We start from the raw sequence: 57,366 nt of genomic DNA, 5'->3' as shown, positions 1-57,366 counted from the left end.
GCCGCCATTTTGCAAGCAAGCAGGCATCTACCGGAACACGGCAGGATCATCACCATTGGCAGCTGTTTGGCCTCTTACGCCGGCCGAGGCGGGATAAGCATGTATACAACCAGCAAGGCAGCACTGGTCGGTCTGACCAAAGGCGTCGCCCGCGATCTTGGCCACCGCCAGATCACCGTCAATCTGTTGCAACCAGGGTCAATCAATACCGACATGAATCCGTCAGATAGCGAGCGCGCACCTGCGGCCCTGGCCAAAATGGCGTTGCCGGCCTACGGCGAACCTGCCGATATCGCAGCGGCCGTTGTGTATCTGGCAGGAGAAGGCGGGCGTTTTGTAACTGGCGCAACGCTCGACATCGACGGCGGGATTAATGCCTGACAATGCCACTCAGGGAACCACGCGTTCCCTGAGGCGCCATGCGGCGCACGGCAATGCTCACGGCCACCAGCAACTATCTGGGCAACCATTGGTTAATCGCCGACGCTATTTCCGCTGGCCTGTCTTCTGGCGCATTATGTTTGGCCGGTCCACAGGGTATGACCTCAAGGTTGGCGATATTCGCCTGGCACCAGGCGACCATGGGCTGACCGATCGCCAAGCCGCCCGCAATGCCGTCAAACGACAGCAGAAGCTTGGGCGTATCCTTGCTGTTCACCAGCCAGCTATCGTAAAACGCCATGCGCCTGACCACATCGGCAGGCTCGCCGTCAAATGGCATTGAGCGGCCCCACTCCAGTATCGCCCGGCGGCTGTCCGCCGTTGTATAGGCCGCGGTATAGCATCGGATATCCCGCTCGGAAAGCGAGGTGAGCACCGTTGCCCGCAGCGTTTCCTCAATAAACCCATTGTTATCCAGCACAATTTTTTCGCCAAGCCCCGGCGTCTTCAGCGCCTTAAAACGTGCCGCAACCTCAGTGGGCAAGCTATCCCAGCTCATCGGCCGAATGACGGCTTCCATAAAGGCAATACCACGGACGCGCTCAGGGTGATGGGCGGCCCAGTCAAAGGCCAATGCCGCACCCCAATCGTGGCCGACCAGGATCATGTCCTCCAACCCCATGGCGTCGAACCAGGCATTCAGATAACGCGCATGATCTGAAAAATCGTAATTGACCGGTGGCTTGCCCGACTGTCCCATACCAATCAGATCCGGAGCCAAACAGCGAAACGGCCCCTCGATTGCAGGCAAGATGTTGCGCCACAAATAGGAGGATGTCGGATTCCCATGCAGAAACACCAAGGGTGTACCGACACCGTTCTCCTCATAATGTATGATTGAATCCAAAACTGAAATTGCAGGCATGGCAATGTCCTCTCGTGCTTAATAGTCAGTTGCCTGTCCAATATAAGCATAGACAGTCACCTGTCAATTAAAAGATGACATGCATGTGTCGTGTGGAACAAAGGATAAGTCAGAATGCATGACAACACCGAAACGCCGGCGCTGGGTTTTCTTCTTCGCCAGGCGCACCAGCATTGGACGCAGCAGGTAGATTCAGCCCTTGATAAGGCCGGTTATACGGATATTCGCCCTTCTCATTCCAACATTTTTGCCTTTACCCCACCAGAGGGAATTACCGTCAGCGCCTTGACCAAATTTGCCAAAGTGCGCAAACAGTCGATGACCCAAGCCGTGGAAGAATTAGAAAAGCTCGGTTACGTTGAGCGCCGCCCCGACCCAACGGACAGGCGTGCACGACTGATCTTTCTTACTCCACGAGGGCAGGGCGTGCGGCCAATTGCCATCGCAGCCGGGCAGCAGGTTCAAGCGCAATGGGCTAAAGCGATGGGTGAACAGGATATCGACGCACTGACGCTTTTACTGCAGAAACTGGTCTCAACGCTGCAAAACTAACGGCGGCTGGCGCCCAACAGGCTGCTCAATCGTTGCAACTGGCAGTCTATCATTGCCAACACGCCGTTACCGTACTCGTCCTGAAATACGCTGTCCTCCGCCAGGCCGACTCCTGGCTGCCGGCTGGCCTGGCAACGCAAGGCGCCCGTGTTTCAGTTGAGGTAAACGGCGTTGACATGATGGTTGACGATATTCTCCCGCAGCAGAAACAGTCCTGAATCATTTTTAACCCCCAGTTTGCGCATCGCATTACATTTATGCGCGCTGATGGTTTTAATGCTGCGCTGACGCAGGCGAGCAATTTGAGAAATGGACAAGCCGTTGAACAGGCACATCAGCACGTCATTTTCACGCTGGGTCAACGCTTCCAACCGGGCCGGATCATGCCTGTCGGTTTGCGCGAACATCTGGACAAACTGTGGGCTGTAGATCGTTTCGCCGGCCAGAGCACGCCGAAACAGCGCACCCGCCTGCGGCAGCGGCTCGTCGCGAGAAACCAGGCTCACCTGCGTGAACTGCCGCAGCGCCTGCATCACTTCACGCGGATGCTGCCGCGCATAGACGATGATCGGCATTGCCGGAAAGTGCTGACAAAGCATTTTTATCGCATTAACGCCATGTGTCACGCTCTCCCCGATACCGCAGATATCGGTGATCAACACGTCCACTGGCTGTAATTTTAACGAGATAAACACGTCATGCAATTTGTTGCTTTGCAGTTGTATGTCCACTTGTTGGTCAAGCTGTTGGCAAAAATGCGCCAGACCGTACAAGTTCAGCGGGTAGGGATCCATCAAAGCGATAGTTTTTCTGGTGGTGTTATTTGAGTTCATTATTCCTCTCCTTATCAGGATGCAGTGCTATTACCTGTATTGCGGTGTGATATTGATGACTTGTCGCCTACGCCGAAATAACGGCAATGGTAGCCATGCTTATATTCCCCTTTCGATATATCACCCAACGCCGAGCAGGTAGGTTACTTACTGAAATTGATAGTTATTTTCCGCATTAACCAAAAACGTTGAAAATAGAGAAACTCGACGACAGTAAATCAAAAATAACGAAAATTGGCGTTAACCTGGGTAGCCTATTGCAATAATTACAGGGCAAATAAAGCAGCACCCTCACCTTTCCATTAGGCACAAGACCGGGAAAGCAAAATAACCTGACAGCAATCCCGTATCTTTGAACACCATAATTACCGTTGCGCCAGGGCCAATAGCCTAATTACCCGCGGTGTCATTCGCAGTGACTGCGGCAGGCCTTCAACTCCGGCATTTGTACAGTGGACGTCGCCAACCAGTTTTAATACGTCGCGGGTTTTCTTGATGTTCAAAGGACAGCGCAGCAATTGGCCGTTATCAATAAGCCAAAGCGCGTTAACCTTGCCGTTGCTTTGCAACGTAAAGCGCCCGTCGTCACCAAGTTCAGGCAAAGGCTGATTCAACACTTGAGCATGAGCCAGCGGCCGGCCTGCCGGTGATAGTGCACGGCCAAGGTAAATCCAGGTCACCACGGCATTGACGTCGCGCACCACCAGATGGCCAGGCGTCATGAAGTAGTTACCGGAACCTCCGCCCTGGGCAACGCTGGCAATACCACTGCGGACGTTGGTAACGTCCTGCACGTCGACCGAGGCCATTTGATAGCCCTCGGTGAGCATGAGCGTTGAGTCACCGAAAGCAAGCATTACCGGTCGGTAGCTGCTCCCCCGCACGTTGGCCGCATCACCGGCGTTTTCATCACTCTTGCCGACGCGCACCGCTACCCCGGCAGCCGGCTCCCCGCCGCCACCGCCGCCCATAAAGATGCCCTCACGCGAAACGGCCAGTGCTGAAGAATAACCCGCAGTCGCCGAGGTGCGGCTGCCGTAGCCTTTACTGTGGTTTTCACTCAACGTACCGGTTAAATCCCCGTAACGCCCCGTGACTCGACCGGAAAGGCCACCGGTGTAGTTGCTGCTCTTGTCACCGGAGAAATTCACCCCCAGTTCGCGGTAAAGCCCCTGCTGCCACATCATGGTGTGATTGAGGTTATAGTTGGTTTGCGACGCAGTGCCGCTGCGATAGTCGATCCCTGCACTGCTGTAGCTATCATGGCCACTTGCCGCTGGTGGCTGCGAGGCTCGGGATAGGCTGAAACCCAGAAATACGCCGTTGTCATTTACGCCAGTATTGGTATTACGGTAAGCGCCGCCGCGAGCGCTCACCGAAATTCCGCGCACGTTAAACGCGCGGTTGGCAGCAATCTGCCATGCTTTGGTTCGGCTACCTTTTACCCTGTATGGCTGCCCCGGAGACAAGGCGTCTTGCGCCGTGGAAGACCAGAAGGTGCGCCCTTTGTTTTTGACTTCCGAATAGCCAATCGTCGCCGTCCAGTCGGCTACCGGCACCGATAAGGTCGTATTCAGCGAGGTATAACAACCGGTATTGACCGGTGAGTCTGACTGCGCTTTGCTGCACGTCGAACCACCGGCATTGTAACGATACAGGCTCAGCTGGAACCCGTCGGTAAAGGTCACCTGCTGAGTGTCACCCCGTACGCCGTCGTTGCCGGTAAAATAGCTACCGTTCACGCCCAGAACGCCAAAGCTCAACGGTTGCTGCACGTCTAAACGCGACTCGCTATAAACGTGGGTGTTTGCCATCGATACGCCGGTGGTAAACTGCGTGTTTGGTAGCAGCCCGAATTGTATGCCCCCGGCGGCAACCGCTTTGTTTTTCACACCACCCGTACCGTTATTGCCGGTATCGAGGCTGCCCCCCTGCAAGAACCATTGCAGGCCATTGCTAAACCCACTGCCGCTCTTGCTGAACGGGTACTGTTCCGTTCTTTGTAAAACGCCGTCTTCATAAACCCGCAGTTCAATCTGATAGGAACCGCCGGGAAATGAATCACTGTTAATCGCATTCAAACCGGCCGGTAAATATTGGCTCCCGAGCAGCTGGCTGCCACGGTAAATATCTATCCGCGCATTTCTGTTGGTTTGCACCATAAGCGGCGTCGCGTCCTGGCTGACGTTAAAGTTCATATAGGCCGCGGTCGTACCCACACGGACACCGTTAAACCTATCAAGCGGAAGCATGGAAAAACCGAAGTTGCCGCCGAGTTGACCTGACAGGTTGCGCTGATCCATGCGGCCGCCCTGTAGGTAATACCGTTGTCCGAGATCCTGACGGGCATAAAGGTTGCCAAACCAGAACTGGTTGTTTTGGTAGCTATCGACCTGGTTCCAGGCATAGGCCCAATCTCCGCCTAAATAGCGGTCCTCGCCGAGACCTAGCGCTCCGGCGCCGTTAAAGGTCAGGTTCTGGCTATTTTTGTCGCCGCTGTAATTAAAGGTTTGACGATGAATGAACGCGTTATATGCCTGAGGCGTGAGGGAGTGGAAGCGCTCGTTCGGTAACGTCGCGGCTATCCAGGCCGGATTGAAAAACAGCAACACGGCACCTTGGGTTTCATCCAGAATGGCTGCAACCGTATCGGTTTTAACATAGCCGCATCCCGGAAAGCTCGAACCATTGCAAGCCAGGTTGCCATTACGGGCCAGGGGCTGGTTTAATGCCTGCTCAAGCGGCACGCGCTCCTGTTCGGGTATCCGCTCTGTTCCGATCGCCGCCAACACGGAAACGGGGTCTTTAAACTGTACCGTATCGGGCTTTACTTCAACCGTAAAAAGGCCAAGGGAGCGCCCGCCAAATTTTACGTCTAGCTGTTCTTCCTGCCCTTCCAGCAACGCCTCGAAACCCGGCGGGACTTTCAACCCGTCGGCTGTGGCAGCAAAGCTCAGTAAGACAGCCAGGGAAAGCAAGGTAAGTTGAGGACGCAAAGGAAAAACCTCCATGTAAAAAACCAATGCTGAAGAAGGCGCGAACGCAAAAGGATCGCGCCCTTATCCAACTAGTTAATCGCCATCACGCAGGGTTTAACCCCTGAGCGGAACTGCTTAAGTAGCAGACGGCGCAATGCTCATAACGAGGCTGACAACGCCTTGATAAGAACCGGCGGTTGCCACCACACCCGGCGTTTTCTGCCCAACGGTCAGCTCCATAGGAATAGAGCCGCCATTGATCAGGCCGACAGGTTGGCCATTGGCAATACCGGTAGGGTAGAGGTCGGTAGCCTTGAGCTTGGTTGCAACCGTGCTCAGCTTGGTACCGTTAAAAGAGACGGACAGCGGAATGGCTGCCGCCGACGGGTTGGTCACGGAAGCCAGCACCGGTTCTGCCAGCAGTTGGACGTTAACGTCCTTGGTCAGGTCATTGGTGTAAATCTTGGTGCTCAGTTTTTCGTTTAGCAGGCCGGTACCCGGCATATAGCGCATACGCAGCGATTGCGGCAGAGCCGAACCGTCCGCCTGCAACAGTTCAACGGTCGGATCAATATCTGCGATAACAGTAATGTCCTTTTGCACGGCAAATGCCGACACGGAGAACAATGAAGCCAGGGTAATAGCCATCAGCTTATGGGTGGTTTTCATTTAAATTTCCTTATTTATTTACTTTAAAGATGCACCGGCGACCAAGGTTGCTGTCGTCGGCGCAGAAGCGCCTAAGCGGTATTCCACACGCAAGGCTGCTGGTGTAATCCCGGAAGGCAGCGCGAGCTCCTCACCGGGATAGACGCTGGTGTCGACTTTTTTCCAGTTACAGTTGTCTTCATTGGCGCACTGGGCAACGCGGAGCACGCCATAACGCAGGTTTCCCTTGTTAATCAGTTTGCTGCCGTCTGAACTACGCAGCAGTTCCGGACGCTGTTCGGCAGGCATCAGGCGAACGAGCACTCCCCAAACCAGGTTTACATTTACACGGGTGGTTTCTTTCGGCTGTTCAGCGCCGTCATCCAGCGTCGGAACCGGCTCAAAATAGACTCGCCACGCCTCTTCCTTTTCTGGCGTGCGCAGGCTGATAATCCGCACCGTACGCGTCACGCCAGCGGACAGGGCGAACTTGTCGGGGGAAACGACGATACCGGGATCGCCGACCGGGGTTTCTTCTGTTTCATACGGGGTTGCCGGGCGGCTGATGCGTTTTACCGTCACGCGAACGTATTGCGTGGCTTCCGACTTTGAGATCACCTGTAACGTGGTGGCTTCTTGCCTGGTTTCGTCGATCATGGCTGACATAGGATAAACAGTCATATTTGCGCGAGCTGCACTGGCGGCCAGCAGCAAACAGGCGGCCAACCCGGTTTTGCTCATTAATGAATATTTTGTTTTACGTCGCACGTTGTTACCCCATGAATAATGTTCCGCTAACGGTGTCGCGGATTAACTTAATGTTTATTCTTGGGTTTTAACTAATAAACTAAGTTGAATTAAGCGTTATACTTTTAAATTAAAAAAACATGTTCCTTAATAAAACCCGCATTGCAGCCAGCCCAGGAAAAAACCGGCAATAGGCAGAATTATTATTCAAGAGATTCCATCCAAATATCTGCCAAACCGGGTTTATACCGACGCAAGATCGAACCCGGCTGCCAGACTTAGCTTACCAAGGAGTTAGATGCTGATTGGCAGCATCGCCGGTATATGATTAGAGAAGATAGAATAAAACGGATAAGTTAACGGCCATGAAACGCTTCACGCCAACGGCGTAGTACTGCCGCGCAGTGCCACGCCGTTGGCTGCTTTTACTTGCTGCCGTGCATCGTCGATTCTCTTTTGCACCCGGCAGGTAAATGACGAGCTGCCGCAAACGCCCTAGCGGAGGCAGGTTCCGCCACCGGCAGGCCTGGGGGCACCCGTGGTAAGTTTGTGCTAGGGTGCCAAGGCGGTTGCTGCCAGCGTCAAGCGTAGCACGCCGGTATATCGCCCGGCCGTTTTAGCGGCTTTGGCGAACGGCAGCACGCTGAGCGTCAGCGGCGTGGGGGTGCACACCACCGGGAACGAAATGCCCGGCAGCGACACCGGCCGGATCAGCGCGCTGTTCACCCCGGCCAGGTTAATTTCTGCGCCATTGCTCACCACCTGCGGCTTGCCGTTGTAACTGAGGGAAACGCGGTAATCGACGCGGCTGCTGGCATCGCCTACGTTGCCGCCGGCACGAACCACAGAAAAGACATCGGCTGCGCGACCGCCCGCTGCCAGCAGATCGGATACCGTCAGCTTCAGCCACGAACTGTTGGCGTTATAACCGTCGTACAGGCAGGCGTCGAGGGTGGTACCACCGCTCACCTGCCCGCCCGCAGCGGTGGAAAGCGGCTGGGTTCGCAGATTGAGATCGACCAGCGGTGCCGCGGTGCCAAAGGCAGGTAAATAAATATCGCCGTGGTGGCGGTCGGTCACGTCCAGCGTGATATTCGCGGTCCAGGTGGCGACCTGCTTATATGGATCCCACTCCATCTGCTTGAGGATCAGGCTGGCCTGCCACACCCCGCCGGTGGGGATCTTTTGGTATTCCGCAGGATCGATATATGCCGACAGCGCCTGGCCGTTGTATGTCGGGAGACCATTGCAAACCATAAAGGATGGCGCGTTTATCCTCAGCGAGCCAAGGTATGCCTCGCAGTCGTTGGTAGGGTTAGCATAAAAGTATTTAGCCGCAGTCACGTTTAAATCCACCGAGAGCCTGCTTCTTTGTTCGGTAAACCTTAGCCGAATCGAAGTTGTAGCTCCCCATGCCCCTCCCCATACTGAAGTGGTGGGGCAAGCACCATGGCTTGAGTCCGAGGCAGACAGACAGTTCCAGCTGTCCCGGCTTCTTATAGCTGGATTGATATTATCACCCGCTCGCTCGTAGTCCCACAGGGTGAGCCGAGCAGCCGGCAAGGCAGATTTGTCATAGGCAACGGTATACGCAACGGTATGGTCCGACACCTCCACCGCGGCAGCGTGGCTTATGATAAAAAAAGACAATAGCGTGGCGAAGAGCTGTGTGAGTTTCATGCTGATTGCTTACCCGATATAAAGGTTATAGATAATTAGCCAACGCGCGGTATAACAACGCCAGCATGACGCAGGTAACATTATGCCGGTTGATACCGGTAAATAACGGCGGTAACCACAAAACCAGCAATGACACCGTTGGCAACAGATAGTCGTCTAACTTATTCACTATGCGTAAAAGGATCGTACCCATATTTATCAACCATCGGGCGTCTGGCCGATTGTTTACTGATAGGTCATGGTCATCAGCACCGTGCTGCTGAACTTACCCGCAGATGTGCTGCCACCGGGGCTGTATAAACGGCCAGCCAGCAGGAAGGTGGCATTGCGCAGCCCATCGACAGCGGCAGTCATAGTGCTACCAGGCCCCTGCACCTTACCGGTGTCGGCCTGTTGTGCCACCTGCAATGCTATGCCGGTGGCCCCGTCCGCCAGCTGGTTGGCATACAGCGAGCTATCAGCAGCAGCTTTGCTGCCGTCAAAGGTGACGCTAACCTGCCGGGTCGACGGCGGGCAGTTAACCAATTTGACGGCAACGTTCTTCCAGTCGCTGGCAGTGCCGGCGTTCTTCAGATCGGTACTGCGCAACTTTTCGAAATCAATGGTCTGGCTGACCGAGCCGCTGTCCATCTGGCACGGGCTGGCAATCACCTTGCCGGTAATATTGATTTCACTCGCGACAGTGGCGAAACTCAGCAGGTTGCCGAGAACCAGCAAGAGCGCGGTGGTTAGGTGAGGCATAAACATTCCCCATATTTATTGATAGGTGAGCGTGGCTACCACAACCGCCTTGACGGTGCCGGGCGTTGCTTTCCCATTACTTGCAACTATTCGCGTACGCATCGGCCAGGTGGCGGAACGGCTGCTATCGACATCAACCGCCCAAGTCACTCCATTTCCTAAATTAACGTTTGTATCTCTCGCTAGTGCAATGCTGATTCCGGTCGCCGTTCCGGTGTTGATATATCTATGGATTGGTGCGTCCGGGGCGGGCGTACCGCTAAAACTGGCCGTCACCTTGGTGGTTCCTGCCGGGCAGTTTTTCACTGACATGCTAAATGCTTTCCACGGAGTGGCTGCATCGACAGCAGCCAGATCGCTTGCTGGAATATCCCCCAAATCGACATTAATGCTGCTGGTACCATCAACCACGCAGGGGGCAGCGATCACATTGCCCGTAATATTAATGGTCACCGGATCGGCATAGGCAGCCCCTGAGATGCCCCCCGCCAGCAGCAGCCAGGCTAACGAGATGTGAAAAATACGATTCATTATTTTCTCCATAAAATATCGGCATAAATTAACGGTATGGATCCCTGCCTATTCAGTAATGCTGCCGGCTCCGATAGCGAATTATTGATACGTCAGGTTCAAGGTCGCCGTGGCATTGGCTTTGCCCGGTTTTACTGCTCTTTTATTGATAGGTTAGCGTGGCTACCACTACCGCTTTGACGGTGCCGGGCGTTGCATTACCTTTCATGGCAACCATCCGCGTGCGCATCGGCCAAGTGGCAGTACGGTTAGCAGCCACATCAACCGCCCAACTACTGCCATCAGGCAGATTTACAGCGGTATTCCTAGCCAACTCCACCCCTATTCCCGTCGCCGTCCCCGTGTTTAAATATCTCCACAAAGGGCCATCTACGTCAGGCGTACCGCTAAAACTGGCCGTCACCTTAGAGGTACCAGCCGGGCAGTTTTTCACCGATATGCTAAATGCTTTCCACGGAGTGGCTGCATCGACAGCAGCCAGATCGCTTGCAGGAATATCCCCCAAATCGACATTAATGCTGCTGGTACCATCAACCACGCAGGGAGCAGCGATCACATTGCCCGTAATATTAATGGTCACCGGATCGGCATAGGCAGCCCCTGAGATGCCCCCCGCCAGCAACAGGCAGGCTAGCGAGATGTGAAAATGACGATTCATTATTTTCTCCATAAAATATCGGCACAAATTAATGGTATGACTCCCTGCCTATTCAGTACTGTTGCCGGCTCCGATAGCGAATTATTGATACGTCAGGTTCAAGGTTGCCGTGGCATTGGCTTTGCCCGGTTTTACTGCACTCTTGGTCTGGTAATAGCGCGCCGCAAAAGGAAAGGTTTCTACGCCGCCGGTAGAGGTTTTTAATAACAGATTGGTATCGCGCTTCAGCGGTGAGCCGTTATATAAGATCTGCACCCCAAGCCCGTCGGCGACGCCTGCCGTGCCGGCATTGGTCAGCGCCAGAATATCGCTATTGGCAATATCGGCATTGGCGGTACCGCTTAATGAGGCATTAACTTTTGTATTGGCGTTACAATTCAGATCTAGATTAAAGTTTTTCGATAAAGATGTAGGTCCTACACCTTTAAATACAGATGTGACCATGTCTCCAAAAATAACCTGAATACTCTTCGCCGAGGTGGAACAAGGTATAATCGTATTCCCTGAAATAGTCAGCCCTGCGATGCCTAATACGGCCCCTCCATTCTCCACCACGATAAAGTCTGGTGATGAGTAGGTAAAACTACCAGCGGTCATTTCCCCCTTTGTTTTCACTAGCTCTATTTTTATCATTTGATTCCCAGTACCCCATGCTGGAGTCCCTGAACCAGCGGTCACAGTAATAGGAGTAGAAAATGGAACCCCTTGCGGAGTCGTTGGCATGCCATAATATGCGACGGCACTCCAACTCGACACCTTTATGCCAACCCCTGGCAAGTTGGTTGAGTAAACCCCGTTATCTAAGACAGTACCAGACATATTTGCTTTGAATAAAAAGGAAAAACTCAACCCCCCTGGATCGCAAATTATAGCCGTATGCCCCCCCAATGAATCTAATTTAATTTCTTTTGTAAATAGAACTGTACCCACTGGTGTTTCATTTGAAACTATTACATTACCAACATTCCAAATCGCGTTATATTTTGTATTTGTAGTGGTGAATTGACAGCTGGCAATTCCTTTTATCGACATGAGTGCGAGCAATAGACCAATAATAAAAGGGAGTTTTCCTTTCATATATTTTCCTTATTTACAATAACCATTAACCATCATCACGCCGCTTTGCGGCTGCGTCTTCGGCAGGCTGTAACTCACCCGACATTGCTCACTCGCACCTTTACCCCATTGCACCTGTAGCGTGCCGCTGCCGTTTAGCCCGGTCAGGTAGACCTGCCCGCCGTCACCAACGATAAAGCCCTGTGCGCTGGCGGCTGCCAGATCGGTAACCGTGGCGCCGAACGGTACCGGCACGCCCCCCTGGCGCAGTAATGTCATCAACGCCCGCTGCCCGACGCTGGCGCTATAGCTGGCGCGCGCCACCGCGCCGCGCGTGGGGACCACCGTCTGGTTGGTTTGCGCCAGATCCACGTCGTCCGGCAGCGTTTCGGTGTTCAGCCCAATGCTATTCTTGCGGTATGGGCTGACGTACGGCACGATGGCGTAGCCGCGCCAGTCGGTGTTTACCCCGGTCTGGTTGCTGACGCCGACGCCGGCGGCTCCGGGCGCCTGCACCAGCGCGACGGTTTCCCCCAGCGGCTGGCCAAAGGTGACGCCGTTAGCGTGTGCAATGATGCCGCCTTGCAGCCCGTAGTTCAGGCGGCGACTGCTGTGGTCATAGCCATAGCCGGCGATGACTTCCGCATAGGTGCCACGATAATCGGCATTCAGATTGCCACTGTTGCCAACCCCCCGGTTACCGAAGCCCTGCTGTGCGCTCCAGCTCAGGTTGTTATCGGCCAGCGCCGTGCCGTTGATGCCGAGGCTATGGGTGGTGCCCCCCTGTTTGCCGGTGTTCAGGCTGTAACTGGCATAGGTGTTACTCAGCCAGCGATCCAGCGGTACGCTGACGTTAAAGGCAAACAGCTGGTCTTTGTCATATCTCCGTGCGCCGCCGCTACCGGCGAGCGAGTTGCGGTTATAGCTGTAGTTCAGCCCATAGCTGATCCCGTTCCAGCTGTTGTTATAGCCGGTGCCGAGCGACTGCGTCCTGCGACCGCTGTTCCAGTAATCCTCACTCACCAGGTTAAGGCTGAGTGAACCGGCTCCCTGCCACAGGTTCTGGTTGACCGTCATCTCGGCGCGGTTGCGGCGGCGCTCCACTGATGGCCCGCTCACCCCGCCGCGATAGGTATCCAGCACTTCTTGCAGGCTGTAGTAGCCGGCGGTCGAATAGCGATAGCCGGCAATGGCGAAGTTGGTGCCGCTTTGCACGATATTTTTGCTATAACGCACCCGCCACGACTGCCCCTGATCCTCTGAACGCTCCTTTTGGGTCGACCAGGCCTGTGTAACGTCGGCCGACAGCGCGCCGAAGTCGCCAAGGTTCTGGCCCAGCCCCAGCGCCAGCGAGCGATAATGGTCGGCAAACTGGCCGCCGCCGTAAACGGTCATGCCATACGGCAGACCATAGATCGCCGTCCCCTGGCCAAAGGCCGTTTGATCCACGCTGCGGTCATAAGAGCGATACTGCCCGCCGGTCAGGCTGTATTTGAAGCGCCCCTCACGCTGCAATACCGGTAGGGAGGCGAATGGCACCACCATTTTCTGTTCGCTGCCGTCGGCTTCTTTGATAGTGACGTACAGATCGCCGCTGCCGCCGGTCGGGTACATGTCGGTGATTTCAAACGCGCCCGGCGCGACGTAGCTTTGGTAAATCACATAGCCGTTCTGCCGAATTATCACCTGGGCATTGCTGCGGGCGATACCGCGCACCACCGGCGCATACCCCTTGAGGCTGTCCGGTAGCATGTCGTCATCCGTCGCCAGTTGGGCGCCACGGAACGACACGCTGTCGAACACGTCCGACGGCGAACTGCTGTCGCCCAGCGTCAGTTGGCTATCGAGTGCCGCAATAGCGCGCTGCCCATAGGTATATACCGTGTTCCACTTATCCTGCCCGTCACCGCTGCGACTGTAGGTGGTATAGTTACGCAGCCGCCAAGCGCCAAGGTTGAGGCCCGGTCGCAGGTTAAGGTACTGGCTGCTGCTGTTCTTGCCGCCATTGCCACGCGCAGAGTTATTGGCACCGGTGGCGCTGTAGTTCAGCAACAACGCGGGGATCCCCTCATCCCACTGAGCGGGCGGGAGGTAGCCACGGGCCAATTGCGCCAGCGCGGCCTGCGGAATGCTCAGCAGCAGCTGTTGGTTGCTGAACCGGAACTGGGCGCTAGCCTGCGGGATAGCGCTTAATTCGGCACATTGGGCGTTGCTGTCACCCAGGCCGGGGAACAGTTGGGTCTTGACGCCCATGTCGGCCAGCGCCTTGACGCTCAGGCAGGGTTGCAGGCTGGATTTGCCGTCGGCGCCGTTTTGCAGGGTAAACTCAACGTCACGGGTCTCTACCGCCTGATTATTAATGTAGATATCCACGCGGTAGGTGCCTGGCGCCTGCGTGTCGCCGTCTTCGAATACCGACAGATCGGCGTTGCCCTGCTGCGGGTTATCGAGCTGCAACAAGGCCGGATTAAAATAGTCACGTGCCTGCACGCTCAGCGGCAACCCCGTCAACGCAAGCTGAGCGGCAATCAAATAGGCCAGGCGCTTGATTGGCATAGGCTTGCATTTCTCGCCGAGACTGAGTGTGTTTTTCATCCGTACGTATGCTCCGTTACCTGCAAGTCTTTCGTCACGCCTGCCTCCTGAAATGCCAACGCCTATACAAGTGCGCTTTTAACTTGCTCGGTTGTCGGCAGGCTTAAAGATGGCCGGTATGCGCCGTGCCGATGCCGCCATAGTCATTAATGATCTTCCATTGCACCACGCCGCTGCCGACGCCGGCCGGCAGGGTGAAGCGCGCGCTGCTCATCGGAGCGACGTAGGTAGCGTCGGGCACCTCTTTGCCACCCACCGTCACCGACTGGAAGTTCATATAGAATGGTGTCGGATTGGTTACCTGCAGCTGGCTGCCGCTACGCTGCCACTTCAGCTGCGCGGTAAACTCCTCGGGCTGTCCCTTTAATCCCGTTGGGCGGAAAATCAGCTTGATACGGGTCTTGACCGCAATTTGCAGCGTGTTTTTGCTTTCGTCCTTTGGCGAGGAGGGGATGGACTTGATGTTCATCCAGAACAGGGATTCCCTGTCTTCCGGCAGATTGCCGCCGGCGCGTACTACGCGCAGCACGTTTTCCTGACCGCCATCCAGCCGGAACAGCGGTGGCGTGATAATAAAGGGGGCTTTCTCAGCGCCACCGCTCTGGGGTTCGATCCAGGACTGCATCAGATACGGGATCTTGTCCGGGTTGCTGACACTCAGTGAAGACTCCTTCTTGCCGCCGTCATACACCAGCCGGGTACCACCGACGACCACGCCGGCCTGCGCCATATTCGCCGTCATCAATAACGCGGCAATCAGCATGTTTGGCCAAATATTCATTGCTTACAGCTCCGCTGAGGAAATTAGGGTTTAGGGAAACGGCCGACGGCAAATGCCGCCGGCGCACAACGCAAAACCCCCTGCGCCAGGCAAGGGGAAACTTGCCTAGTTGTAGTTAACGGTGAAGTTGGCGACGGCATTTGCCGGGCCGGCGGTTACGGTTGCCGCGGTGGCAACGTAGCGCGCAATAAAGGCAAGGTCGTTAACGACATCGGCGCCACCGGTAGTGCCAGCGGTGCTTGGGGACAGTTTGTAAGGGGCAGATTCGTCGAACAGCGGCAGTACTTTCTGTGAGGCGTCAGTCAGCTGAATGCCGACGCCAGTTGCAACGCCGCTTTCCTGGGTCAGTGCCAGCACGCCGTTGTCTCCGTCAGCCGCAGGACCGTCAAACTTCACCGTCGCGCTGGTTACGCTGGCAGGGCAGCCGCTCAATTGCAGGGTAAATTTGGTCGGCGATGCCGTAGAGCCGGCACCGGAGAAAGCGGTCTTGGCCACCTTGCCCAACGTGACGTCCAATGGCGAACTGACGCTGTTGACGACCTGACAGGCTGAATCAAGGATTTCGCCCTTGAAGTTGATCTGGCCGTCGGCCGCAAAAGCAGAAGATAGACTCAATGCTGCGGTTGCCGCCATCGCCATAACGAGCAGGTTGTGTTTCATGTATTGCTTTCCTTTTTAGTGAGTACATCGTGTATACGTAATTACTACGGCAATCAATTGCCACGGAGTTAAGGGTAATTCGCCGACGACTTGCTGCGCCTGATGAATACCACGCTATAAACCGAGAAGGGTGTACGACGGAGCACAATGTAAAGACAGACCGCAATTTTTTCTAATAAACTATTTTCAATTAACAATGAATGAAATTATTTAGATGGGAATTTAAGCGAGGAGATTTAAAGTTTTATGATTAATTATAAAATATCCGGTTATTTTACCCCGGCGCGTTCGGTTTTCGGCCACCAACATACACTTTACCTAGCGAATGGCTCCCGTACGACAGGGCCGACGGCCCGCTCTGGCGCGCTATCGCTGTGATTTAACTCTTAATCAGATAAAATAAGCTCGACTTATCCGTCCAGCACCGGCAATCCGCTTTGGCAAGGTGCAAATTATAAAGTCAGAGATTACCAACGTGAGAACAACCGAGGGTTTCTGCCATTAATTGAATCGTGTTCACAAAAACCCGCAAGCGGACAGGCAGGTTTATAACACCACGAAAAAAACGGAATAATCGGCAAGGAAAATATAATGTTTATTATTCTCTCTGATTAAATCTAATCTCTTAATACCATTTAACAATGGTTTAAATAGTGGCGACCACACTGTCTTTTTCACAACAAGGAGCTGTTGATTATGAAACACACCGTTACCGCTGGGCTCTTCACCCTCGTCGCCGCTTTCGCTTATTCTTCCGTGGCGTCGGCGGCCGATGCCCTCACCGGCTGTGCAGCCAAACGCGCAGAAATCGAATACCAAATCGGCTACGCCAAGGCGCATAACAATGTCCACCAGGTTGCTGGCCTACAGGCGGCGCTGGACGAAACCGTGCGTAACTGCACCGACGACGGCCTGCTGCGCCAACGGCAGGCCAAAGTTGCCGAAAAGCAAAGCAAGGTTGCCGAGCGCGAGCATGAATTGCAGAACGCACGCGAAACCGGTAGCCAGAAGAAGATAAAACAAAAAGAGAAAAAACTGGCCTCTGCCAAAGAAGAACTGGCCGAAGCGCAACAGGCGCTCAGCCACTAACCTGCGCCAAACGCCTTATTGATGTTCCTGGCGTTAATACTCGGTGACAATTCCTTTCTCCTTCTTCCCCCGATGGGAGTTGTCACTTTTTGCCACCGCGACTTCCGTTAGCCATTACCCTACCCATCATCCGTTTCCTCCGCCCTGCTCTTGGCGTTGTGTCATGCACAGCACACAGACAATCGTGATAAGCCCAGCGCGGATCGCAATAGCCGGTATTCGACCGACGCAAAAATAGAGTACAGTTCATGCAGCCGCCCCGCCACCAGGCTACACCGCGGGCATGCGACTACACTGAAGAAGTGACACCGATGACAATATTGGACGCTGGCAACCTACGGCGTCCGTGATGAATAAGGAAGACATATGAGTTGGCCATTCCTTGCGGTATTCTTTTCCGGTTGGCTGTTCGTTGATGCCGCTTACCGTGGCCCACGCTGGCAGCGCTGGGTGTTCAAACCGCTTACCCTGCTGCTATTACTGCTGCTGGCCTGGCAAGCGCCAGTGCTGGGGCCGGCCGGTTATCTGATCGTGCTCGGGTTGTTGGCCACGCTGGTCGGCGACGCCCTGTTGCTACTGCCACGCGAGCGCGTATTGTACGCCATCGGCGCATTTTTCCTTTCGCACCTGCTGTATGCCCTGAGCTTCGCCAGCCAGATGACCTTCAGCCTGTTCTGGCCATTGCCGCTGACGCTGCTGATCGTCGGCGCACTGTTGCTGGCCACGATATGGACACGCCTGGAGGCGCTGAAATGGGCCATCACCGCCTATGTTGCCATGACGTTGCTGATGGTGTGGCTGGCAGGGGAACAGTACTTCCTGCGCAGTACCGATTACGGCTTCTCGCTGCTGGCGGGGACCTCGCTGCTGCTGCTGGCCAACGTGGTATGGCTGCTGAACCGCTATCGCCTGCAATTCCGCGCTGCCGACGCCGTGGTGGCCCTGTGCTACTTTGGCGGCCATTTCCTGATCGTACGCTCGCTGTTTCTGTAGTTCGCCACGGGTTCGCGCCGGCGAACCCTCCGCTCAGCGCAGCGGCGTCAGCGTCAGGCCATCGGCGGCACCGATCGCATGGCGATATACCGCGCCGTCGCGCGAAAAGAACGCCAACGTACTGCCATCGGCCCGCAGCAATGCAATACCGTCCGGTGCCGCGCGCCAACCAATGGCTTCGGCATTGAAAATGCCCTTGAGGCACTGCTGCCGATCGCGTAATTGGTAGCCGTTGGCGTCATGTTGTGCCTCGGCCAGCAACTCCAGCCGACATTGCCGTTCACCGTTGGCTAACTGCCATTGTCCCGCCAGACTCTGTGCGGAAGGAAGAACCAGACTGCTGGCCATAACCACCCCTGTCATTAAAATGCTGCCCGCCATCATAGCGTCGCGGAAAATGCGTTTTATCATGGACGACTCGCTGGTTAACTCGTAAGGGCCGGCGAACCGGCCCACAACACACGTCGACAATCAGACGATAAAGTCGGTAGCAATCTCCGCCTGCCCGACAATCTTCACCAGGAAGTCCGGCGTCTGCTGACCACTGAGGTTCAATGCCAGATCGCTGACGTTACTGGCGGCATCGTAGGTTAACAGCGCTTCGCCCGCCGCCCCGCTGAAATGATCGACGAACTGAATGAAGTCAGCGCCTTCGGCACCCTGGTTGAAGAACGACAGATCGATCTTGTCGATGCCCTTCTGGAAATCACGGATCCAGTCGGTTGCGCCCGGTTTGGAATCGCTGGCGGCAGCAAACACAAAGATATCACTGCCTGCCCCGCCCCACAGCTCATCAGCTCCGCCGCCGCCGAATAGCACGTCGTTGCCGGCACCGCCCTTCAGCAGGTTGTTAGCCTGGTTGCCGACCAGCACGTCATTGCCGGAACCGCCAATGGCGTTTTCGATCGTCACGCCTGCGGCAATGGAAACGTTGCCTTTCAGCCCACCGACGTCCGAAAACGATTTCTCGTTCAGGTTGATACGCTGATTGGCAGTATAACCGGAGAAGTCGAAGGTATCTTTGCCGCCGCCATCCCAGGCGGCAAAAATCACTTTTTGCGCGTTGCTGCCGGTGCTGAGGAAGTCGCGACCGGTATTGGAATTGAAGCCATACACCGTATCACCGGTACGTGTCGACATATTGGCACCATACAGGTGCTGAATGGCAGAAATGTCATCAAGCAGCGGAGCCGCAGAATAATGTCCGCCGTTATCGCCGCCGGTGTTGGTTTCACTCCAGTAGCTCATCAGGCTGAACATGCGCGTATCTTCGGCGTAGCTGACGTCCTTGTAACTCGGATTGCCTTCGCCAGCGTTATAGTCACCCGGGTGGCTCAACCCCAGCGCGTGGCCGATTTCATGGGTAAAAGTCTGGCGGCCATAGTCTTCAGAGGCGGGGTGCTGGATGTTGGACTGGTTGATGTTGTACCAGCTCTGGCCTGAAACGTTGCCCGACCCCGGCAGCCAGGCATAAGCCTGAGAGTCATAGTCGGTGTTGCCGTACCGATCCTGGCTGTAGTTGCCAAAGGTGATATTGGCCTTCTGACTGCCGGAAACCTCGGTAAAGGTAATATTGGCGACGTCAGCCCAGGACTGGAGCGACAGCTTCGCCTGCTGCTGCTGCTCAGCGCTGAACTTGCTCAATCCGCGATCGCCCCCGGCGTTGGCCGAATTGAATGTGTAGTCCGGGAAGGCATAAGTCAATTTCACCGGCGTATCAAATACGCCTTTGCCATTCCAGGTCTGATTGGAGCGGGTGATATACAGCCCGGCCTGCTCGGTAGTAAACGAGTCCTTGCCATTAATCTGAATGCCATTGCCTCGCTGATGATAATGCAGCAAATCATTAACGGCATCGTAGCCGGTAGTGGTTGCAGCGAGGTTAGATTCAGTAATTTCTATTGCCTTTTTTGTCGATTGCATGGGTTCGATTCCACTCATTATTTGACCATTATCGATCAAACAGATAGAGATAACCTTCCTTTTGACCGCAGCAGGCATGCCGAAGCCGCTAAGAAAGGGGTTAATCTGCCAGTCATGGCAGTGGTAAAGACGGAATTAATGCATAACAATCAGAAAATAAGATCACCATCCAAAATGGTAATCGTTTCCAAGTATAGGCAGGACAATAAAACACCACACAGCACAAATGACTTTTTATTTATGTAACGAAGGTTATTTAAACTACTTATTTACGCTTACCGCATAGATTCGGCAGTTTAATCTATCCGTGTTGGCAATAAGAGCCAATAAAAATGCCTATTGCAGCCATAGAGAATCATGCTGGCATTTTTCTGTAAAAAAGCGCCTGTCACACCAACGGAATAAGTTAATAAACTTTTATTATTAACCTGATGAACTAATTAATGTCGCGTAAGGGTATGCGGCGACGCGGTGAGAATTATTAAGGTTGATTACTATGCTGCCTATTGGAGGAAATGCCCACGGCTGGCGCAGCATGGTGAACCACATCCCTGTGCTTACCCGTGCGGCCAGCCTGAAAGCAGATGGCGCAAATTTGCGCCCGGCACATTTGCCCGGCGGCCCACACCACTACGCTACGCTCGCCCTACGGTCCGGCTTTGTCGGCAAGCTGAATTATTCTCATTCCCCTGCTTGACTCTGGAGTTGGCTCCAGGGTGTACAGTCGGCAAGGTGAGCACCACTAACTGCCGAAGGGGGCATTATGCAGACACGTCAATCACAGCACACACATTCACATAGTCATAGCGACAGCGCTTGTGGCTGCGGCCACGATCATGCCAAAGCCCAACACGGCTGCAGCAGCGAACAACCAGCAACGGTAGGCGCGCAGCAAACGGCGCAGCAGCCATGCCAAAGCGCGCATTGTTGCAGCAGCGGCGATCCCGCAGATCCGGACGAAGAAAGCGACAGGCTGGCCGCTGCCCCCCCTTCCGGCAGTCAGCGTTTTAGTTGGAAAGTCAACGGCATGGATTGTCCAAGCTGTGCGCGAAAAATAGAAAATGCCGTCACCGCCATCCCCGGCGTCGACAGCGCCCGCGTGCTGTTCGCCACGGAAAAACTGGTGGTCGACGCGCAGAGCGATATCAGCCAGCGCGTGCAAGATGCGGTCGGCAAGGCTGGCTTTACCCTGCTCGGCATCGGTGACCAGGCAAAGGCAGCGGCGGTAACCCCGTCGCGGCTGGCTGAATACGGCCCCTTACTGTTAATGGCCGCACTGATGGTCGTCAGTTGGGCGCTGAACGCCATTAACCCGCAGTTTGGCCGCATCGCATTTATTGCCACCACGCTGGTGGGGCTGGCGCCGATCGCCAGCAAAGCGCTGCGTCTGATCCGCAGCGGTACGCCGTTCGCCATCGAAACGCTGATGAGCGTTGCAGCCATCGGCGCGCTATTTATCGGCGCCACGGCCGAAGCGGCGATGGTGCTGCTGCTGTTTATGGTCGGCGAACTGCTGGAGTCCTACGCAGCCAGCCGTGCGCGCCGCGGTATTAGCGCCTTGATGGCGCTGGTGCCGGAAGACGCCCTGCTGATCCGCGGGGAACAGCGGCAACGGGTGCCGGTTGCCAGCCTGCGCCCAGGCGATGTGATTGAAATCGCCCCCGGCGCCCGCCTGCCAGCCGATGCCGAACTGCTCAATGCCTTTGCCAGCTTCGATGAAAGCGCACTGACCGGCGAGTCGGTGCCGATCGAACGCCAGCAGGGCGAGAAAGTGGCGGCGGGCAGCCTGTCCGTCGATCAGGCCGCGCAAATGAAAGTGGTTTCCGAACCGGGCAACAACGCCATCGATCGGATCCTGCAACTGATTGAAGAAGCAGAAGAACGTCGCGCTCCCATCGAGCGTTTCCTTGACCGCTTCAGCCGTTATTACACCCCGGCGATCATGCTGCTGGCGGTCGCGGTAATTTTGGTGCCGCCACTGCTGTTCGCACAGCCGTGGGAAACCTGGATTTATCGTGGTTTGACGCTGTTGCTGATTGGCTGCCCGTGCGCGCTGGTCATTTCGACGCCGGCGGCGATCACCTCCGGGCTGGCAGCCGCCACGCGGCGCGGTGCCCTGATCAAAGGCGGCGCAGCGCTGGAACAGCTGGGCCAGGTGCAAACCATCGCCTTCGATAAAACCGGTACCTTGACCGAGGGTAAACCGACGGTAACCGACGTACTGCCGATCGGCGATGTCGATCGGCAACGCTTGCTGGTGCTGGCCGCGGCGGTCGAAGCCGGCTCGCACCATCCGTTGGCACAGGCGATCGTTCGCCATGCCGAGCGCAACGGCGGCCTGCTGCCCTCAGCCGCCAATCGCCGTGCGTTGGCCGGCATGGGAGTAGAGGGCGAGATCGACGGACAACGCGTACTGATTGGCGCGCCGGCCAAGGTCGCCGACGGCCTGCTTTCCGAGCAATGGCAAAATCGGGTCGAACAGTTGGAAAATGCTGGCAAAACTGCCGTGGTGGTATTGGCAGATGGCGTGCCGCTCGGGTTGCTGGCATTGCGCGATACGCTGCGCGGCGACGCCAGGCAGGCGATTGAGGCGCTCCGTGAGTTGGGTATCAACGGCGTCATGCTTACCGGCGACAACCCACGCGCCGCAGCGGCTATCGCCGGTGAGTTGGGATTGGATTATCGCGCCGGACTGCTGCCGGAAGACAAGGTCAGCGCGGTGAATCAACTGAGCCTGTTGCGGCCGACGGCGATGATTGGCGACGGCATCAATGATGCGCCGGCGATGAAAGCGGCCAGCATCGGTATCGCCATGGGCAGTGGCACCGACGTCGCGCTGGAAACCGCCGACGCGGCGCTGACCCACAACCGACTGCTGGGCATCGCGGAAATGGTGCGTATTTCACGCGCGACCCATGCCAATATCCGGCAGAACATCACCATCGCGTTAGGGCTGAAAGGCGTGTTCCTGATTACCAGTCTGTTGGGACTGACCGGCCTGTGGCTGGCCGTGCTGGCCGACTCCGGCGCGACCGCGCTGGTGACGCTGAACGCATTGCGGCTATTGAAGAACCGCCAGTGATCCGCTGATAACCCCGCCAGACTGCCGGCAACCGGCGGTCTGGCGTCGCGAAATGGCTAGCGGGGTAACGCCAGCCATTCGACAAGGGGGCGCCGCGTTTTAGCGCCACACCGCTGCGCTAGCTTAGACACCTTTGCGCAGCAGATAGCGATACGGTGCGCGATCGGTTTCCTGCGCCACCAGCGTATGCTCCATAAAGCGACAGAAACCGGGAATATCGCGGGTAGTGGCCGGATCGTCGGCAATAATCAGCAGCGTTTCGCCGTTGTCCATATGACGAACGGTCTTGCGCACCATCATCACCGGCTCCGGGCAGCGCAGGCCAAGCGCGTCGAGGGTTTGGTCCGCCTCGGAAAAAATATCAGTCATGCAGTTTGTCTCGATCAATACGATCGGCGAACGCTCGCCAGATCTTATAGCGCTATAGTTTACGCCGGTGTTTTTTCTGTGCAAGGGACGTTAACGTTTGCGTGTATTTTAACCGTTTATTTCATTGCATTGGTTGCGCAAACGCGTATCATGCCGCCGCGCGGAAAATTTATCGCGCCACTATTTTCTGGTCATATACTCAACGTAGATTGCAAGCGCGGCAAGCCCGCTTCGGCTATGGCGAGTATGGGTTCCCTCACCCCATTATTCAAAAAGGTCAGTTATGTACGCATTTACCGCTCAACAGCGCCTGAACGCGCTGGTATGGCTATCGTTGTTCCATATTGTCATCATCACCTCCAGTAACTACCTGGTGCAGTTGCCAATTACCGTTTTCGGCTTCCATACCACCTGGGGGGCGTTTACCTTCCCGTTTATCTTCCTGGCGACCGATCTTACCGTGCGCATTTTCGGCGCGCCTCTGGCTCGCAGGATCATTCTTGCGGTGATGGTGCCGGCGCTGTTTATCTCCTATGTGATATCAACCGTCACCTATCAGGGGGAATGGCAGGGCTTTGCCGCACTGGGCCAGTTTAACCTGTTTGTGGCGCGCATCGCCGTGGCCAGCTTTATGGCCTACGTGCTTGGCCAGATCCTCGATGTTCACGTCTTCAACCGCCTGCGCCAGCGCAGCGCCTGGTGGGTGGCTCCCGCCGCCGCGATGTTCCTCGGCAATATCAGCGATACGCTATCGTTCTTCTTTATTGCCTTCTACAAAAGCAGCGACGCCTTTATGGCCGCCAACTGGGTAGAAATCGCACTGGTGGACTACAGCTTCAAGGTGCTGATCTGCCTGATATTCTTCCTGCCGATGTACGGCGTATTGCTTAACATGCTGCTCAAACGTCTGGCGAACCGCAACCCTGACGGTTCGCTGCAACTGAGTTAACCTGCCGATTCGGTTATCATGGTGGCCCACGACCACACCGAGGCCACCATGACCCTCATCATCCGTCACACCACGCTGGAAGAGATTTGCCCGCTGTATCAGCGCATCCCCGAATTCGGCAGCCGCCATACGCTGCACGATTTACGGCAGCGTATCGCCGATGCGCCATGCTGCCCGCTGATTGCCGAACTCGACGGCCAACCAGCCGGTTTCAAGTTGGGCTATCAAACGCAGCCGGACACCCTGTACAGCTGGCTGGGCGGCGTACTGCCGGCCTTTCGCCGCCACGGCGTCGCACAGGCCCTGCTGGCGGAACAACAGCATTGGGCGTGGGCGCAGGGCTATCGGCGGCTGACGGTAAAAACCCGCAATCAGTTTCGCGGCATGCTGATGCTGCTGATTGATAACGGTTATCGGATTGTTGAACTGGAAAAGAAAGGCGAAGTCGCTGATTATCGGCTATTACTGGAGAAAACCCGCTGACAACTTCCAGCTTGCATTTCACGGCGGAATACGTTGCGATCGGACAGAGACACCATACCTGTAAAGGAAGAAGGAAGCCCAATGCGTAAAGTAGCAACATTGATGGGAATCGGCCTGTTGGTCCTCGGCCTTGCGGCCTGCGACGGCGATACCAAAGACACCTCAGCGCCAGCCGGCGATGCCGCCGCCAGCGCCGCAGCCGGACAACAGGTAAATCTACTGGACGGTAAACTGACCTTTACCCTGCCCACCGGCATGTCCGATCAGAGCGGCAAGCTGGGCAATCAGGCCAATAATATGCACGTTTACGCCGACACCACCGGCCAGCGTGCGCTGATTGTCATTCTGGGTGATAAAACCGCCGACACGCTGGAAACCCTGGCACAACGCCTGGAAGAAAAGCAGCGTTCGCGCGATGCCAACCTGCAGGTCGTTACCAACAAGGCGATTGAAATTGACGGTGTACCGTTGCGCCAGCTGGACAGCATCATTGCCAGCGGCGGCGAAAAGGCCTACTCCTCGATCCTGATCGGTACGCTGGACAACCAGTTGCTGACCATTCAGGTGACGCTGCCGGCGGATAACCAACAGCAGGCGCAAACCGAAGCGGAAAGCATCATCAGCACGCTGAAACTGAAGCCATAAGTGCAGCTGGCCTCACCGGCACGCTGAAACTCACGCCGTAAACCCGGGGTCGGTACGCCGGCCCCGTTCCCGCCGCGCCACTCACGCCAGCGCCTGGGCCAACAGGGTGATAGGGTGTTCACAACGTTTGCCGGTCGACATTTCAATCTGCCATTTGCAGGTTTCACAATCGGTTACCACCAAATCTACCCCGCTTTGTTCAATCTGGCGAAACAGCGCGGCGCCAATGCCCTGCGAGGTATCATAGTTTTCCGATTTAAAGCCATAGGTGCCGGCAATACCGCAACACTGCGACTCCAATACCATCAGTTCCAGCCCGGGGATCTGCCGCAGCAGCTCTAGCGTATAGGCGGTCCAGCCCATTTTTTCCATGTGGCACGGAGTGTGGTAAGCCACCCGCAGCGGTGTATGCTTCAGCGGCAGCGTGCGCCCCTGGCTGAGCAGGCGATAAAGGTAGCGCGTCGCCAGCTCCACCCGATCCCGCACCGCGGAGGTATCGACCTCGAGCAAATGAGGGTATTCGTCGCGCAGCGTGAAGGTGCAGCTCGACGAGGTTGCCACCACCGGCATGCCCTGTTCCAGAACCGCAAGGCGCAGCGCGTCGGCATTGACGTTGGCCTGCCTTTTCGCCTGCTGGATAAAACCATTGGCGATCAGCGGCACGCCGCAACACTTCTCGCGTTTTAGCAACTGAACGCCGATATCCATCGCGTTGAATACCGCGATCAGATCCTTGCCCAGCTGCGGGTGATTATAGTTGACGAAACAGCCGTGGAAGAATGCCACTTGCTCGCCATACCGCGCCTGCTGCTGCACCTGCGAGCGATACCAACGGCGGAAGGTGCCGAAAGAATACTTCGGCAACGTGCGGCGATGATCGATTTTCAGCGCCTTGTCCAACAGTTTGCGTACCGGCTTCAGGCCGGTGGTGGCGTTGACCAGCGGCGCAAACGGCGTCGACAGCGAGCCCATGATGTCGGTATGGCTGAGAATGGCATCGCGCAGCGTTGGCCTGCTTTGGCTCAGGTTGGCGCGTGCACGCTGGATGATGTCGCCGATCTTGACCTCCGACGGGCAAGCCACTTCGCAGCGCTTGCAATTGGTGCAGTATTTCAGCGCCTCGTCATACAGCGCCGAGTCCTTCAGCCGCAGACGTTCGCCGTCCGGCCCGGCCTGTTTTGGCCCGGGATACAATGGATTGACCTTGGCTACCGGGCAGTAGGTGGTGCAGACGGTGCATTTGATACAATTTTCGAAACTGTTGTCTTTTAACAGGCTCATGCCGATTCTCCCTGCGCCACAATCTGTTGCGCGACATATAACCCGCCGAGCATCGATACGCCGGCACCACAACCTTGTTGCAGCGGATCGTAGCCGCCGGCCACCGCGCCAATCGCGTACAGGTTTTCCAGCGCCTGGCCCTGACGCAAGGCACGCAGCCGATCGTCCGTGCGGACGCCAAATTGCAGATAGGGCTGAGGCGCGAACAGATCGCGCCGGGTCCACTCGGCGCGATCTGCTTTGCTAAACACGTCCAGCCCGAACACCGGCTCATATATCCGCTCACGATCGGCCACCAGCCCATTGCTGAAAAAGCTGCCGCTGGCCAGCACCACCTGCCGCGCCCGCAGCGGGATATCGCCGTGGTTGCGGGTCATCAGGCCGGTGACCCGCCCGCCAGCGATTTCTGCCCGTAATACCCGATCTCCCGGCATCACCATACCGCCAAGCTGTTGAAAACGCTGCCGTAGTGCATGATGCAAACGCATACCGAGCACCGATGGCGGCAAGGTCGGCAACAGGCATACCGGTTTACCCAGCGTCTGTTGCAGCACCGCCAACGGGCGATCGCTTTCCAGTCCAAGGCAGGCCGGCAGGAAAACGGCCTGCGCGTCGCCGGCCAGGCGTTGAACTTCCTCTGCCAGCGCCTCTCCGTGCTGAGGCAAGTCGAGCAACCGGGCAATATTCACCGCACGAAATTCGCTGGGATTATTGCGTAGCCGGTCCAACGCGGGCAGATGCAGATGAGCTACCGTGGCATGCACGCCCAACGACTGCGACAACGAACTGGCAACCATTTGCGGCTGGAAATCGAGAAAGCCCTCGATGCCGATCGCCGCGATGCTATGCCAGGGCAAATCGCCATCCAACGGCGTAGTCGGTACCGCCTGCGGGCTGAGCCAGGTGGCGCGGCGCATGCCGAGTGGCGTAATGCGCAGATGATTGCGCCGGCTGTCACCATACAACGGCAGACCACAGCGTTGCAGCAAGCGCTCAGCCTCCCCCGCCAGCGCGCAGACCCGTGCCGCCCCCATCAGGCTGTAAGGATGTTGCGGCGCCTGCTGCGCCAGCGCCGGCAGCGCTTCCAGCGGTTCCGCCACCGCCGTGCCGTCCGGCAGTTGTGCCAACAGATCCAGCGAACCAGAGGAAAAATACAGCGCGCTCTGACCCGAGCTGACCACCACGCAGCGCCTGCCGCTTTCGGCCAGGCCAACGGCACAGCTTAAGCCGGCCAGGCCACCGCCGATCACTACCACATCAAATTGCATCGTCCGCCTCCTGCTCAACGTCGCCGCGTGCATCCAGCCCGCATAATCCCTGATAGACCCAACCGGTGAACTCACCTTCACGCAGCGCGTCACCCCAGGCGATGGGTTGCACTCCTTTCCAACGTTCATTGAGGAAATGTGATAACTGCGTGAGCGATTGCTGCGGCGTGGTGACGTTGAAGCGCGTTAGTAACCCGGCGGCACGGCAGGCGCACAGTTCGCCCTGACAGGTGCCCATGCCGACGCGAGTACGGCGGCGCAGATCGACCAGATTGTTCACCGTCAGCGAATCGACCGCATAACGCACCTCGCCGGCGGTCACCGCTTCGCATTCGCACACCAGACTGTTGGCCAGCCGGTCACCGGCCGGTACCTGGCTGGCGCGATCGCCGTGCCGATAGACAGCCGAACCGCGAATACTCGCCGGCAGCGCCACCACGCGGCGTGCGGTTTCCTCTGCCGACTGGCGCGAGCCGGGCAGCGCCTCCTGTGCGGTGGTACAGGGGCGGGTAACGCCCAGTTTTGTGCACACCGCGTCGGTGGCCCACTCCGCCATCAGCCGGTAGGTCATCAGCTTGCCGCCAGTAATGGTAATAAAACCCTCCAGCCCGTCGCGGGCGGCATGGTCCAGCAGTACGATACCGCGACTGACGTTACGGCCCGAGGGATCGTCGTCGCTGGCCACCAGCGGTCGCACGCCGGCGTAGGCGCGTAAAATCCGGGTTTGCGCCAGCGTCGGCGCCAGCAAGGCTCCTTCACGCAGCAGGATGTCCACTTCCTGTGGCGTCACCGCCATGTTGTCGATCCGATCGTAATCAATGTGGGTCGAGGTGGTGCCAATCAGCGAAATGGTATCGCCCGGCACCAGGATGTCGGCGTCTGCCGGCTTGCGGCAGCGGTTGATCACCATGTTGTTGATGCGATGGCCAAGAATCAGCAAGGCGCCCTTGGCCGGAAACATGCGCACGCGCAGATCGGCGTACTCGGCAATTTGCTGGCCCCAGATGCCAGCGGCGTTGACCACCACCTCGGCGCGAATTTCATACTGCCGGCGATTTTTATGGTCGTAAACGCGCACGCCGTTAACGCGATCGCCCATACGCAGTAAGCCGATCGCCTGATGATAGGTCAGGATCTGTGCGCCATGCTCGCGCGCGTCCAGCATATTGGCGGCGGTCAGGCGGAACGGGTCAACGGTGCCATCCGGCACCTTCACCGCGCCGATCAGCGCCGGATTGGCAGCCGGCTCCAGGCGCAGAGCTTCACCAGGGTCAATGGCCTCGGCGTTTATCCCGGCGCGTTGGCAGGCGGCGACAAACGTCTGCTGATAGCTCAGCGAATCCTGCGGCAAGGTAATGAACAGGCCGTCGCTGCGTTCAATACAGTGGTGGGCGATACGTTTGAGAATGCGGTTTTCCTCGATGCACTCACGCGCCGACTCGCCGTCGGTGACCGCATAGCGCGCCCCGCTATGCAGCAGCCCGTGATTGCGCCCGGTCGCGCCGGTGGCAATATCATGGCGCTCCAGCAATAGGCAACGCAGGCCGCGGCGCGCGCAGTCGCGAGCGATCCCTGCGCCGGTAGCGCCGCCGCCGATAATAATCACATCCGTTTCGCTTGCCGCTGAACAGTTGCTCATTCGCCCTTCCCCAGATTGCCGTTTGGGGCTATTGGGCCACAGTCAGTACGGGTTTTGTTTGATAAGGAACAATAACGAACCCAAAACGAAAGAAAAAAGTCCATAAAAAACCATGATTGTGATCATCATCACGACTTTTTTGGGTTTTTCTATTTCATAACGTTAACGAATCGCTCAAAATCCGCCGCAGTTTCATAAAAGTGTAACAATTGCGCCATGCATCACAGAGCCATCCAGGGGTTTTGACTAGCATGACGTTCGTTATGGAACAAAAAACGACACATTGATATCCGCTCAATCATCCCGCCATCTTTTGTGCCCGGGATGCAATAAACGATAAAGCCATCGGAGGCGCTCATGTTGAGTATTTTCAAGCCAGCTGCACACATTTCCCGTGTGCCGCTCGATAAGGTGGATCCGCTCTACCGTAAATTGCGCTGGCAAATTTTTCTGGGGATCTTCTTCGGCTACGCCGCTTACTATCTGGTGCGTAAAAACTTTACCCTGGCGATGCCTTATCTGATCGATCAGGGTTTCAGCCGTGGCGATCTGGGCTTCGCGCTGTCCGGTATTTCCATTGCCTATGGTTTTTCCAAGTTCATCATGGGCTCGGTTTCCGACCGTTCAAACCCACGGGTGTTCCTGCCGGCCGGCCTGATTCTGGCCGCTGCCGTGATGCTGTTCATGGGCTTCGTGCCCTGGGCTACCTCAAGCATTGCCGTGATGTTCGTGCTGCTGTTCCTCTGCGGCTGGTTCCAGGGCATGGGGTGGCCGCCGTGTGGCCGTACCATGGTGCACTGGTGGTCGCAAAAAGAACGCGGCGGCATCGTTTCGGTGTGGAACTGCGCCCATAACGTCGGCGGGGGCTTGCCGCCGCTGCTGTTCCTGCTGGGCATGGCCTGGTTCAACGACTGGCATGCAGCGCTGTACATGCCGGCGTTCGGCGCAATTCTGGTGGCCTTGATCGCCTTTGCGCTGATGCGTGATACGCCACAGTCCTGCGGGCTGCCGCCGATCGAAGAGTACAAAAACGACTACCCGGACGACTATTCGGAAAAAGCGGAAGAAGAGCTGACCGCCAAGCAAATCTTCATGCAGTATATTTTGCCGAACAAGCTGTTGTGGTACATCGCCGTCGCCAACGTGTTCGTGTACCTGCTGCGTTATGGCATTCTGGACTGGTCACCGACCTACCTGAAGGAAGTGAAGCACTTCGCGCTGGATAAATCGTCTTGGGCCTACTTCCTGTATGAATACGCCGGTATTCCGGGCACGCTGCTGTGCGGCTGGATGTCGGACAAGGTGTTCAAGGGCAACCGCGGCGCTACCGGCGTGTTCTTTATGACGCTGGTGACCATCGCCACCATCATTTACTGGCTCAATCCGGTCGGTAACCCAGGCATCGATATGGCGTGCATGATCACCATCGGCTTCCTGATCTACGGCCCGGTGATGCTGATCGGCCTGCACGCGCTGGAGCTGGCGCCGAAGAAAGCCGCCGGCACCGCCGCAGGCTTCACCGGGCTGTTCGGTTATCTGGGCGGCTCGGTCGCGGCCAGCGCCATCGTCGGCTATACCGTTGACTTCTTCGGTTGGGATGGCGGCTTTATGGTGATGATCGGTGGCAGCATCGGTGCGGTATTGCTGCTGCTGCTGACCATGATCAGCGAGAGAAAACACCACGCGGCCATTGCAGCCAAACGCGGTTAACCGTCACAGAAATAACGCATTATACCAAGGCCGCTCTGCGGCCTTCAGACTGATGACAAACCTCACTCCTGCAATGAAGGAGTAGAGGTCAATAAATAAAAAACCAGGGAAATCAATTTATTGATTTCCGGCCGATCACCACAAAGCAGGGAAAACCACGCTTTTTCCTGCTTTGTCAGCAACCTAAAGGCCGCTCTGCGGCCTTTTTACTACCCTGCCCACTCATGGAGAAGATTATGCGGACTCATGTCAAAGCCCTGCTGACAGGGATCATGTTAGCGACGTCGATCGGCGGCATCGCCCAGGCGGCCGACAAGGTGGTGATCGCCCACCGGGGCGCCAGCGGCTATCTGCCGGAGCACAGCCTGCCGGCGAAAGCCATGGCCTACGCCCAGGGCGCCGATTTCCTCGAGCAGGATCTGGTCATGACCAAGGATGACCAGCTGGTGGTGTTGCACGACCACTATCTCGATCGGGTAACCGACGTAGCGCAACGCTTCCCGGATCGCGCACGTAAAGACGGCCGTTACTACGCCATCGACTTTACGCTGGCGGAAATCAAGTCGCTGAAGTTCAGCGAAGGCTTTGACATCAAGGACGGCAAGCAGGTGCAGAGCTACCCGGGCCGTTTCCCGATGGGCAAGTCGGACTTCCGCGTGCATACCTTCCAGGAAGAAATTGAATTCGTGCAGGGACTGAACCACTCCACCGGCAAGAACATCGGCATTTACCCGGAAATCAAGGCGCCGTGGTTCCACCGTCAGGAAGGCAAGGACATTTCCAGCAAGGTGCTGGCGGTATTGAAGCAATACGGTTACACCGGCAAGAATGACAATGTGTATCTGCAATGCTTCGACGCCAACGAGCTGAAGCGCATCAAGAACCAGCTGGAACCGAAGATGGGGATGGATTTGAAGCTGGTCCAGCTGATTGCCTACACCGACTGGAACGAGACTTACGAGCAGAAGGCCGACGGCAGCTGGGTCAACTACGATTATGACCGGATGTTCAAGCCGGGCGCGATGAAGCAGATAGCCCAGTACGCCGATGGCATCGGGCCAGATTATCACATGCTGGTGAACGCCGATCTTTCCAAGCCTGGCCACATCGTGCTGACCGATATGGTGAAGGAGGCGCACGCCAGCAAGATGGCAGTGCATCCGTTTACCATTCGCGCCGACGCGCTGCCGAAATACGTCACCGACGTAAATCAGTTATACCAGGTGATCTACAACCAGGCCGGCGTCGACGGCGTCTTCACCGACTTCCCGGACAAGGGCGTGCAGTTCCTGCAAAAACAGGGGCAGCACCAATAAAAAACGGGGCGCTTTGGCGCCCCGGCTATTAGCGCAGGAACATCTCGCGCAGGTAGTGCGGCACCGCGTCGTCAATATTGGAACCGATCACTTCCAACTGCGGCAGCTTGTCTTTCAGGCGCTGGTGCGCGTCGCGCATGATGCAGCCCTTGCCCGCCATCGACAGCATTTCCAAATCGTTCATGCCGTCGCCAAACGCAATGCACTCCTTCAGCGAATAACCGATGATCTTCGCCACCTCTTCCAGCGCATGCCCCTTAGACACACCGCCGGCCATCACTTCCAGGCAGGTCGGGAACGAAAAGCTGACGTTGACCCGGTCGCCCCAGCGTGCGTTGATGGCATCTTCCAGCGTCAGCAGCTTGTCATGGTCGTCACAGGTGTAATACACCTTGCACACCCCATCGGTCTCCAGCAGGCCCGGCTCAAACAGCCGGTACTTGAAGACAGATTCGCGGAAGAACTCTTTTTGTTCCGGGCTCTCGCGGTCGATAAACCAGTCGTCGTTGCGATAAACGTTGGTGGTGATATCCGGATCGTTGTACTTCAAGCCATACAGATCGTGCGCAATATCACCGTCCAGATTGTGGCTGAAGATCAGTTCACCGGCGGTGTTATGCACTCGCGCGCCGTTGGAGGTGATCATAAATGCGCTGATCTCAAGGTTGTCGCGGATCTGCGAAACGTCGATGTGATGGCGGCCGGTGGCGAAAACAAAGTGAACGCCGCGCTGGGTCAGCAGCTTCAGGGTCTCTTTGGCGTAAGGCGACAGCGTATGGTCGGGGGATAGCAGCGTGCCATCCAAATCGGAAGCGACGACGTGATACATAGCGTTATGTTCTAACCTCTGATGGAGTTGTCGGCGGTAGGGTTACCACCTAAGTGTTGAGCAAAGAAGCGCAGGATTGCGTTCAGTGCTTCGGCGCGCATCGCGTCCCGCTCAAACAGGATCTCATGGCGAGCACCGTTGATAACCCGCGGTTTTCCCCCTTCGCAAGGGTGCCCCGCGTCTGACAATGCCTGACAAAAAGCCCGATGGGAACGGTTGTCGACCACCCGATCCTCACTGGCTTGCAATAATAAGAGTGGCGTGGCGATCTGCGCTGCGCCGGCAATCGCCCGTTGCCCGGCCAGCATGCTTTCCCGCACCCAGTGGTAGGTCGGACCGCCCAACTGCAGCTCAGGATAATCTGCATAATAGCGTACCGCACGCCGATAGCGCTCGCGACTGTGGGTCAGCATGTTGACCACATATGGCAATGGCCGCCATTGGCCGGTACCGATCGCATAATAATCACGGACGCTGGGGTGTTTTTCTGCCCAGTTGAGGATGCGGCTCGCCATCCAGACCGGCATCGGCAGTATAATACCGAACATCGGTGCGCACAGCGCGGCGGCGTCAAACGCCTGCGGCTGGCGGGCCAAAAACTGCGCCAGTATCGCGCCGCCCATGGAATGCGCCAACGCAACCCGCTGTCGATAGCCGAGCGGTACCACTTCCTGCTGGTAAAAACGGCTGAAATCCTCAACGTAATCGGCAAAGTTTACCACATGACCACGGTGGGGATCCGCCAGTAAACGGCCGGACCGCCCCTGGCCACGGTGGTCGAGGATCATCACATCGTAACCGCAGTGGAATAGATCGTAGGCGACTTCCGGATATTTAACGTAGCTTTCAATGCGCCCGGGGCTGATCACCACCACCCGCCGATGGTGCGAAGCACTGAAACGCACAAAGCGAATCGGCACCCCGCCGACGCCGCTGAACTCCCCCTCCTGACGCTGCCGCCAGAAATCGAGCAATGGCCCGGTCGCAAAAGCGGCAAAATGCGTTTCGCGCGTTAACCATTCATCAGGGCTGAGTATAAACGACGTCATGAAATGCGGTTTCCTTCACTCGCCAAACGCAGCGCATTGTGGCCTATGGCGTAAAAAATCATACTGGCGTATTGTGATGCGCATCTTACAAAAAGTGACGCGATACCGGCGTATTGTGGCATAAAACGGCGCTTTGAGGGAGTTTCGCAATGACCGTAGACTGGTGGCTGACCTATCTGGTAACCACGATTATCCTCAGTTTGTCCCCCGGTTCGGGTGCCATCAACACCATGAGTACCGGCATCAGTCACGGCTATCGCGGCGCAGCGGCTTCCATTGCCGGATTGCAGCTCGGGCTGAGCATCCACATTGTGCTGGTCGGCATCGGGCTCGGTGCGCTGATTTCACAGTCGCTGCTGGCGTTCGAAATGCTGAAATGGCTTGGTGCCGCCTATCTGGTATGGCTCGGCATCCAACAATGGCGCGCCGCCGGGGCGCTGGATCTGCATACGCTGGCAGGCAGCATGCCGCGTCGTCGTTTGTTCAGCCGCGCGGTGCTGGTCAACCTGACCAACCCGAAGAGCATCGTGTTTCTGGCCGCGCTGTTCCCGCAATTTATTCTGCCCAATCAGCCGCAGGCCGAGCAGTACCTGGTACTCGGCGTCACCACCGTGGTGGTGGATATCCTGGTGATGATCGGCTATGCCACGCTGGCCACGCGTATCGCCCGCTGGCTGAAGACGCCACGCCAGATGCAGCTGCTCAACCGCATCTTTGGCTCGCTGTTCATTCTGGTGGCGGGACTGCTGGCGACCGCCAGAAAGGCCTGAGAAGGTGACGGACAGGCGGGTGACAGCGGTTCTAACGCCCGCACATCCCGCCCGGTAACACGACCTAGCGGGTAAAGATCAGGTGCAAGCCAAATCCGGTGAACAACACCCCCGCCAGCCCGTCGATCCATTTTGCCAGTCGCTGATAGCCACGGCGCATCGCCGGCAATGCAAACACCACCGCTACCAGACTGAACCAGATAAAGGTTTCAGCCACAATCAGCAGGAACAGTCCCCAGCGCGCGCCAGCGCCAACGTCGTCGCCGACAAACAGCGAGAACACGCTGCCGAAGTAAATCACCGCCTTCGGGTTCGACAGGTTGGTCAGCAGGCCACGAATAAAGCTGCGGCCGGGTTTTGGCAACGCGACCTGTACCTCGCCGCTGGCCGTTGGCCCGGCGTTTTGCGCGCGGGCGGAGCGCAGCAGCTGCCACCCCATCCAGCACAGGTAAATCCCGCCGCCGACCATGATTACCTGATGCAGCCAGGCCATTTTCTGCAGGATCAGGTGCAGACCCATCAGCGCCACGCCGGCCCATACCACGATGCCCAGCGAAATGCCGAGCACCCCCATCATCGCTTCGCGACGGGAGCGGCTAGCCGCAGTCTGGGAAACAAAAAAGAAATCCGGACCCGGACTCATCAGTGCAATCAGGTGCACCAGCGCCACCGTCAGAAACAGCATCAGCATTTTCAGTGATTCCTAGTCGTCGTCATTATCGAGATGGTCGCGGATCATCGCCATAAACGGCGAACCAAAGCGTTCCAGTTTGCGTTGCCCCACACCGTTGACGCTGAGCAGTTCGCTGGCCTTGGTCGGCATCTGTTCAGCCATTTCCAGCAGCGTGGTGTCGTTGAACACCACGTAGGGCGGAATGTTTTCTTCGTCGGCAATAGATTTGCGCAGCTTGCGCAATTTGGCAAACAGTTTGCGATCGTAGTTGCCGCCGTAGGTTTTCTGACCGCCGCCGCTGCGCGGCTTCAGACTCTGAATCCGCGGCACCGCCAGTTGCAACGGCGCTTCACCGCGCAGTACCGGACGAGCTGCTTCGGTGAGCTGTAGCGCCGAATGCAGGGCAATATTTTGCGTAATGAAGCCCAGATGAATCAGTTGGCGCAGTACGCTGGTCCAGTGTTCGGTGGTGCGATCGCGGCCAATGCCGTACACCGGCAATTTGTCATGGCCGAATTCGCGAATGCGCTGGTTGTTGGAACCGCGCAGTACTTCGACCACGTAACCGATGCCGAACCGCTGTCCAACGCGGCCAATCGCTGATAGCGCCTTGCGCGCATCCTCCAGCCCGTCGTAACGTTTTGGCGGATCGAGACAAATGTCGCAGTTACCGCAGGCCTGCTGCTTGCCTTCGCCAAAGTAGTTCAGCAACACCAGGCGGCGGCAGGTTTGCGCCTCGGCAAACGCGCTCATTGCGTTCAGCTTATGCCGTTCAATGTCCAGTTGCTGGCCGGCCGGTTTTTCCTCCAGACAGCGACGCAACCAGGCCATATCGGCCGGATCGTATAACAGAATGGCTTCCGCCGGCAGGCCGTCGCGCCCGGCGCGGCCAGTTTCCTGGTAATAGGATTCGATGTTGCGCGGAATGTCGAAATGCACCACAAAGCGCACGTTGGGCTTGTTGATACCCATGCCAAAGGCGACGGTGGCCACCACCACCTGCAAATCGTCACGCTGGAACGCCTCCTGTACCTGGGCGCGGCGCTCGTTGTCCAGCCCGGCATGATATGCCGCAACGCTCAAACCACGGCTTTGCAGGCGCGCGGTGGTGTCTTCCACCTTGGCGCGGCTGTTGCAATAAATAATGCCGCTTTTGCCACGCTGATCCTGTACAAAGCGCCAGAGCTGGTCGAGTGGTTTGAACTTTTCCACCAGCGTGTAGCGGATGTTCGGCCGATCGAAGCTGCTGACCTGCACCAACGGATCGTGCAGTGCCAGCAGGCGGGTAATGTCGCCACGTGTCGCCTCGTCGGCGGTAGCGGTCAGGGCAATCACCGGCATCGAGGGGAAACGCTGCTTCAACTGGCCGAGCGCCCGGTATTCCGGGCGGAAATCGTGTCCCCACTGCGAAATGCAGTGCGCTTCATCTACCGCCAGCAGCGCCGGTTGGCAATGATCGAGCAGATCGAGGAAGCTGTCCATCATCAACCGTTCGGGTGCGATATACAGCAGCTTCACATTGCCACTGCGGCAACCGGCCATCACCTCGAGCTGTTGCTCGCGCGTCTGGGTGGAGTTATAGCAGGCCGCAGACACCCCATAGGCCAGTAATTGATCGACCTGATCCTTCATCAACGAAATCAACGGGGAAACCACCAGCGTCAGCCCGTCCATCACCAGCGCCGGGATTTGGTAGCATAACGATTTACCGCCGCCGGTCGGCATTACTACCAGGCAGTCCTGCCCGTTGATAGCCGCATTGATAATCGTTTGTTGTCCCGGACGGAATTGCTGATAGCCGAAGGTGTCACGTAACACCTGTTCTGCCAGCAACTCTCTGTTTATCACTGCTGCGGTAGACACACACTTCCCCATTTTTATCGCTGCGGCGCATCAACGCGCCGCCTTTATGACTGCCAGATTACATAATATCGTTAAGCATGACACCAACGCCAACCCGTGTCTGCCGGAAGTTGTAGTCGATCAGCGATTCGCCGTAACCGCTAAACACCTGGGTGTAGAAGCGCACGTGCTTGGTGATCGGGTAACTCCAGCCCAGTTCCGCGCCACCGAAACCACTGTTCCAGTTATAATGGCCGTCAACGCTGAACACGCTGTCACCCCAGGCATAACCCACCTTCAGCCGGTAATGGCCCATGTACTTGGTGATGTCCGGGTTATCGTCGCTGCTGGCGCTTTCCGAAAAGCGCAGCCATGGTTTAACGTCCACCTGCCAGTTGCCGTTTTGCGCCATCAGGCGCGCATAGGCGCGGTTCCAACTGCGTGAGGTCGGTTCCGAACGGCCGTTGGACTGGTGGTTCAGACCGATTTCCACGTCGCGCAGCGTCCAGCCGGCGAAGCTGTAGTCGGTCGCCCAACCAAGAAACACCTGCGGTTCGTAGTTGGTTTCGCGGAACGGCGAAGATTGGCCGCTGTTGGACAACTGCCACCACGAGCGCTGAGTATAGGACGCGCCGAGCACCGAGTTTTCACCGGCGATGCCGCGCCACAGCGGGAACGCCAGGCTGAGCTGGAACTTCACCTCGTCCTTGCGCGCTTTATCCGACCAGTTGTAGGTTTCGATGGCTTCTTTGTTGAGATCGCTGGTATCGGTGTACAGCACATAGTTGGTGTCGTACGGATACAGCGTGAACGGATTATCGTGTGATTGCAGCATGTTGGCGATAATGCTGCCGCGTACTGCCGGTTTATCATGTATTTCTTGTTCTTTGGCTTCTTCGGCCTGCACCAGCGCCGGCGCCAACAGCATCGCCAAAATAACCCCTGACAGAATGCGCATAACTTCATCACTCCAGCAAAATAAAAACAAACCCTGAAAGAAAAAACAGGCCATTTTACACACAAAGCACGTTTTACAGCAGTGCGGAATGCTTTTATTGGATTAGTCTGGAAAGCAACAAAGGTTAAGCATAAAATCAACAAATCATTAACCTGGACTGACCAGTAGCTTATACCGTCAAACCAACGAGAAGAATCAATGTCATGTCGACCACTCCTCTTACCCTAGAAGCCGCCCGCCAGAAGATTGGCGAAATCTTTGTTTACCACATGCCGTTCAACCGCGAACTGGGGTTGGAACTGCGACGTTTTGATGATGACTGCGTGGAACTGACCTTCACCAATCAGGCCAAACTGGTGGGCAACGCCGCCCAGCGCATCCTGCATGGCGGGGTGATCGCCTCGGTACTTGACGTCGCTGCCGGCCTGGCCTGCGTCGGCAGCGTGCTGATGCGCCAGGATCCGCTGATTGAGCAAGAGCTGACTGCACGTCTGGCGCGTATGGGTACCATCGACCTGCGGGTGGACTATCTGCGCCCTGGCCGCGGCGAGCATTTCGTCGCTTCCGCCTCGGTATTGCGCAGCGGCAACAAGGTGGCGGTGGCCCGCGTCGAACTGCACAACCACGACGGCCTGCATATCGCCAGCGCTACCGCCACTTATCTGGTGGGGTGATTGTGCCCGGTGAGTGACTTCAGTACACTCACCGCATCTTCGGTTTTATCATCAGAGTAACGTCATGGACGCACAACAGACGCGGCAGGGCATCTTCTTTGCTCTGGCCGCTTATTTTATTTGGGGCATCGCCCCGGTGTATTTCAAACTGATCCAGCAGGTGCCGGCCGACGAGATCCTGACCCATCGGGTGATCTGGTCATTCTTCTTTATGCTGGGATTGATTTCGCTCGGCCATAACTGGAAGAAAGTGCGCGTCGCCTGCCAAAACCGCAAACGGCTGCTGTTGCTGGCGCTGACCGCGGTGCTGATCGGCGGCAACTGGCTGTTGTATATCTGGGCGGTGAATAACCATCATATGCTGGAAGCCAGTCTCGGCTACTTTATCAACCCGCTGGTCAACGTGCTGCTGGGTATGCTGTTTCTTGGCGAGCGTTTCCGCCGTATGCAATGGGTAGCGGTGGCGCTGGCGTTTACCGGCGTGCTGGTGCAGCTGTGGCAGTTTGGCTCGTTACCGATTATCGGACTGGGGCTGGCGTTCAGCTTTGCGTTCTATGGCCTGCTGCGCAAGAAAATCGCCATCGACGCGCAAACCGGCATGCTGATCGAAACCTTGTGGCTGCTGCCGGTCGCGGCGGTGTATCTGTTCTTTATCGCCGACAGCGCGACCAGCCACCTCGGTGCCAATCCCTGGTCGCTGAACCTGCTGCTGGTCGCGGCTGGCATCATTACCACCGTGCCGTTGCTGTTCTTCACCGCCGCCGCAACCCGGCTGCGGCTGTCGACGCTGGGCTTCTTCCAATACCTCGGTCCAACGCTGATGTTCCTGCTGGCGGTCACCTTCTATGACGAAACCATCGGCCAGGACAAACTGGTGACCTTCGGCTTTATCTGGGCGGCGCTGGTACTGTTCACCCTCGACGCCCTGTATACCCAACGCCGGTTACGTTGATGCCGGCGCGGCGCGGTTGGAGATAAACCGCGCCATCGCCGGACCGGTCAGCAGAATGGTGAACAACCGCAGCGTCTGCATCGCCATCACGAAAGACATATCCACCCGGCTGCCCGCCGCAATAATCGCCACCGTGTCCAACCCTCCCGGGCTGGTGGCGAGATAGGCCGTCATGATGTCCACCGGTAGAAACCAGGTCAGCATCCACGCCAGCAGGCCGCAAAACAGCATCAATACCACAATCGATACCACCATTTGCGGCAAGGTACGCATCGCCAGTAAAAAGATCGGTCGGGTAAAGCGCAAACCGACGCTCCAGCCAATCAGGGTATAGGCCAGAGCCAGTAGCCATTCGGGGATCTGTAACGCCATCGCGCCGCTTGAATGCAGCGCTGCGCCAACGATCATCGGCAACAACAGTGCGCCGGAAGGAATACGCAGGCGCGGGCCCAGCCAGGCACCACCGGCCGCTACCGCCAGCGTCGCAACAAAGCGCCAGTCGAGCGGCGGGAACCAGACCAGTGTGGCACTACCCTGGCCGGCCTCATCCCCCAGCCCGATACGCGCCACCGCCGCCGCCGCGGTCGCGACAAACAGCACCCGCAGATATTGCATGAACGCCACCAGCCGTACGTCGGCACCAAAATCGCCGGCCATCGCCACCATTGCCGACGCCCCGCCGGGTGACGCACCCCAGGCACCGGTCGAACCGGGCAGATCGCTGAAACGCACCAGACACCAGCCGGAAACGCCACTGGCCAGCAGTGTGGCGATCAACACCAGCAGCACCAGCGGCCAGTCGGCAAGCAGCGGAGTGAGAATGGCAGGCGAGAGGCTTTGCGCAATCATGCAGCCCAGCACCGCCTGAGCGGCGATGAACAGCGGAGCGGGAATGCGCACTGAGGCACCAAGCAACCCCATGGTTACGCCGACTATCATCGGGCCCAGCAATAAAGCGGCGGGAATATGAAATGTTTGCAAGCCAAAACCCAGTGCCAGCGACGCCAGCAGCAGGATCAGCCATTGCACGACAACGGGGGACCTCGCCATGAAAACGCATGCCTTAAATCAGTACGCAGGCAACTATCTTAGCAGGCGAAGAATAGCAAATCACTGACAACGCTTTGCGGCCGGCAGAAAGCAGGCAGGCAGGCCAACGCGCGCAGGCGCCAACGAAAGGGCGCCAGTCGCCGGCAGGCAACCCGCTCGCGTTACGGTTACAGCCAGTTCTTGCGCTTGAAGTACAGATACGGGGCCAGACCGGCCAGGATCATCAGGCCAATCGCTCCCGGATAGCCAAACGACCATTTCAGTTCCGGCATGAATTCGAAGTTCATGCCATAGCTGGATGCCACCAGCGTTGGCGGCAGGAATACCACCGAAACCACCGAGAAGATCTTGATGATGCGGTTCTGTTCGATATTGATAAAGCCCATCGCCGCCTGCATCAGGAAGTTGACCTTCTGGAACAGCGACTCGTTGTGCGGCAGCAAGGATTCGATATCGCGCAGCACTTCACGCGCCTGCTCCAGCTGGCCGGTTGGCAACCGCGCCTTGCGCACCAGGAAGTTCAGCGCGCGCTGGGTATCCATCAGACACAGGCGTACTTTCCAACCGATGTCTTCCAGCTCTGCCAGCGTCGACAGCGCTTCATCATATTCATCACCCTGATGACCTTCCATGATCACCCGGCTGAGCTTTTCCAGATCGCTATAGATGTTTTCGATCTCGTCCGCCAACTGTTCGATTTTGGTTTCAAACAGATCCAGCAGCAGCTCGTAAGCGTTGCCGTCAACCATCATCTGGTTGCGAGCGCGCATGCGGTACAGGCGAAACGCCGGCAGTTCCCGTTCGCGCAGCGTATACAAACGGCCGTCGCGGATGGTGAAGGCCACGGTGGAGTTGCCGGCATGGTCTTCGGCATCCTCAAAATAAAAGAAGGAGTGAATGTGCAAACCGTCTTCGTCTTCGAAGAAACGCGCAGAGGCTTCGATGTCATCCAGCTCCGGCCGGGTCGCCAGGCTCTGACCCAGCTCATTCTGCACGCGATCGCGCTCGCCTTCTTCCGGTTCGACCAGATCCACCCACAGCGAGGTGGTCAGGTCTTCGGCCTCATCCAGTTCCAGACGGGATAAGCGGCTGTTATCTAATTTGAAAGCGCTTAGCATGTGCCAAAACTCCCTTATGATGGGGGGCAGACAACGCGTTGAAGCACAGAAACCGAGGGGGAGAATGGCCCGCTCGTTTCAGACCATGTACAGATCTGACTCAGAGCGACACACAAAGGGGGTCGCCGACAACCACGAAGGCCATCAGCAGAATGGGATAGCCTTAGAAGTTGTACCTGTTGAAATCCAGGTCAATGAGCCAGTATCTACTGGGTGTGTCCAAGGCGAATGTCCTCATTATTAATCGTGCGCGCATGTTACGCCGAGAAGAAAAAGCCTGTCAACACGTTAGACAGGATAATCGTGCAACAATTCACCGCGATGACAGGGCGGTGAAAACTGTGGTTCAACCACAGATAAACGCCCGCGGGAAAGCGGCGCTTATCGCTGGTCGCGGCGAGGGAAATTGCTAAAATCAGCGTCACATTTTGCCTGCGGATTGAAACGATGAAACTGATTACCGTTGCTGATTTGAACGCCATGAGCAAACAGGCGACGCAATTGCCGCGCCTGCGTAGCCACCGCACGCTGCATGATGAATTAGCCGATCCGGTACAGCGGCTGGCCATCGCCATGGAACCAGGCACCTATATTCGCCCGCACCGCCACCCGCATACCTGGGAACTGCTGATGCCGTTGCGCGGTCGCTTCGTGGTGCTACAGTTCGATAACGGCGGCACGGTGACCCGGCGTACGCTGCTGAGCGGTGAAAACAGAGTATTGGAAATGCCCGCCGGCACCTGGCATGCGGTGCTGTCTCTCGATCCGGGTGGCGTGATTTTTGAAGTCAAACAGGGGCCGTATCAACCGCTGTCGGAAGCGGACTGTCTGCCCTGGGCGCCGCCCGAAGGCGGCGACGGCGTTGATATGCTACTGCGTTGGTACGCCAGCGCGCAGGTGGGGGAACGCTACGCGTGCTGATGCAGTTGCGGGTTCGCCTGGCGAACCCGCCTGCCGTCAGTCGGTTTCAAGCTTAGCGTAGGCCGCCACCAGCCATTTGATGCCCTCACCCTGGAAAGCGATCTGCAACCGGCTGTGTTCGCCACTGCCTTCCAGATTGACGATGGTCCCTTCGCCAAACTTGGGGTGACGCACGCGCTGGCCCAGTTTGTAGCCGGTGTCGTTTTCACCGATTGGCGTACCCATCCGCCGATGGCTGACCGGACGCGATACGCTGGCGCGCAGGCGAACCTCTTCGACGCACTCCTCCGGGATCTCGCCAATAAAGCGCGACGGCCGGTGATACACCTCTTTGCCATACAGGCGGCGGGTTTCCGCGTAGGTCAGCGTCAGCTTTTCCATCGCCCGCGTCAGGCCGACGTAGGCCAGGCGGCGCTCTTCTTCCAGTCGTCCACCTTCGTCCAGCGACATCTGACTCGGGAACATGCCTTCTTCAACGCCGACGATAAATACTTGTTTGAACTCCAGCCCCTTGGCCGAGTGCAATGTCATCAACTGCACCGCGTCCTGATACGCATCGGCCTGCCCTTCGCCGGCTTCCAGCGCCGCATGCGACAGAAACGCCTGCAACGGCATCAGGTCCTGGTCTTCTTCCTGGTAGCTGAACTGGCGCGTCGCCGTCACCAGTTCCTCAAGGTTTTCAATACGCGCCTGGCCTTTTTCGCCCTTTTCCTGCTCGTACATGATAAACAGGCCCGAATCGCGGATCACCCGATCGGTCTGCACATGCAGCGGCATGTCGGTAGTTTCATGCGCCAGCGCGTCCACCAGCTCGGTAAAACGCTGCAAGGCAGACGCAGCGCGGCCAGCCAGCACCTTGTCCTGCAATAGCGCCCGGGTGGCCTGCCACAGCGTCATCTGCCGGTCGCGTGCCGTTTGGCGCACCACGTCCAGCGTGCGATCGCCGATGCCACGCGTCGGGGTGTTCACCACCCGTTCGAACGCCGCGTCGTCATTGCGATTGGCAATCAGCCGCAGATAAGCCAGCGCGTCCTTGATTTCCTGCCGTTCGAAGAAGCGCATGCCGCCGTAAATGCGGTACGGCATGGCGGTCTGCAACAACGCCTCTTCCAGCACGCGCGACTGGGCATTGCTGCGGTAGAGAATGGCGCAGTCGTTCAGCGCTCCGCCGTTGTCCTGCCAGCTCTTGATGCGGTTGACCACAAACCGTGCTTCGTCCAGTTCGTTGAATGCACAATACAGCGAAATCGGCTCGCCTTCGGCGCCTTCGGTCCACAGGTTTTTCCCCATGCGCCCGTCATTGTTGGCGATCAGCGTGTTGGCGGCCTTGAGGATATTGCTGGTGGAACGGTAATTCTGCTCCAGACGGATGGTTTCTGCGCCGGGGAAATCCTTCAGAAAGCGCTGGATGTTCTCTACCTGCGCACCGCGCCAGCCATAGATTGACTGATCGTCGTCGCCGACGATCATCACATTGGCGCGATCGCCGGCCAGCAGGCGGATCCAGGCGTACTGGATACGGTTGGTATCCTGGAATTCGTCCACCAGAATATTGGTGAAGCGCTCACGGTAATGATTGAGAATGTGCGGCTTGTTCAGCCACAGCTCATGGGCTCGCAGCAGCAGCTCGGCAAAATCCACCAGCCCGGCACGATCGCAGGCTTCCTGATAGGCCTGATAAATGCGCAACCAGGTTGCTTCCACTGGATTTCCGTAGCTTTCAATGTGTTGCGGACGCAGGCCGTCGTCTTTCTTGCCGTTGATGTACCACATCGCCTGTCGCGGTGGCCACTGCTTTTCGTCGATATTCAACGCACGCACGATGCGTTTGAGCAAGCGCAGCTGGTCTTCGCTGTCGAGTATCTGGAAATCCTGCGGCAGATTGGCGTCCATATGGTGGGCGCGCAGCAAACGGTGCGCCAGGCCGTGGAAGGTGCCAATCCACATGCCGCCCTGGCTGGTGCCAATAAGCTGTTCGATACGGTGGCGCATTTCCGCCGCCGCTTTGTTGGTGAAGGTCACGGCCATGATCGAATACGGCGAGCAGTTCTCTACCGACAGCAGCCAGGCAATGCGATGCACCAGCACCCGGGTTTTTCCGCTGCCCGCGCCTGCCAGCACCAACAGGTTGCTGCGTGGCGCCGCCACGGCTTCGCGTTGTTTATCATTCATGCTGTTGAGCAGATCGGAAACGTCCATAGGCACCATTAATTGGTAAGGGATAGCCGGCGTTACGCCGGTTTCCACTGGGAATTTATACAGAGTTCTGGCAGGGATTATAACAATGCTGTCAGCGATGCCAACTGCGAAATCTCAATATGTGGCAATAGGCGGCTGTCGGCCGCCTGCATCAGGTTGCGCTGCCGATCGTTGATCCAGCAGGCCTGCAAGCCCGAACGCAGCGCACCGGCAACGTCGGTGGTCAGATCATCACCGACGTGCAAAATTGCCGCCGGCGCAACCTTCAGCCGTTCGGCGGCCAGATGGTACATGTCCTGATAGGGCTTGGCGCGGCCATCCGGCCCGGAGCGCAGCACGAAGCTAAAGTAACCGTCCAGCCCGCAGAGCGCCGGATCGGCATTGCCATTGGTGATCGCCACCAAAGGGTAGCGTTCAGCGAGCGCTTGCAGCGTCTGGTGGGTCGATGCCGGTACGTCAATGCGGCTGCGCCACAGCGCGAAGTTCTGCATCGCCGCGTCGGCGCCCTGTGCGGCTTCGGCATCACGCAGCCCCTGCCGCGTCAATGCCAGATGGATAGCACGCCAGCGCCATTGGGTAACGTCGTGGTAAATTTCCGGATCCTGCTCGCGCAGCTCCATGCGCAGACGGTGAAAATCCGCCGACTGGAAGTTGCTCAATCCCGGGTGATAGCCCTGTAAAAAGGCCACCGATTGCTGTTCGGTCTGTGTAATCACCGGGCGGTTATCGTATAAGGTGTCGTCCAGATCGAACGTCAACGCCGCCAACTGGCGCAGCGGGCGGTAAAAATGCATCAGGATTTCCCCCGTTTGGCGCGTGGATGTGCCGCATCATACACGTTGGCCAGGTGTTGAAAGTCGAGGTGGGTATAAATTTGCGTGGTGGTCAGGTTGGCATGGCCCAGCAATTCCTGCACCGCGCGCAGATCGCCGCTCGACTCCAGCATATGGGTGGCGAACGAGTGGCGCAGCTTATGCGGATGAATATGGCTGCTGACCCCTTGCTTGACGCCCCACTCGGCAAAGCGTTTTTGCACGTTGCGCGGCGAAATGCGCTTGCCCTGATTGGACAGAAACATGGCGTCGTCGCCCGGCGCGAACAGCTCACGCAGCGCCAGCCAGTGTCCCAGCCAGGTCACCGCCGTGCGGCCAATCGGCAGTTTGCGCTCTTTGCTCCCCTTACCCATCACCCAGATTTCGCCGGCGGCCATATCCACATGGCGACAATCCAGCCCAACCAGTTCGGACAGGCGCAGCCCGGCGCCGTACATCACCTCCAGCATGGCGCGATCGCGCACCGCCAGCGGATCGTTAAGATCGATCTCCAGCAGTTGGCCCATTTCATCAACGTCGATGTTTTTCGGTAAATGGCGGCCGCTGCGCGGCGTGCGGATGCCTTTGGCCGGGTTGGCGACAATTTGCCCCTGGCTGACCAGCCAGTCGAGAAAGCTGCGCAACGCGGAAAGCCGCAACGCCAGACTGGAGGATTGCAGGCCGGCACGTTTGCTGCGCGCCGCTAGCTGGCGTACGGTGGCAGCATCGAGCTGACGCCATTCGCTGACGCCCAGTTCGGCTGCCAGCGCCAACAGCGCCTGTAACTGGCGAGAATAGCTGATTTGCGTCAGCGGGCTGAGCTGACGTTCTACCTTTAGATAACGCAGAAAAGCGTCAACCGGCGGTTGCAGGCTGGCCGCTAGCGGAGTCATGCGCGTTCGATCCAGCGTTCCAGCAGTTCCGGCAGCATGCGCGCCAGTTGGTTGAGCATCACGGTGCCCATGCCGGCCTGATAATGCTGCGTATCTCGACTGCTGAAGATCACCATACCCAAATCACCGTTGGCGCCGAGCAGCGACAGGGCCACCGAGCCAACCTGCTTGGCCTGTGGCAATAACAACAGCAGTTCAGGGCCGTTCAGGCTGCCAAGAAAATGATGTTCATCGCCCAGGCGCTGGATACGCAGCGGTTCAAACGCCGACCGCGACAGCCCCAGGTGGGTGAAGTCCGACGGCGCGCCAATGTTCCAGCGGTCGTTGAACAGACGGATATTGGCCCCGGCCAGACCGAAGCCGCGCGCCCAGCGTTGCAGGCGGTTGAGCAGGTCTTGCAGGCTATCAGCGGTCGCCAGATTGGCCTGCAGATGCAACAGACTGCCAAACAGGGTTTCATTGGCGCTGGCCTGCTCCATCAGCAACGTGATTTCTTCTTCCAGCCGATTGATGTGGTTACGCTGACGCGCCAGATGCCATTCCACCAGCGACACGGTGCCGCGCACCGGATGCGGCACGCGCATCTGCTCCACCTGCCGCGCATTGCGGATAAAGAAATCGGGATTTTGCCGCAGGTACTGCATTACGGCGTCGTCATCAAGCTCAATGGCCTCGACGGCCTGGTCCTCAACGCTTTTCATAAATGAATAAATCCGTCATAAACATGGGTTGCCGGGCCGGTCATAAACAGTGGCGTGCCCGGCCCTTTCCAACGTATATGCAGGCTGCCGCCCGGCAGTTCTACATGTACCTCTTCTGACAGCAATTCCTGTTGAATCCCTACTGCCACGGCGGCACAGGCGCCGCTGCCGCAGGCCTGTGTTTCACCGGCTCCGCGCTCGTAAACGCGCAGCTTGATGCGATCGCGACTGACCACCTGCATGAAACCGATATTGGCGCGCTCGGGAAAGCGCTCATGGCTTTCCAGCACCGGGCCAAGCAATTCTACTTTGGCGGTTTTTACATCATCTACCTGCAAAACACAATGTGGGTTGCCCATCGATACCACACCGGCCAGCACCGTGTGCTCCGCGGCACGCATGATGTAGGTTTTTTCCGCCTTGGCGGCGCGAAACGGCACCGTCTGGGGATCAAAGTTCGGTTCGCCCATGTTGACGCACACCAGATCGTCGTCGGTCACGCTCAACACCATGCGGCCGGTTTGGGTGCTGACGCGAATATCGCGTTTGTTGGTCAGCCCCTTGAGGCGCACGAAGCGGGCAAAGCAGCGCGCACCGTTGCCACACTGTGCCACTTCACTGCCGTCGGCATTAAAAATGCGGTAGTGGAAATCGAGTTCCGGATCGTATGGCGGTTCCACCACCAGTAGCTGGTCAAAACCGATGCCTAAATGCCGATCGGCCAGCCGGCGGATCAGCTCAGGTGAGAAATAGACATTCTGTGTTACGGCATCGACCATCATAAAGTCGTTGCCCAGACCGTGCATTTTGGAGAACTGCATATCATACTCCGCTATCTGGACGCGCTATGCCCATCATACTGCAAGCCGCCTTGCCGCTGGCCTCCGCTCCCCGGTCAAACGGACAGCGCAAGCCCTGCTCACGCCGGTCTACGACCGATTTGCCACTGCGCCACCGCTGCGCTGCAACTTGCCTTCTTTTGGGTATACACTGTGTGCTAACGCCCGGCACCGCGTATCGCGTTACTCTGCGCTCATCGACGGTTTTTGCTGTGAACCAGAAAGATCCTGCTGATTCTTCTGTACTTGATCGCCAGTCGTTACCGGCGGCGTGGCCGGTTTTTGCGTTGCCGGGTCGGCCGGCGGGAAGTACAGCGGGCCTTTCAGTCCGCAACCGGAAAGCCCGGCGAGCGTCACTGCCAGCAGCGCATAGCGTAGTTGTTTTTTCATTTGCATTAATGCCTGTAATCCATGCATCCAAGCTCTCTATAATCGGTAGATGGATCATGAAAAGCAATAGGAATTGAATATGAACGACAGTGAGTTTCACCAGTTGGCTGACCAACTGATGCTTAATATCGAAGAGACGCTGGATGATTTCGATGGCGATGCCGACATCGATTACGAAACCAACGGCGGCGTGATGACGCTAAGTTTCGAAAACGGCACCAAAATCGTCATCAACCGCCAGGAGCCGTTGCACCAGGTCTGGTTGGCGACCAAGGCCGGCGGTTATCACTTTGACTACCGCGACGGCAACTGGATCTGCGATCGCAGCGGTCAGTCGTTTTATGCGTTGCTGAACGAAGCCGCCAGCACGCAGGCCGGGGAAGAGGTGCGCTTCGCCTGATTGAACTGCCCGCGGGGAACAGGATGGCGTAAACCCAGCCCTGTTCCCACGGGATCAATGCAGTTGGAACTGCTGTTTTAGCGGCTGCGGCGCACTGCCATCGGCCACCGTGATGCACAGGCTCGACAGCGTGTTGCTGCGGAAAGGGATCACCTGCGTGCGGTTATCGATCTGCACGATCTGATAGAACTGCGGCAGGTTGAAGTTGATAAAGCTGGAACCGTAGGTGAAGCGATCGTGTGAGGACGAATAGAAGCGGCTGACGTCACGCACCAACTCCTCTTTACTGCCTTCGCAGTGGTGGTAAACCTCAACCCGGTTCGACTCATCCAGAATGTAGATGTTGAAGCCTTTATCATCGGTGGTGTCTTCAAAGAAGAACTGGATGATACCTTCGCTGGCAAAGCCATCGACCACCGGTGGCAGATGCACCTGATCGGTTTCAACCTTGATCGACAGGCCGTGCAGCTTGTTGTTGGAAATCGCGCCGTAAAACTCCACCGCATTTTCCAGTTTTTGCACCGAGACGCTTAACCGTTCGAAGAACAGACCCCAGGTCTGGCCGGAAACCCGCACCGCCTTGAAGCGCCCCGGCTCAAGGCGGGTGCTGGAAAGCCTCAGATCGATGCATTCGGTCACCAGCTGCTGAATACGGGTGCGGATCAGGCCACGCAAATGCTGGCTGTAACAGAATACCTCCACCGATTCCGGCGGCGCCGCGTCCTGATGCATTTTACCCAGTATGGTTTTCAACGCCTCCAGCACCGACTGCTCGCCGCTGAAATGCAGGGTACGCACCTCATTCCATGAATTGCGGTACAGTAGATCGATACTGCCCACCAGACATTGCTGCTGCTGGCCAAAGCTGAATACGTCCAGCTTGCGGAAATCGAAATGCACCACCTGATTGCGGAACGCGGCGGTCGGATCGTTTTCCAGATTGACGATAATCGCCAGATGGCGGATTTCGCACGGGCTATACAGCGCCTTCGGCGTCGGTGCCGGCAGGCGCAGCGGGAAGCTATGCGAGACGTCGGCCACCAGCTCCTGCAGCTTGGCGGTGTCGCAGAGATTGCCGCTTTTGATGTGCAGCCGGGTACGGGAAGTCAGTAGGCCGTTGAAGTACGCCCAGGCCACCAGTTTGTTCAAGTAGCGGTTATATTCCAACGGTTGATGGCTGACGATCGAATCCATGGCCGGCGCCTGATTGTACAGGTACCAACCGGTACGGTTGGCACGGCCAATCGGCACATGAATAAAGGTCAAATCGCTTTCCGACAGGTCCGGGGAAATCTGCGGGTTGACCAGCGTCACTTTGCCCGGCAGCGCTTCAAACGCGGCATACAGCTTGCGGGTCAGCACGCCGATATCCTGCGGGCTGGCGCTGACGCTCAGGTTGTTGCGCCGCGCGAAACGAATCAGGTTGCGGTAGCTCTGCATCATCGCGTCGAGCAGTTCGTTGTGCGCTTCACGCACCCGTTCGATCTTCCAGTTGGCGCGGTTATCCAGCATTTCCAGACGCGCGTCATCCCAACCCCATTCGCTGACCAGTTGACCGAGTATTTCACGCCGCCAACCGACGCTGGCCTTGGCCTGCGACAACTTTTCACAGACTTTGAGATAGAAACAGCGGCGAACCAGATCGAGACGGGTGATGTCGTTGATTTGCGTGAGATAATGCGTGACGCGTTCCAGCATCATGCAATAGGAGTCAAGGCCGAAACAGACGATTTCCCCTTGATGCAGTCGCTGCTTGATATGCGTTGCCAGCAGTTGCGTATTGGGATATTCCCAGGAATAGGCTTCCAGCAGCAGCGTTTTCAGCACCGCCTTGTAGGGCGAGTCGATGCTCTTATACAGCTGCCACAGGCTGGCACCAAAGTATTCTTCCGCCGACAGGGTGCTCAAACCGCCCAGATCCAGCCACTCGTTCGGCGTTAATGCCCCCTGGGCATACAGCGACAGCACGTATTCATCATAATGGGCTTCTTCTTCGCACGGCACCATATTCCACAGAATACGCTTGCCGGCCAGGCGTACCGCGGTGCGATAGAATTCGTCGAGCAACAGGATATGCTGGGTAGAACCACAGTCTTCGCCGCCCAGGCTGCCGCTTTCGTTATGGCGGAATCTGTTTTCATCAATCAGGAAGAAGCTGACTTCCACGCCCATCGACGCCGCCCACTTCTCCAGCAGGCTGCATTTTTGCTGTAGCCGGCTACGCTCTTCGTTATCGAGCCAGGACTGGTGGCACACCCAGATATCGAGATCCGAGCTGCAACTCTGGCCGATCGACGAGGTGCTGCCCATCGAATAGAGGGCGGTGATTGGCAGTTCGCCGCTGGCAGGCTTGGCAAACGGGCTGCCCCATTTGTCTTCCAGATCGTTGATATAATGCTGTTGGCTTTCGTCGGGCGTATACAGACAGATGCCATGGGGAACGTTACCATTCAGGTAGCCCGGCATCAGCGGATGATGGTGATGCAATAAAGTAGGCAGCAGACTGTAGACCCGTTGAAAAGCAGGTTTCATTGCCGCCAGGGCACGATCGACACGCAGTTGGTTGATCGCATCCAGTCTTTGTTTCAGTGTCTCGATGTAGAGGTACAAGACGTCTCGCCTGATTATCCCGGTGCTTGGAAAAAAACCCGTATTCCATAAGCGTCGTTAGGTTTAGAAGAATATTTGACAACTTATTGCTGGAAACGTGATCAATTTAACACCTTGCTGATTGACCGTAAAGAAGCTAACGCGACACACTTATTGTAGCGCTTTTCTAAACGATTACCCGCAGTGTCAACTGCCCCTAAATTTCACCCACCTCCCTTTGATTCCGTTGTCCTTTCTTCGCCCATGGCTTCTTACACTGACAGTTTTCATCCTCGGTGGTAGGATGGATGGCGAAATATTAAAACGGTAACAAGCATGTTAGACAAAATTATTCGAATTGCCACCCGACAAAGCCCACTCGCGCTCTGGCAAGCACATTATGTGCAACAGCGCCTGATGGCAAGTCATCCTGATTTGCAGGTCGAGCTGGTGCCGATGGTCACGCGCGGCGACATCATTCTGGATACGCCACTGGCGAAGGTCGGTGGTAAGGGACTGTTTGTCAAAGAGCTTGAGCTGGCGCTGCTGGAAGGCAGAGCCGACATCGCCGTGCACTCGATGAAAGACGTGCCGGTGGAATTCCCCGCCGGGCTCGGCCTGGTGACCATTTGCGAGCGCGACGATCCGCGCGATGCATTTGTATCAAACCGTTTCGCTTCCCTCGATCAACTGCCGCAGGGCAGCGTGGTCGGCACCTCCAGCCTGCGCCGCCAATGCCAGTTGCGCCAACGTCGCCCCGATCTGCTGGTGCGCGATCTGCGCGGCAACGTCGGCACCCGCCTGGCCAAACTGGATAACGGCGATTATGACGCCATCATTCTGGCGGTGGCCGGGCTGAAACGCCTTGGCCTTGAGCAGCGCATTCGCAGCCCGATGAGCCCGGAAGAATCTCTGCCGGCGGTCGGTCAGGGTGCGGTCGGCATTGAATGCCGGCTTGACGACGCGGTGACCCGCGCCCTGCTGGCCCCGTTGAATCATGAACTCACCGCCACCCGGGTGCGGGCGGAACGCGCCATGAATACCCGGCTGGAAGGTGGCTGCCAGGTGCCCATCGGCAGCTATGCCGAGCTGGAGGGCGATACGCTGTGGCTGCGCGCGCTGGTCGGTGCGCCGGACGGCAGCCTGATGGTGTGCGGCGAACGCCGTGGCCCGGCGGCACAGGCCGAACAAATGGGCATCGAACTGGCGGAAGAGCTGCTGGCCAAGGGTGCTCGCGATATTCTGCGTGACGTTTATCAAGGGAATCCCCCGGCATGACGATTCTGGTAACCCGCCCTTCCCCGTTCGGTGAACAGTTGGTGAGCCGCCTGCGCGTGCTCGGACGGGTTGCCTATCATGCGCCGCTGATTGACTTCGCCCCCGGTGCCGATTTGCCGATTCTGCCGCAGGCATTGCAGCAACAGCGCGAGGGCGACCTGGTATTCGTGCTGTCGCAACACTCGGTGAACTACGCCAATTCGGTGATGGGGCGTGCCGGGCTACCCTGGCCGAGCAAACCACGCTATTACGCCATTGGTCGCAACACCGCGCTGGCCTTGCACCGTATCACCAGCCTGCCGGTAGAATTCCCGCAAGAGCGCCAGATCAGCGAAACGCTGCTATTATTACCGGCCTTGCAAAAGCTCGACGGCAGACAGGCGATGATTTTGCGCGGCAATGGCGGCCGTGAACTGTTGGGCGATACATTGCGCGAACGTGGCGCGAACGTCAGCTATTATGAATGTTATCAACGCAGCCCGGTGCATTATGACGGCGCCGAGCAAAGCGCTCACTGGCAGCGCGCCGGGGTTGATACGCTGGTAGTCACCAGCGGCGAAATGTTACAACAGCTCTATAATTTGGTTCCTGATTACTATCGCGCGTCGTGGCTACTGCGATGCCGGCTGATAGTAGTGAGCGAACGCCTGGCGACCCAGGCCCGGGAACTGGGCTGGAGCACCATTCGGGTCGCCGAGAATGCCGATAATGACGCGTTGATTCGCGCTGTAACCTAAGCGGTTCGAGTCGCATCGCGGCCGCATGGATGCGGCTTGAAGCAAGCAGAAGACAACAATAAACCTGACTATGGGATGTGCCACTATGACGGAACAAAATACCCCATCCGCCCCGGTTGAAGAGCCAGCCCGTGCGGTTGAGAGCCCCCAGCAGCCAGAGGCTGATAGCCGCAAGGGCAAAAATAGCGGCCCGCTGCTTGGCGCTATCGCCATCGTGCTGGTGATCGCGCTGGGCGCCGGCGGTTATTACCATACGCACCAGCAGGCACAGGCGCTGATCGCTGCCAACCAGACCCTGCAACAACAGCTGAGCGCTCTCAAACAGAGCCAGCAGCAGGAAAAAAACGCCTTGGAAGGTCTGTTGCAGCAGCAGGGTAAAACCCTTGATGCTGCCGACCGCGAACAAAATTCGCTGGCGCGCCAGTTGAACGAATTGCAGGAAAAAGTCGCCACGATATCAGGTAGCGACGCCAAAACCTGGCTGTTGGCGCAGGCCGACTTCCTGGTGAAAATGGCCGGCCGCAAACTGTGGAGCGATCAGGACATCACCACCGCCGCCGCGCTGCTGAAGAGCGCCGATGCCAGCCTGGCAGACATGAACGATCCCAGCCTGCTCGAAGTGCGTCGCGCCATCACTGAAGACGTCAGCGCGCTGTCTACCGTTTCGCAGGTGGATTTCGACGGTATTATTCTGAAGGTCAATCAGCTGTCCAATCAGGTAGATAACCTGCGCCTGGCGGATAACGACAGTGACGAAGCGCCGATGGACGAGGACAGCACCGAGCTGTCTAGCTCATTGAGCGAATGGCGGCAGAACCTGAGTAAAAGCTGGCATAATTTTATGGCCGACTTTATTACTATTCGCCGCCGTGATACCAGCGCCGAGCCGCTGCTGGCACCAAACCAGGATATCTACCTGCGTGAAAATATCCGTTCACGCCTGCTGGTGGCCGCCCAGGCGGTGCCGCGCCATCAGAACGAAACCTATAAACAGTCGCTGGAAACCATCTCCACCTGGGTTCGCGCCTACTTCGACACCACCGACCCGGCGACCAAGGCCTTCCTTGAAGAACTGGACGCTCTGAGCCAGCAACCGGTGTCCATGGACGTACCACAACAGCTGAAGAGCCAGCCGCTGCTGGAAAAACTGATGCAGAGCCGGGTACGTAATCTGTTGGCGCAAGGTGCTGCCACTCACCAGGAGGGATAAGCCATGTTACGCGTGTTATTCCTGTTCCTGGTGTTGATCGCCAGCGTGGTGGTAGGGCCAATGCTGGCCGGCCATCAAGGCTACGTGCTGATCCAGACCGATAACTACAATATTGAAACCAGCGTCACCGGCCTGGTGATCATGGGGATTTTGCTGTTCGTGGTGCTGTTCGTCATCGAATGGATCCTGCGGCGCATTTTCCGTACCGGTGCGCGCACCCGCGGCTGGTTCCTTGGCCGTAAGCGTAGCCGCGCACGCAAGCAAACCAAAGCCGCGTTGATCAAACTGGCTGAAGGAGATTACAAACAGGTTGAACAGCTGCTGACGCGCAATGCCGATCACGCAGAACAGCCGGTAGTGAACTACCTGCTGGCGGCCGAAGCGGCGCAGCAACGCGGTGACGACTTCCGTACCAACCAATACCTGGAGCGCGCGGCCGAAGCGGCGGATACCGACCAACTGCCGGTAGACATCACGCGGGTGCGTATTCAGCTGGCGCAGGGCGAAGCGCATGCCGCACGCCACGGCGTCGATCGCCTGCTGAACCAGGCACCGCGTCATCCAGAAGTACTGCGGCTGGCGGAGCAGGCCTACCTGCGTACCGGTGGTTATGCGTCGCTGCTGGAAATACTGCCGTCGATGAGCAAAATCAATCTGCATAGCGAAGAACAATTGCAGGCGTTGCAACAGCAGGCTTATATCGGCCTGATGAATCAGGCGATGGCGGATGAAGGCAGTGAAGGCCTGAAGCGCTGGTGGAAAGATCAAAGCCGCAAAACCCGCCACGAGGTGCCGTTGCAGATAGCGATGGTGGAACACCTGATTGAATGCAACGATCATGACATGGCGCAGGAGATCGTGATCGATAGCCTGAAGCGTCAGTATGACGAGCGGTTGGTGCTGCTGATTCCGCGCATCAAGTCTGGCAATGCGCAACAGCTGGAAAAGGCGCTGCGTCAGCAGATCAAACAACATGGTGCAACGCCGTTGCTCAACAGCACCTTGGGCCAGCTATTGATGAAACATGGCGAATGGCAACAGGCCAGCGACGCGTTTCGTGAAGCGCTGAAGCAACGGCCGGACGCTTATGATTACGCCTGGCTGGCAGACGTGCTGGAGAAACTCCACCGTTCGGAAGAAGCCGCCCAGATGCGCCGCGAAGGGCTGATGCTCACGCTCAAGCAGAACGGCGAATAAGCCACAACGGTTGATTATCAAGGCGTGACCTCTGGTCACGCTTTTTTTTTGCCGCAGTCTGGGGCGGCCCGGAGCAGGTAAAACCGATAGCCAAAATCATTCGCGCTACATCGCGGCGGCCAGAGGACCAGTCCCGATGAGCTTAACAAGGTATGTGATTCGGGTGAGAGAGCGTAGCCAGCAAAGAGACAGCGTGAAGAGTGCAGGCTATCCAGGCAAAAAAAAACACTTGCCGTAACGACAAGTGTATAAAGAAGCAATCAGGTCTTGGACAACAGGGGTGGTGCCTCACTCAACGTTATGCCCGCAGTGTGATGTCCGCATCGCAAGCGATGTCTTCATCGTTCTGGTGGGCAATAGGCACCTTAAATCGGCTCTGCGTCATTCCCAGGGTTTATGAGGCCATCAGGCGAACATAAGAGGTGGAATGAGCATCTACGTTATAGATATTGCACTTGGCGTGCCAACTTCGCGTTATTACTCCCCCCAGCCGATAGAATCCCCATTAATGGTTTGAATGGAAAAGGATTTTATTCTTTCTTTCCGTTTCTGCCGGCGTTTGGCGCGCCGACCCCGCCGTTTCGCCGGCGAAGCCAACTGTCGTCTAAAAACGACGACTTAAGGTAAAGTTATTTTATGCGTTGTTTTTCAGTTGGTTAGATGTCTCTTGCTGGCGACAGTCATCCCGCCGGCTGTCGCAGATTACCGACATCCGACGGCTGTATCACCTGCTGTTGCAACCAGCAGCGCTGTAACTGCTGCAGCTGCTCGC

The 57,366-nt window shown here is 57.2% G+C and carries 54 protein-coding genes (2 of these 54 running past the window's edge); 19 read left to right on the top strand and 35 right to left on the bottom strand.

Translation table 11 applies throughout. The features are described 5' to 3' along the window. Positions 1–381 carry the 3' portion of an SDR family NAD(P)-dependent oxidoreductase gene (locus NYE85_RS05900; protein WP_259003688.1) on the top strand. It extends 360 nt beyond the left edge of the window, so the window shows 381 of its 741 coding nt (coding positions 361–741); the start codon falls outside the window, past its left edge; the stop codon is at positions 379–381. A 73-nt stretch (positions 382–454) separates the two neighbouring features. Here the strand turns inward: NYE85_RS05900 and NYE85_RS05895 are convergent, their stop codons facing one another. Beyond that, complete coding sequence (locus NYE85_RS05895) at positions 455–1,306, bottom strand: haloalkane dehalogenase (RefSeq protein WP_259003686.1); 852 nt, start codon at positions 1,304–1,306, stop codon at positions 455–457. A 114-nt stretch (positions 1,307–1,420) separates the two neighbouring features. Here NYE85_RS05895 and NYE85_RS05890 point away from each other — a divergent pair, with 114 nt between their 5' ends. Then, positions 1,421–1,858, top strand: a complete 438-nt coding sequence (locus NYE85_RS05890; protein WP_259003685.1) for a MarR family winged helix-turn-helix transcriptional regulator — start codon at positions 1,421–1,423, stop codon at positions 1,856–1,858. A gap of 152 nt (positions 1,859–2,010) precedes the next feature. Here NYE85_RS05890 and NYE85_RS05885 read toward each other — a convergent pair whose 3' ends face one another. The 12 genes from NYE85_RS05885 to NYE85_RS05830 form a co-directional block, all read right to left on the bottom strand. After that, positions 2,011–2,691 (bottom strand): response regulator transcription factor, encoded by a 681-nt coding sequence (locus NYE85_RS05885; protein ID WP_259003684.1) that lies wholly within the window; start codon positions 2,689–2,691, stop codon positions 2,011–2,013. 365 nt (positions 2,692–3,056) lie between these two features. Then, the gene (locus NYE85_RS05880) at positions 3,057–5,687 is read right to left on the bottom strand and encodes a TcfC E-set like domain-containing protein (RefSeq protein ID WP_259003683.1); all 2,631 of its coding nucleotides are present in this window, start codon (positions 5,685–5,687) and stop codon (positions 3,057–3,059) included. A gap of 117 nt (positions 5,688–5,804) precedes the next feature. Further along, positions 5,805–6,338: a fimbrial protein gene (locus tag NYE85_RS05875; RefSeq protein WP_259003682.1), complete on the bottom strand. Its 534-nt coding sequence runs from the start codon at positions 6,336–6,338 to the stop codon at positions 5,805–5,807. An 18-nt stretch (positions 6,339–6,356) separates the two neighbouring features. Beyond that, positions 6,357–7,085 (bottom strand): fimbrial protein, encoded by a 729-nt coding sequence (locus NYE85_RS05870; protein WP_259003681.1) that lies wholly within the window; start codon positions 7,083–7,085, stop codon positions 6,357–6,359. A gap of 531 nt (positions 7,086–7,616) precedes the next feature. After that, the gene (locus tag NYE85_RS05865) at positions 7,617–8,744 is read right to left on the bottom strand and encodes a CfaE/CblD family pilus tip adhesin (protein WP_259003680.1); all 1,128 of its coding nucleotides are present in this window, start codon (positions 8,742–8,744) and stop codon (positions 7,617–7,619) included. Between the two features lie 225 nt (positions 8,745–8,969). Then, a complete protein-coding gene (locus tag NYE85_RS05860; RefSeq protein ID WP_259003679.1) occupies positions 8,970–9,485 on the bottom strand; it encodes a fimbrial protein in 516 nt (171 codons plus the stop codon). Positions 9,486–9,500: 15 nt separating this feature from the next. Continuing rightward, positions 9,501–10,016, bottom strand: coding sequence for a fimbrial protein (locus NYE85_RS05855; RefSeq protein WP_259003678.1), 516 nt, complete (start codon positions 10,014–10,016; stop codon positions 9,501–9,503). Between the two features lie 142 nt (positions 10,017–10,158). Beyond that, a complete protein-coding gene (locus NYE85_RS05850) occupies positions 10,159–10,674 on the bottom strand; it encodes a fimbrial protein (RefSeq protein ID WP_259003677.1) in 516 nt (171 codons plus the stop codon). An 81-nt stretch (positions 10,675–10,755) separates the two neighbouring features. Then, a complete protein-coding gene (locus NYE85_RS05845; RefSeq protein ID WP_259003676.1) occupies positions 10,756–11,751 on the bottom strand; it encodes a fimbrial protein in 996 nt (331 codons plus the stop codon). Between the two features lie 9 nt (positions 11,752–11,760). After that, a complete protein-coding gene (locus NYE85_RS05840; RefSeq protein ID WP_259003675.1) occupies positions 11,761–14,325 on the bottom strand; it encodes a fimbria/pilus outer membrane usher protein in 2,565 nt (854 codons plus the stop codon). Between the two features lie 103 nt (positions 14,326–14,428). After that, positions 14,429–15,106 carry a molecular chaperone gene (locus NYE85_RS05835; RefSeq protein ID WP_259003673.1) on the bottom strand — a complete coding sequence of 226 codons (678 nt, stop codon included), beginning with the start codon at positions 15,104–15,106 and terminating at the stop codon, positions 14,429–14,431. A 105-nt stretch (positions 15,107–15,211) separates the two neighbouring features. Then, positions 15,212–15,766 (bottom strand): fimbrial protein, encoded by a 555-nt coding sequence (locus NYE85_RS05830; protein ID WP_259003672.1) that lies wholly within the window; start codon positions 15,764–15,766, stop codon positions 15,212–15,214. A gap of 696 nt (positions 15,767–16,462) precedes the next feature. Here NYE85_RS05830 and NYE85_RS05825 point away from each other — a divergent pair. Beyond that, positions 16,463–16,855 carry a DUF1090 domain-containing protein gene (locus tag NYE85_RS05825; protein ID WP_259003671.1) on the top strand — a complete coding sequence of 131 codons (393 nt, stop codon included), beginning with the start codon at positions 16,463–16,465 and terminating at the stop codon, positions 16,853–16,855. 366 nt (positions 16,856–17,221) lie between these two features. Then, positions 17,222–17,848 (top strand): lysoplasmalogenase, encoded by a 627-nt coding sequence (locus tag NYE85_RS05820; protein WP_259003670.1) that lies wholly within the window; start codon positions 17,222–17,224, stop codon positions 17,846–17,848. Between the two features lie 33 nt (positions 17,849–17,881). On the opposite strand, the gene NYE85_RS05815 is transcribed toward NYE85_RS05820, so the two are convergent. Further along, complete coding sequence (locus NYE85_RS05815; protein WP_259003669.1) at positions 17,882–18,196, bottom strand: protease inhibitor Inh/omp19 family protein; 315 nt, start codon at positions 18,194–18,196, stop codon at positions 17,882–17,884. A gap of 123 nt (positions 18,197–18,319) precedes the next feature. Then, positions 18,320–19,771, bottom strand: a complete 1,452-nt coding sequence (locus NYE85_RS05810) for a serralysin family metalloprotease (protein WP_259003668.1) — start codon at positions 19,769–19,771, stop codon at positions 18,320–18,322. A gap of 763 nt (positions 19,772–20,534) precedes the next feature. Here NYE85_RS05810 and NYE85_RS05805 point away from each other — a divergent pair. Continuing rightward, complete coding sequence (locus NYE85_RS05805) at positions 20,535–22,853, top strand: zinc/cadmium/mercury/lead-transporting ATPase (protein WP_259003667.1); 2,319 nt, start codon at positions 20,535–20,537, stop codon at positions 22,851–22,853. 123 nt (positions 22,854–22,976) lie between these two features. On the opposite strand, the gene tusA is transcribed toward NYE85_RS05805, so the two are convergent. Further along, a complete protein-coding gene (gene tusA / locus NYE85_RS05800; protein WP_259003666.1) occupies positions 22,977–23,222 on the bottom strand; it encodes a sulfurtransferase TusA in 246 nt (81 codons plus the stop codon). A gap of 283 nt (positions 23,223–23,505) precedes the next feature. Here tusA and NYE85_RS05795 point away from each other — a divergent pair, with 283 nt between their 5' ends. From NYE85_RS05795 to NYE85_RS05785, 3 genes are all read left to right on the top strand, one after another. Next, entirely contained in the window at positions 23,506–24,171 is a 666-nt protein-coding gene (locus tag NYE85_RS05795; protein ID WP_259003665.1) for a 7-cyano-7-deazaguanine/7-aminomethyl-7-deazaguanine transporter, read from the top strand. Between the two features lie 48 nt (positions 24,172–24,219). After that, complete coding sequence (locus NYE85_RS05790) at positions 24,220–24,654, top strand: GNAT family N-acetyltransferase (protein ID WP_259003663.1); 435 nt, start codon at positions 24,220–24,222, stop codon at positions 24,652–24,654. Positions 24,655–24,735: 81 nt separating this feature from the next. Beyond that, positions 24,736–25,299, top strand: a complete 564-nt coding sequence (locus NYE85_RS05785) for a DcrB family lipoprotein (RefSeq protein WP_259003662.1) — start codon at positions 24,736–24,738, stop codon at positions 25,297–25,299. An 81-nt stretch (positions 25,300–25,380) separates the two neighbouring features. On the opposite strand, the gene glpC is transcribed toward NYE85_RS05785, so the two are convergent. Genes glpC through glpA form a run of 3 tightly spaced genes read right to left on the bottom strand, consistent with a single transcriptional unit; the run spans position 25,381 to position 29,487 of the window. After that, positions 25,381–26,580: an anaerobic glycerol-3-phosphate dehydrogenase subunit GlpC gene (gene glpC, locus NYE85_RS05780; protein WP_259003661.1), complete on the bottom strand. Its 1,200-nt coding sequence runs from the start codon at positions 26,578–26,580 to the stop codon at positions 25,381–25,383. Beyond that, on the bottom strand, positions 26,577–27,848 hold the full coding sequence (glpB, locus tag NYE85_RS05775; RefSeq protein WP_259003660.1) for a glycerol-3-phosphate dehydrogenase subunit GlpB: 1,272 nt from the start codon (positions 27,846–27,848) through the stop codon (positions 26,577–26,579). Before glpB ends, glpC begins: the two co-directional genes overlap by 4 nt. Next, entirely contained in the window at positions 27,838–29,487 is a 1,650-nt protein-coding gene (gene glpA, locus NYE85_RS05770) for an anaerobic glycerol-3-phosphate dehydrogenase subunit A (RefSeq protein WP_259003659.1), read from the bottom strand. The genes glpB and glpA overlap by 11 nt, the downstream gene beginning before the upstream one ends. Positions 29,488–29,844: 357 nt before the next feature. Between glpA and glpT the strand changes: the two genes are divergently transcribed. Beyond that, positions 29,845–31,197, top strand: a complete 1,353-nt coding sequence (gene glpT, locus NYE85_RS05765) for a glycerol-3-phosphate transporter (protein WP_259003657.1) — start codon at positions 29,845–29,847, stop codon at positions 31,195–31,197. A gap of 236 nt (positions 31,198–31,433) precedes the next feature. Then, the gene (glpQ, locus tag NYE85_RS05760) at positions 31,434–32,513 is read left to right on the top strand and encodes a glycerophosphodiester phosphodiesterase (RefSeq protein WP_259003655.1); all 1,080 of its coding nucleotides are present in this window, start codon (positions 31,434–31,436) and stop codon (positions 32,511–32,513) included. A 28-nt stretch (positions 32,514–32,541) separates the two neighbouring features. On the opposite strand, the gene yigL is transcribed toward glpQ, so the two are convergent. Together yigL and pldB are read right to left on the bottom strand one after the other, a co-directional pair. Beyond that, the gene (yigL, locus tag NYE85_RS05755) at positions 32,542–33,342 is read right to left on the bottom strand and encodes a sugar/pyridoxal phosphate phosphatase YigL (protein ID WP_259003653.1); all 801 of its coding nucleotides are present in this window, start codon (positions 33,340–33,342) and stop codon (positions 32,542–32,544) included. Positions 33,343–33,353: 11 nt separating this feature from the next. Continuing rightward, positions 33,354–34,391 carry a lysophospholipase L2 gene (gene pldB / locus NYE85_RS05750; RefSeq protein ID WP_259003651.1) on the bottom strand — a complete coding sequence of 346 codons (1,038 nt, stop codon included), beginning with the start codon at positions 34,389–34,391 and terminating at the stop codon, positions 33,354–33,356. A gap of 149 nt (positions 34,392–34,540) precedes the next feature. Between pldB and rhtB the strand changes: the two genes are divergently transcribed. After that, positions 34,541–35,161: a homoserine/homoserine lactone efflux protein gene (rhtB, locus tag NYE85_RS05745; protein WP_259003650.1), complete on the top strand. Its 621-nt coding sequence runs from the start codon at positions 34,541–34,543 to the stop codon at positions 35,159–35,161. 64 nt (positions 35,162–35,225) lie between these two features. Here the strand turns inward: rhtB and rhtC are convergent, their stop codons facing one another. Genes rhtC through pldA form a run of 3 tightly spaced genes read right to left on the bottom strand, consistent with a single transcriptional unit; the run spans position 35,226 to position 38,634 of the window. Continuing rightward, positions 35,226–35,852, bottom strand: coding sequence for a threonine export protein RhtC (rhtC, locus tag NYE85_RS05740; RefSeq protein WP_259003649.1), 627 nt, complete (start codon positions 35,850–35,852; stop codon positions 35,226–35,228). A 12-nt stretch (positions 35,853–35,864) separates the two neighbouring features. Continuing rightward, on the bottom strand, positions 35,865–37,697 hold the full coding sequence (recQ, locus tag NYE85_RS05735; RefSeq protein WP_259003647.1) for an ATP-dependent DNA helicase RecQ: 1,833 nt from the start codon (positions 37,695–37,697) through the stop codon (positions 35,865–35,867). Between the two features lie 58 nt (positions 37,698–37,755). Further along, a complete protein-coding gene (gene pldA, locus NYE85_RS05730) occupies positions 37,756–38,634 on the bottom strand; it encodes a phospholipase A (RefSeq protein WP_259003646.1) in 879 nt (292 codons plus the stop codon). Between the two features lie 203 nt (positions 38,635–38,837). Here pldA and NYE85_RS05725 point away from each other — a divergent pair, with 203 nt between their 5' ends. Next, positions 38,838–39,308: a thioesterase family protein gene (locus NYE85_RS05725; RefSeq protein ID WP_259003644.1), complete on the top strand. Its 471-nt coding sequence runs from the start codon at positions 38,838–38,840 to the stop codon at positions 39,306–39,308. Positions 39,309–39,372: 64 nt separating this feature from the next. Further along, complete coding sequence (rarD, locus tag NYE85_RS05720; RefSeq protein WP_259003643.1) at positions 39,373–40,260, top strand: EamA family transporter RarD; 888 nt, start codon at positions 39,373–39,375, stop codon at positions 40,258–40,260. On the opposite strand, the gene NYE85_RS05715 is transcribed toward rarD, so the two are convergent. The 3 genes from NYE85_RS05715 to ysgD all read right to left on the bottom strand — a co-directional run bounded on the left by NYE85_RS05715 (position 40,252) and on the right by ysgD (position 42,666). After that, the gene (locus NYE85_RS05715) at positions 40,252–41,310 is read right to left on the bottom strand and encodes an AbrB family transcriptional regulator (protein ID WP_259003641.1); all 1,059 of its coding nucleotides are present in this window, start codon (positions 41,308–41,310) and stop codon (positions 40,252–40,254) included. The genes rarD and NYE85_RS05715 overlap by 9 nt on opposite strands. 167 nt (positions 41,311–41,477) lie before the next feature. Then, a complete protein-coding gene (corA, locus tag NYE85_RS05710; protein ID WP_259003639.1) occupies positions 41,478–42,428 on the bottom strand; it encodes a magnesium/cobalt transporter CorA in 951 nt (316 codons plus the stop codon). Positions 42,429–42,591: 163 nt separating this feature from the next. Continuing rightward, positions 42,592–42,666 (bottom strand): YsgD/CorL family protein, encoded by a 75-nt coding sequence (gene ysgD, locus NYE85_RS22790; RefSeq protein WP_371902215.1) that lies wholly within the window; start codon positions 42,664–42,666, stop codon positions 42,592–42,594. A gap of 209 nt (positions 42,667–42,875) precedes the next feature. Between ysgD and NYE85_RS05705 the strand changes: the two genes are divergently transcribed. Then, positions 42,876–43,349, top strand: coding sequence for a WbuC family cupin fold metalloprotein (locus NYE85_RS05705; RefSeq protein WP_259003637.1), 474 nt, complete (start codon positions 42,876–42,878; stop codon positions 43,347–43,349). A 36-nt stretch (positions 43,350–43,385) separates the two neighbouring features. Here NYE85_RS05705 and uvrD read toward each other — a convergent pair whose 3' ends face one another. From uvrD to NYE85_RS05675, 6 genes are all read right to left on the bottom strand, one after another. Further along, a complete protein-coding gene (uvrD, locus tag NYE85_RS05700) occupies positions 43,386–45,548 on the bottom strand; it encodes a DNA helicase II (protein WP_259003636.1) in 2,163 nt (720 codons plus the stop codon). Between the two features lie 77 nt (positions 45,549–45,625). Beyond that, a complete protein-coding gene (gene yigB, locus NYE85_RS05695; RefSeq protein WP_259003634.1) occupies positions 45,626–46,342 on the bottom strand; it encodes a 5-amino-6-(5-phospho-D-ribitylamino)uracil phosphatase YigB in 717 nt (238 codons plus the stop codon). Further along, positions 46,342–47,253, bottom strand: coding sequence for a tyrosine recombinase XerC (gene xerC / locus NYE85_RS05690; protein WP_259003632.1), 912 nt, complete (start codon positions 47,251–47,253; stop codon positions 46,342–46,344). Before xerC ends, yigB begins: the two co-directional genes overlap by 1 nt. Continuing rightward, positions 47,250–47,954 (bottom strand): DUF484 domain-containing protein, encoded by a 705-nt coding sequence (locus NYE85_RS05685; RefSeq protein ID WP_259003630.1) that lies wholly within the window; start codon positions 47,952–47,954, stop codon positions 47,250–47,252. Before NYE85_RS05685 ends, xerC begins: the two co-directional genes overlap by 4 nt. Continuing rightward, positions 47,951–48,775 carry a diaminopimelate epimerase gene (gene dapF, locus NYE85_RS05680; protein WP_004957382.1) on the bottom strand — a complete coding sequence of 275 codons (825 nt, stop codon included), beginning with the start codon at positions 48,773–48,775 and terminating at the stop codon, positions 47,951–47,953. Before dapF ends, NYE85_RS05685 begins: the two co-directional genes overlap by 4 nt. A gap of 201 nt (positions 48,776–48,976) precedes the next feature. Beyond that, complete coding sequence (locus NYE85_RS05675) at positions 48,977–49,183, bottom strand: LPS translocon maturation chaperone LptM (protein ID WP_309600852.1); 207 nt, start codon at positions 49,181–49,183, stop codon at positions 48,977–48,979. A 79-nt stretch (positions 49,184–49,262) separates the two neighbouring features. Here NYE85_RS05675 and cyaY point away from each other — a divergent pair, with 79 nt between their 5' ends. After that, complete coding sequence (gene cyaY / locus NYE85_RS05670; RefSeq protein WP_259003626.1) at positions 49,263–49,583, top strand: iron donor protein CyaY; 321 nt, start codon at positions 49,263–49,265, stop codon at positions 49,581–49,583. Between the two features lie 54 nt (positions 49,584–49,637). Here the strand turns inward: cyaY and NYE85_RS05665 are convergent, their stop codons facing one another. Next, positions 49,638–52,193 carry a class I adenylate cyclase gene (locus NYE85_RS05665; RefSeq protein WP_259003624.1) on the bottom strand — a complete coding sequence of 852 codons (2,556 nt, stop codon included), beginning with the start codon at positions 52,191–52,193 and terminating at the stop codon, positions 49,638–49,640. Between the two features lie 315 nt (positions 52,194–52,508). Between NYE85_RS05665 and hemC the strand changes: the two genes are divergently transcribed. The 4 genes from hemC to hemY all read left to right on the top strand — a co-directional run bounded on the left by hemC (position 52,509) and on the right by hemY (position 56,594). Continuing rightward, entirely contained in the window at positions 52,509–53,450 is a 942-nt protein-coding gene (gene hemC / locus NYE85_RS05660; protein WP_259003623.1) for a hydroxymethylbilane synthase, read from the top strand. Beyond that, a complete protein-coding gene (gene hemD / locus NYE85_RS05655) occupies positions 53,447–54,187 on the top strand; it encodes a uroporphyrinogen-III synthase (RefSeq protein ID WP_259003622.1) in 741 nt (246 codons plus the stop codon). Before hemC ends, hemD begins: the two co-directional genes overlap by 4 nt. Before the next feature lie 85 nt (positions 54,188–54,272). After that, the gene (hemX, locus tag NYE85_RS05650) at positions 54,273–55,397 is read left to right on the top strand and encodes a uroporphyrinogen-III C-methyltransferase (protein ID WP_259003621.1); all 1,125 of its coding nucleotides are present in this window, start codon (positions 54,273–54,275) and stop codon (positions 55,395–55,397) included. Between the two features lie 3 nt (positions 55,398–55,400). Further along, positions 55,401–56,594: a protoheme IX biogenesis protein HemY gene (gene hemY / locus NYE85_RS05645; protein ID WP_259003619.1), complete on the top strand. Its 1,194-nt coding sequence runs from the start codon at positions 55,401–55,403 to the stop codon at positions 56,592–56,594. Positions 56,595–57,274: 680 nt separating this feature from the next. Here hemY and NYE85_RS05640 read toward each other — a convergent pair. Beyond that, positions 57,275–57,366, bottom strand: partial view of a LysR family transcriptional regulator gene (locus tag NYE85_RS05640; protein ID WP_259003617.1) — the 3' portion only. It continues 895 nt past the right edge of the window; only the last 92 of its 987 coding nucleotides appear in the window; its start codon lies off the right edge, out of view; its stop codon occupies positions 57,275–57,277.

The organism is Serratia sp. AKBS12, assembly GCF_024793895.1.
Lineage (GTDB): Bacteria > Pseudomonadota > Gammaproteobacteria > Enterobacterales > Enterobacteriaceae > Serratia_F.
The sequence above is the reverse complement of the archived record's forward strand: the minus strand, read 5'-3'. Positions and strand labels throughout refer to the sequence as shown.

Excerpts from the sequence above, each read along its gene's own strand:
- NYE85_RS05885 (WP_259003684.1), bottom strand. The coding sequence starts at position 2,691 with ATGAACTCAAATAACACCACCAGAAAAACTATCGCTTTGATGGATCCC.
- hemY (WP_259003619.1), top strand. The coding sequence starts at position 55,401 with ATGTTACGCGTGTTATTCCTGTTCCTGGTGTTGATCGCCAGCGTGGTG.
- rarD (WP_259003643.1), top strand. The coding sequence starts at position 39,373 with ATGGACGCACAACAGACGCGGCAGGGCATCTTCTTTGCTCTGGCCGCT.
- NYE85_RS05865 (WP_259003680.1), bottom strand. The coding sequence starts at position 8,744 with ATGAAACTCACACAGCTCTTCGCCACGCTATTGTCTTTTTTTATCATA.
- NYE85_RS05830 (WP_259003672.1), bottom strand. The coding sequence starts at position 15,766 with ATGAAACACAACCTGCTCGTTATGGCGATGGCGGCAACCGCAGCATTG.
- NYE85_RS05890 (WP_259003685.1), top strand. The coding sequence starts at position 1,421 with ATGCATGACAACACCGAAACGCCGGCGCTGGGTTTTCTTCTTCGCCAG.
- xerC (WP_259003632.1), bottom strand. The coding sequence starts at position 47,253 with ATGACTCCGCTAGCGGCCAGCCTGCAACCGCCGGTTGACGCTTTTCTG.
- NYE85_RS05840 (WP_259003675.1), bottom strand. The coding sequence starts at position 14,325 with ATGAAAAACACACTCAGTCTCGGCGAGAAATGCAAGCCTATGCCAATC.
- glpB (WP_259003660.1), bottom strand. The coding sequence starts at position 27,848 with ATGCAATTTGATGTGGTAGTGATCGGCGGTGGCCTGGCCGGCTTAAGC.
- hemC (WP_259003623.1), top strand. The coding sequence starts at position 52,509 with ATGTTAGACAAAATTATTCGAATTGCCACCCGACAAAGCCCACTCGCG.
- hemD (WP_259003622.1), top strand. The coding sequence starts at position 53,447 with ATGACGATTCTGGTAACCCGCCCTTCCCCGTTCGGTGAACAGTTGGTG.
- NYE85_RS05805 (WP_259003667.1), top strand. The coding sequence starts at position 20,535 with ATGCAGACACGTCAATCACAGCACACACATTCACATAGTCATAGCGAC.
- NYE85_RS05835 (WP_259003673.1), bottom strand. The coding sequence starts at position 15,106 with ATGAATATTTGGCCAAACATGCTGATTGCCGCGTTATTGATGACGGCG.
- NYE85_RS05795 (WP_259003665.1), top strand. The coding sequence starts at position 23,506 with ATGTACGCATTTACCGCTCAACAGCGCCTGAACGCGCTGGTATGGCTA.
- yigB (WP_259003634.1), bottom strand. The coding sequence starts at position 46,342 with ATGCATTTTTACCGCCCGCTGCGCCAGTTGGCGGCGTTGACGTTCGAT.
- NYE85_RS05725 (WP_259003644.1), top strand. The coding sequence starts at position 38,838 with ATGTCGACCACTCCTCTTACCCTAGAAGCCGCCCGCCAGAAGATTGGC.
- pldA (WP_259003646.1), bottom strand. The coding sequence starts at position 38,634 with ATGCGCATTCTGTCAGGGGTTATTTTGGCGATGCTGTTGGCGCCGGCG.
- NYE85_RS05875 (WP_259003682.1), bottom strand. The coding sequence starts at position 6,338 with ATGAAAACCACCCATAAGCTGATGGCTATTACCCTGGCTTCATTGTTC.
- glpQ (WP_259003655.1), top strand. The coding sequence starts at position 31,434 with ATGCGGACTCATGTCAAAGCCCTGCTGACAGGGATCATGTTAGCGACG.
- rhtC (WP_259003649.1), bottom strand. The coding sequence starts at position 35,852 with ATGCTGATGCTGTTTCTGACGGTGGCGCTGGTGCACCTGATTGCACTG.
- cyaY (WP_259003626.1), top strand. The coding sequence starts at position 49,263 with ATGAACGACAGTGAGTTTCACCAGTTGGCTGACCAACTGATGCTTAAT.
- NYE85_RS05685 (WP_259003630.1), bottom strand. The coding sequence starts at position 47,954 with ATGAAAAGCGTTGAGGACCAGGCCGTCGAGGCCATTGAGCTTGATGAC.
- NYE85_RS05825 (WP_259003671.1), top strand. The coding sequence starts at position 16,463 with ATGAAACACACCGTTACCGCTGGGCTCTTCACCCTCGTCGCCGCTTTC.
- yigL (WP_259003653.1), bottom strand. The coding sequence starts at position 33,342 with ATGTATCACGTCGTCGCTTCCGATTTGGATGGCACGCTGCTATCCCCC.
- rhtB (WP_259003650.1), top strand. The coding sequence starts at position 34,541 with ATGACCGTAGACTGGTGGCTGACCTATCTGGTAACCACGATTATCCTC.
- NYE85_RS05715 (WP_259003641.1), bottom strand. The coding sequence starts at position 41,310 with ATGGCGAGGTCCCCCGTTGTCGTGCAATGGCTGATCCTGCTGCTGGCG.
- pldB (WP_259003651.1), bottom strand. The coding sequence starts at position 34,391 with ATGACGTCGTTTATACTCAGCCCTGATGAATGGTTAACGCGCGAAACG.
- NYE85_RS05815 (WP_259003669.1), bottom strand. The coding sequence starts at position 18,196 with ATGGCCAGCAGTCTGGTTCTTCCTTCCGCACAGAGTCTGGCGGGACAA.
- glpA (WP_259003659.1), bottom strand. The coding sequence starts at position 29,487 with ATGAGCAACTGTTCAGCGGCAAGCGAAACGGATGTGATTATTATCGGC.
- glpC (WP_259003661.1), bottom strand. The coding sequence starts at position 26,580 with ATGAGCCTGTTAAAAGACAACAGTTTCGAAAATTGTATCAAATGCACC.
- NYE85_RS05810 (WP_259003668.1), bottom strand. The coding sequence starts at position 19,771 with ATGCAATCGACAAAAAAGGCAATAGAAATTACTGAATCTAACCTCGCT.
- NYE85_RS05820 (WP_259003670.1), top strand. The coding sequence starts at position 17,222 with ATGAGTTGGCCATTCCTTGCGGTATTCTTTTCCGGTTGGCTGTTCGTT.
- NYE85_RS05790 (WP_259003663.1), top strand. The coding sequence starts at position 24,220 with ATGACCCTCATCATCCGTCACACCACGCTGGAAGAGATTTGCCCGCTG.
- NYE85_RS05855 (WP_259003678.1), bottom strand. The coding sequence starts at position 10,016 with ATGAATCGTATTTTTCACATCTCGTTAGCCTGGCTGCTGCTGGCGGGG.
- corA (WP_259003639.1), bottom strand. The coding sequence starts at position 42,428 with ATGCTAAGCGCTTTCAAATTAGATAACAGCCGCTTATCCCGTCTGGAA.
- NYE85_RS05705 (WP_259003637.1), top strand. The coding sequence starts at position 42,876 with ATGAAACTGATTACCGTTGCTGATTTGAACGCCATGAGCAAACAGGCG.
- NYE85_RS05850 (WP_259003677.1), bottom strand. The coding sequence starts at position 10,674 with ATGAATCGTCATTTTCACATCTCGCTAGCCTGCCTGTTGCTGGCGGGG.
- hemX (WP_259003621.1), top strand. The coding sequence starts at position 54,273 with ATGACGGAACAAAATACCCCATCCGCCCCGGTTGAAGAGCCAGCCCGT.
- NYE85_RS05860 (WP_259003679.1), bottom strand. The coding sequence starts at position 9,485 with ATGCCTCACCTAACCACCGCGCTCTTGCTGGTTCTCGGCAACCTGCTG.
- NYE85_RS05785 (WP_259003662.1), top strand. The coding sequence starts at position 24,736 with ATGCGTAAAGTAGCAACATTGATGGGAATCGGCCTGTTGGTCCTCGGC.
- tusA (WP_259003666.1), bottom strand. The coding sequence starts at position 23,222 with ATGACTGATATTTTTTCCGAGGCGGACCAAACCCTCGACGCGCTTGGC.
- NYE85_RS05845 (WP_259003676.1), bottom strand. The coding sequence starts at position 11,751 with ATGAAAGGAAAACTCCCTTTTATTATTGGTCTATTGCTCGCACTCATG.
- uvrD (WP_259003636.1), bottom strand. The coding sequence starts at position 45,548 with ATGGACGTTTCCGATCTGCTCAACAGCATGAATGATAAACAACGCGAA.
- NYE85_RS05895 (WP_259003686.1), bottom strand. The coding sequence starts at position 1,306 with ATGCCTGCAATTTCAGTTTTGGATTCAATCATACATTATGAGGAGAAC.
- NYE85_RS05675 (WP_309600852.1), bottom strand. The coding sequence starts at position 49,183 with ATGAAAAAACAACTACGCTATGCGCTGCTGGCAGTGACGCTCGCCGGG.
- glpT (WP_259003657.1), top strand. The coding sequence starts at position 29,845 with ATGTTGAGTATTTTCAAGCCAGCTGCACACATTTCCCGTGTGCCGCTC.
- dapF (WP_004957382.1), bottom strand. The coding sequence starts at position 48,775 with ATGCAGTTCTCCAAAATGCACGGTCTGGGCAACGACTTTATGATGGTC.